This window comes from Streptomyces glaucosporus (assembly GCF_039533345.1).
In the GTDB taxonomy this organism is placed as follows: Bacteria; Actinomycetota; Actinomycetes; order Streptomycetales; family Streptomycetaceae; genus Streptomyces; species Streptomyces glaucosporus.
The window spans coordinates 112698-168824 of the sequence record NZ_BAAATJ010000012.1 but is presented as its reverse complement, the minus strand read 5'-3'; the positions used below and the strand labels follow the sequence as shown (position 1 = coordinate 168824).

General features: G+C 74.6%; 55 protein-coding genes and 2 pseudogenes (1 of these 57 cut by a window edge). 35 read left to right on the top strand and 22 right to left on the bottom strand.

The window, feature by feature from the left end; genetic code table 11:
- The 6 genes and pseudogenes from ABD358_RS15260 to ABD358_RS15235 form a co-directional block, all read left to right on the top strand.
- Positions 1 to 132, top strand: a pseudogene (locus ABD358_RS15260) (peptide ABC transporter ATP-binding protein); the annotation flags it as partial.
- Positions 133 to 375: 243 nt separating this feature from the next.
- Positions 376 to 1338 (top strand): ABC transporter permease, encoded by a 963-nt coding sequence (locus tag ABD358_RS15255; protein ID WP_344631535.1) that lies wholly within the window; start codon positions 376 to 378, stop codon positions 1336 to 1338.
- Positions 1339 to 1381: 43 nt separating this feature from the next.
- The gene (locus tag ABD358_RS15250) at positions 1382 to 3172 is read left to right on the top strand and encodes an ABC transporter substrate-binding protein (protein ID WP_344631534.1); all 1791 of its coding nucleotides are present in this window, start codon (positions 1382 to 1384) and stop codon (positions 3170 to 3172) included.
- 97 nt (positions 3173 to 3269) lie between these two features.
- Positions 3270 to 4247 carry an ABC transporter permease gene (locus ABD358_RS15245; protein WP_344631533.1) on the top strand — a complete coding sequence of 326 codons (978 nt, stop codon included), beginning with the start codon at positions 3270 to 3272 and terminating at the stop codon, positions 4245 to 4247.
- A gap of 14 nt (positions 4248 to 4261) precedes the next feature.
- On the top strand, positions 4262 to 5335 hold the full coding sequence (locus ABD358_RS15240) for an ABC transporter ATP-binding protein (RefSeq protein ID WP_344631532.1): 1074 nt from the start codon (positions 4262 to 4264) through the stop codon (positions 5333 to 5335).
- Positions 5332 to 6468 carry an ABC transporter ATP-binding protein gene (locus ABD358_RS15235; RefSeq protein WP_344631531.1) on the top strand — a complete coding sequence of 379 codons (1137 nt, stop codon included), beginning with the start codon at positions 5332 to 5334 and terminating at the stop codon, positions 6466 to 6468. The genes ABD358_RS15240 and ABD358_RS15235 overlap by 4 nt, the downstream gene beginning before the upstream one ends.
- 56 nt (positions 6469 to 6524) lie before the next feature.
- Here the strand turns inward: ABD358_RS15235 and ABD358_RS15230 are convergent, their stop codons facing one another.
- Positions 6525 to 8738, bottom strand: coding sequence for a S9 family peptidase (locus ABD358_RS15230; protein WP_344631530.1), 2214 nt, complete (start codon positions 8736 to 8738; stop codon positions 6525 to 6527).
- Positions 8739 to 9041: 303 nt separating this feature from the next.
- Between ABD358_RS15230 and ABD358_RS15225 the strand changes: the two genes are divergently transcribed.
- From ABD358_RS15225 to ABD358_RS15210, 4 genes are all read left to right on the top strand, one after another.
- Positions 9042 to 9236, top strand: a complete 195-nt coding sequence (locus ABD358_RS15225; protein WP_344631529.1) for a hypothetical protein — start codon at positions 9042 to 9044, stop codon at positions 9234 to 9236.
- A 28-nt stretch (positions 9237 to 9264) separates the two neighbouring features.
- On the top strand, positions 9265 to 10182 hold the full coding sequence (gene mshB, locus ABD358_RS15220; protein WP_344631528.1) for an N-acetyl-1-D-myo-inositol-2-amino-2-deoxy-alpha-D-glucopyranoside deacetylase: 918 nt from the start codon (positions 9265 to 9267) through the stop codon (positions 10180 to 10182).
- On the top strand, positions 10179 to 10550 hold the full coding sequence (locus ABD358_RS15215; protein WP_344631527.1) for a DUF6113 family protein: 372 nt from the start codon (positions 10179 to 10181) through the stop codon (positions 10548 to 10550). Before mshB ends, ABD358_RS15215 begins: the two co-directional genes overlap by 4 nt.
- A gap of 238 nt (positions 10551 to 10788) precedes the next feature.
- On the top strand, positions 10789 to 12807 hold the full coding sequence (locus ABD358_RS15210) for a peptidoglycan binding domain-containing protein (RefSeq protein ID WP_344631526.1): 2019 nt from the start codon (positions 10789 to 10791) through the stop codon (positions 12805 to 12807).
- Between the two features lie 47 nt (positions 12808 to 12854).
- Here ABD358_RS15210 and ABD358_RS15205 read toward each other — a convergent pair whose 3' ends face one another.
- Positions 12855 to 13721 carry a transglutaminase family protein gene (locus ABD358_RS15205; protein ID WP_344631525.1) on the bottom strand — a complete coding sequence of 289 codons (867 nt, stop codon included), beginning with the start codon at positions 13719 to 13721 and terminating at the stop codon, positions 12855 to 12857.
- A gap of 20 nt (positions 13722 to 13741) precedes the next feature.
- Entirely contained in the window at positions 13742 to 14752 is a 1011-nt protein-coding gene (locus tag ABD358_RS15200; RefSeq protein ID WP_344631546.1) for a GNAT family N-acetyltransferase, read from the bottom strand.
- 143 nt (positions 14753 to 14895) lie between these two features.
- Here ABD358_RS15200 and fdxA point away from each other — a divergent pair, with 143 nt between their 5' ends.
- On the top strand, positions 14896 to 15219 hold the full coding sequence (gene fdxA, locus ABD358_RS15195) for a ferredoxin (RefSeq protein WP_344328866.1): 324 nt from the start codon (positions 14896 to 14898) through the stop codon (positions 15217 to 15219).
- A 92-nt stretch (positions 15220 to 15311) separates the two neighbouring features.
- Positions 15312 to 16409, top strand: a complete 1098-nt coding sequence (dapC, locus tag ABD358_RS15190; RefSeq protein WP_344631524.1) for a succinyldiaminopimelate transaminase — start codon at positions 15312 to 15314, stop codon at positions 16407 to 16409.
- Positions 16410 to 16512: 103 nt separating this feature from the next.
- On the opposite strand, the gene ABD358_RS15185 is transcribed toward dapC, so the two are convergent.
- Positions 16513 to 17022: an ATP-binding protein gene (locus ABD358_RS15185; RefSeq protein WP_344631523.1), complete on the bottom strand. Its 510-nt coding sequence runs from the start codon at positions 17020 to 17022 to the stop codon at positions 16513 to 16515.
- A gap of 359 nt (positions 17023 to 17381) precedes the next feature.
- Positions 17382 to 18305 (bottom strand): VldE C-terminal domain-containing protein, encoded by a 924-nt coding sequence (locus ABD358_RS15180; protein WP_344631522.1) that lies wholly within the window; start codon positions 18303 to 18305, stop codon positions 17382 to 17384.
- 94 nt (positions 18306 to 18399) lie between these two features.
- Between ABD358_RS15180 and dapE the strand changes: the two genes are divergently transcribed.
- Both dapE and ABD358_RS15170 read left to right on the top strand, forming a co-directional pair.
- Entirely contained in the window at positions 18400 to 19506 is a 1107-nt protein-coding gene (gene dapE, locus ABD358_RS15175) for a succinyl-diaminopimelate desuccinylase (protein WP_344631521.1), read from the top strand.
- 135 nt (positions 19507 to 19641) lie between these two features.
- Complete coding sequence (locus ABD358_RS15170; RefSeq protein ID WP_344631520.1) at positions 19642 to 20439, top strand: LOG family protein; 798 nt, start codon at positions 19642 to 19644, stop codon at positions 20437 to 20439.
- A 16-nt stretch (positions 20440 to 20455) separates the two neighbouring features.
- Here ABD358_RS15170 and folP read toward each other — a convergent pair whose 3' ends face one another.
- Positions 20456 to 21316, bottom strand: a complete 861-nt coding sequence (gene folP / locus ABD358_RS15165) for a dihydropteroate synthase (RefSeq protein ID WP_344631519.1) — start codon at positions 21314 to 21316, stop codon at positions 20456 to 20458.
- Between the two features lie 147 nt (positions 21317 to 21463).
- On the opposite strand from folP, the gene ABD358_RS15160 reads away from it, so the two are divergent.
- Entirely contained in the window at positions 21464 to 21838 is a 375-nt protein-coding gene (locus ABD358_RS15160) for a DivIVA domain-containing protein (RefSeq protein WP_344631518.1), read from the top strand.
- Complete coding sequence (locus ABD358_RS15155) at positions 21835 to 22428, top strand: DNA-3-methyladenine glycosylase I (protein WP_344631517.1); 594 nt, start codon at positions 21835 to 21837, stop codon at positions 22426 to 22428. Before ABD358_RS15160 ends, ABD358_RS15155 begins: the two co-directional genes overlap by 4 nt.
- Positions 22429 to 22466: 38 nt before the next feature.
- On the opposite strand, the gene chcB is transcribed toward ABD358_RS15155, so the two are convergent.
- Positions 22467 to 23255, bottom strand: a complete 789-nt coding sequence (gene chcB / locus ABD358_RS15150; protein WP_344631516.1) for a 2-cyclohexenylcarbonyl CoA isomerase — start codon at positions 23253 to 23255, stop codon at positions 22467 to 22469.
- A 278-nt stretch (positions 23256 to 23533) separates the two neighbouring features.
- On the opposite strand from chcB, the gene ABD358_RS15145 reads away from it, so the two are divergent.
- Positions 23534 to 23701 (top strand): DUF3117 domain-containing protein, encoded by a 168-nt coding sequence (locus ABD358_RS15145; protein ID WP_014137929.1) that lies wholly within the window; start codon positions 23534 to 23536, stop codon positions 23699 to 23701.
- A gap of 96 nt (positions 23702 to 23797) precedes the next feature.
- Here the strand turns inward: ABD358_RS15145 and ABD358_RS15140 are convergent, their stop codons facing one another.
- Positions 23798 to 24487 carry an O-methyltransferase gene (locus tag ABD358_RS15140; protein WP_344631515.1) on the bottom strand — a complete coding sequence of 230 codons (690 nt, stop codon included), beginning with the start codon at positions 24485 to 24487 and terminating at the stop codon, positions 23798 to 23800.
- Positions 24488 to 24682: 195 nt separating this feature from the next.
- Here ABD358_RS15140 and sigE point away from each other — a divergent pair, with 195 nt between their 5' ends.
- The 5 genes from sigE to ABD358_RS15115 all read left to right on the top strand — a co-directional run bounded on the left by sigE (position 24683) and on the right by ABD358_RS15115 (position 29368).
- Positions 24683 to 25453, top strand: a complete 771-nt coding sequence (gene sigE / locus ABD358_RS15135; RefSeq protein WP_344631514.1) for an RNA polymerase sigma factor SigE — start codon at positions 24683 to 24685, stop codon at positions 25451 to 25453.
- Positions 25450 to 26352, top strand: a complete 903-nt coding sequence (locus tag ABD358_RS15130) for an anti-sigma factor family protein (protein WP_344631513.1) — start codon at positions 25450 to 25452, stop codon at positions 26350 to 26352. The genes sigE and ABD358_RS15130 overlap by 4 nt, the downstream gene beginning before the upstream one ends.
- A 134-nt stretch (positions 26353 to 26486) precedes the next feature.
- Positions 26487 to 27983, top strand: a complete 1497-nt coding sequence (locus ABD358_RS15125) for a S1C family serine protease (RefSeq protein ID WP_344631512.1) — start codon at positions 26487 to 26489, stop codon at positions 27981 to 27983.
- Between the two features lie 109 nt (positions 27984 to 28092).
- The gene (locus tag ABD358_RS15120; RefSeq protein WP_344631511.1) at positions 28093 to 28560 is read left to right on the top strand and encodes a sec-independent translocase; all 468 of its coding nucleotides are present in this window, start codon (positions 28093 to 28095) and stop codon (positions 28558 to 28560) included.
- 166 nt (positions 28561 to 28726) lie between these two features.
- Positions 28727 to 29368, top strand: a complete 642-nt coding sequence (locus tag ABD358_RS15115; protein ID WP_344631510.1) for a hypothetical protein — start codon at positions 28727 to 28729, stop codon at positions 29366 to 29368.
- 111 nt (positions 29369 to 29479) lie between these two features.
- Here ABD358_RS15115 and ABD358_RS15110 read toward each other — a convergent pair whose 3' ends face one another.
- The 3 genes from ABD358_RS15110 to ABD358_RS15100 all read right to left on the bottom strand — a co-directional run bounded on the left by ABD358_RS15110 (position 29480) and on the right by ABD358_RS15100 (position 32628).
- Positions 29480 to 30646, bottom strand: a complete 1167-nt coding sequence (locus ABD358_RS15110; protein WP_344631509.1) for an Mrp/NBP35 family ATP-binding protein — start codon at positions 30644 to 30646, stop codon at positions 29480 to 29482.
- Positions 30647 to 30746: 100 nt separating this feature from the next.
- On the bottom strand, positions 30747 to 31319 hold the full coding sequence (locus tag ABD358_RS15105) for a DUF1003 domain-containing protein (RefSeq protein WP_425576332.1): 573 nt from the start codon (positions 31317 to 31319) through the stop codon (positions 30747 to 30749).
- On the bottom strand, positions 31309 to 32628 hold the full coding sequence (locus ABD358_RS15100; RefSeq protein ID WP_344631508.1) for a magnesium transporter MgtE N-terminal domain-containing protein: 1320 nt from the start codon (positions 32626 to 32628) through the stop codon (positions 31309 to 31311). The genes ABD358_RS15105 and ABD358_RS15100 overlap by 11 nt, the downstream gene beginning before the upstream one ends.
- 279 nt (positions 32629 to 32907) lie before the next feature.
- On the opposite strand from ABD358_RS15100, the gene ABD358_RS15095 reads away from it, so the two are divergent.
- Complete coding sequence (locus ABD358_RS15095; protein WP_344631544.1) at positions 32908 to 33615, top strand: hypothetical protein; 708 nt, start codon at positions 32908 to 32910, stop codon at positions 33613 to 33615.
- A gap of 12 nt (positions 33616 to 33627) precedes the next feature.
- On the opposite strand, the gene ABD358_RS15090 is transcribed toward ABD358_RS15095, so the two are convergent.
- On the bottom strand, positions 33628 to 34191 hold the full coding sequence (locus tag ABD358_RS15090) for a hypothetical protein (RefSeq protein WP_344631507.1): 564 nt from the start codon (positions 34189 to 34191) through the stop codon (positions 33628 to 33630).
- Positions 34192 to 34376: 185 nt separating this feature from the next.
- Here ABD358_RS15090 and ABD358_RS15085 point away from each other — a divergent pair, with 185 nt between their 5' ends.
- Positions 34377 to 35318 (top strand): DMT family transporter, encoded by a 942-nt coding sequence (locus ABD358_RS15085; RefSeq protein WP_425576331.1) that lies wholly within the window; start codon positions 34377 to 34379, stop codon positions 35316 to 35318.
- 27 nt (positions 35319 to 35345) lie between these two features.
- Here ABD358_RS15085 and corA read toward each other — a convergent pair whose 3' ends face one another.
- Positions 35346 to 36473 carry a magnesium/cobalt transporter CorA gene (gene corA / locus ABD358_RS15080; protein ID WP_344631506.1) on the bottom strand — a complete coding sequence of 376 codons (1128 nt, stop codon included), beginning with the start codon at positions 36471 to 36473 and terminating at the stop codon, positions 35346 to 35348.
- Positions 36474 to 36939: 466 nt separating this feature from the next.
- Between corA and ABD358_RS15075 the strand changes: the two genes are divergently transcribed.
- The 4 genes from ABD358_RS15075 (at position 36940) to ABD358_RS15060 (ending at position 39985) form a co-directional block, all read left to right on the top strand.
- The gene (locus tag ABD358_RS15075) at positions 36940 to 37542 is read left to right on the top strand and encodes a suppressor of fused domain protein (protein ID WP_344631505.1); all 603 of its coding nucleotides are present in this window, start codon (positions 36940 to 36942) and stop codon (positions 37540 to 37542) included.
- Positions 37543 to 37722: 180 nt separating this feature from the next.
- Positions 37723 to 38376 (top strand): DUF6758 family protein, encoded by a 654-nt coding sequence (locus tag ABD358_RS15070; protein WP_344631504.1) that lies wholly within the window; start codon positions 37723 to 37725, stop codon positions 38374 to 38376.
- Between the two features lie 111 nt (positions 38377 to 38487).
- Positions 38488 to 39333: a PHP domain-containing protein gene (locus tag ABD358_RS15065; RefSeq protein WP_344631503.1), complete on the top strand. Its 846-nt coding sequence runs from the start codon at positions 38488 to 38490 to the stop codon at positions 39331 to 39333.
- A gap of 43 nt (positions 39334 to 39376) precedes the next feature.
- Positions 39377 to 39985 carry a MarC family protein gene (locus tag ABD358_RS15060; protein WP_344631502.1) on the top strand — a complete coding sequence of 203 codons (609 nt, stop codon included), beginning with the start codon at positions 39377 to 39379 and terminating at the stop codon, positions 39983 to 39985.
- Here the strand turns inward: ABD358_RS15060 and ABD358_RS15055 are convergent.
- Complete coding sequence (locus tag ABD358_RS15055) at positions 39966 to 40859, bottom strand: alpha/beta fold hydrolase (RefSeq protein ID WP_344631501.1); 894 nt, start codon at positions 40857 to 40859, stop codon at positions 39966 to 39968. The genes ABD358_RS15060 and ABD358_RS15055 overlap by 20 nt on opposite strands.
- Positions 40860 to 40917: 58 nt before the next feature.
- Positions 40918 to 42507 (bottom strand): DEAD/DEAH box helicase, encoded by a 1590-nt coding sequence (locus ABD358_RS15050; RefSeq protein WP_344631500.1) that lies wholly within the window; start codon positions 42505 to 42507, stop codon positions 40918 to 40920.
- Positions 42508 to 43082: 575 nt separating this feature from the next.
- Here ABD358_RS15050 and ABD358_RS15045 point away from each other — a divergent pair.
- Positions 43083 to 43820 carry a ferritin-like fold-containing protein gene (locus tag ABD358_RS15045; RefSeq protein WP_344631499.1) on the top strand — a complete coding sequence of 246 codons (738 nt, stop codon included), beginning with the start codon at positions 43083 to 43085 and terminating at the stop codon, positions 43818 to 43820.
- A gap of 21 nt (positions 43821 to 43841) precedes the next feature.
- Here the strand turns inward: ABD358_RS15045 and ABD358_RS15040 are convergent, their stop codons facing one another.
- The 4 genes from ABD358_RS15040 to ABD358_RS15025 all read right to left on the bottom strand — a co-directional run bounded on the left by ABD358_RS15040 (position 43842) and on the right by ABD358_RS15025 (position 45713).
- Positions 43842 to 44123, bottom strand: coding sequence for a hypothetical protein (locus ABD358_RS15040; protein ID WP_344631498.1), 282 nt, complete (start codon positions 44121 to 44123; stop codon positions 43842 to 43844).
- Positions 44124 to 44284: 161 nt separating this feature from the next.
- Complete coding sequence (locus ABD358_RS15035; RefSeq protein WP_344631497.1) at positions 44285 to 44512, bottom strand: DUF3107 domain-containing protein; 228 nt, start codon at positions 44510 to 44512, stop codon at positions 44285 to 44287.
- Between the two features lie 186 nt (positions 44513 to 44698).
- Positions 44699 to 45325, bottom strand: a complete 627-nt coding sequence (locus ABD358_RS15030; protein ID WP_344631496.1) for a TetR/AcrR family transcriptional regulator — start codon at positions 45323 to 45325, stop codon at positions 44699 to 44701.
- A 157-nt stretch (positions 45326 to 45482) separates the two neighbouring features.
- Positions 45483 to 45713 (bottom strand): hypothetical protein, encoded by a 231-nt coding sequence (locus tag ABD358_RS15025; RefSeq protein WP_344631495.1) that lies wholly within the window; start codon positions 45711 to 45713, stop codon positions 45483 to 45485.
- A 123-nt stretch (positions 45714 to 45836) separates the two neighbouring features.
- Between ABD358_RS15025 and ABD358_RS15020 the strand changes: the two genes are divergently transcribed.
- The 6 genes from ABD358_RS15020 (at position 45837) to moeZ (ending at position 53951) form a co-directional block, all read left to right on the top strand.
- Positions 45837 to 46811 carry an alpha/beta fold hydrolase gene (locus ABD358_RS15020; RefSeq protein ID WP_344631494.1) on the top strand — a complete coding sequence of 325 codons (975 nt, stop codon included), beginning with the start codon at positions 45837 to 45839 and terminating at the stop codon, positions 46809 to 46811.
- Positions 46812 to 46817: 6 nt separating this feature from the next.
- Complete coding sequence (locus ABD358_RS15015; RefSeq protein ID WP_344631493.1) at positions 46818 to 48206, top strand: DUF3152 domain-containing protein; 1389 nt, start codon at positions 46818 to 46820, stop codon at positions 48204 to 48206.
- 228 nt (positions 48207 to 48434) lie between these two features.
- Positions 48435 to 50228: a DUF3492 domain-containing protein gene (locus ABD358_RS15010; protein WP_344631492.1), complete on the top strand. Its 1794-nt coding sequence runs from the start codon at positions 48435 to 48437 to the stop codon at positions 50226 to 50228.
- Positions 50225 to 51352, top strand: a complete 1128-nt coding sequence (locus ABD358_RS15005; RefSeq protein ID WP_344631491.1) for a hypothetical protein — start codon at positions 50225 to 50227, stop codon at positions 51350 to 51352. The genes ABD358_RS15010 and ABD358_RS15005 overlap by 4 nt, the downstream gene beginning before the upstream one ends.
- A 193-nt stretch (positions 51353 to 51545) precedes the next feature.
- A complete protein-coding gene (locus ABD358_RS15000) occupies positions 51546 to 52466 on the top strand; it encodes an NAD-dependent epimerase/dehydratase family protein (RefSeq protein WP_344631490.1) in 921 nt (306 codons plus the stop codon).
- A 306-nt stretch (positions 52467 to 52772) separates the two neighbouring features.
- Positions 52773 to 53951: an adenylyltransferase/sulfurtransferase MoeZ gene (moeZ, locus tag ABD358_RS14995; RefSeq protein WP_344631489.1), complete on the top strand. Its 1179-nt coding sequence runs from the start codon at positions 52773 to 52775 to the stop codon at positions 53949 to 53951.
- A 152-nt stretch (positions 53952 to 54103) separates the two neighbouring features.
- Here the strand turns inward: moeZ and ABD358_RS14990 are convergent.
- From ABD358_RS14990 to ABD358_RS14980, 3 genes and pseudogenes are all read right to left on the bottom strand, one after another.
- A pseudogene (locus tag ABD358_RS14990) lies at positions 54104 to 54904 on the bottom strand (ABC transporter permease); the annotation flags it as partial.
- Positions 54901 to 55635: a molybdate ABC transporter substrate-binding protein gene (gene modA, locus ABD358_RS14985; RefSeq protein WP_425576335.1), complete on the bottom strand. Its 735-nt coding sequence runs from the start codon at positions 55633 to 55635 to the stop codon at positions 54901 to 54903. The gene modA and the pseudogene ABD358_RS14990, both read right to left, overlap by 4 nt.
- A 103-nt stretch (positions 55636 to 55738) precedes the next feature.
- Positions 55739 to 56127, bottom strand: the 3' portion of a protein-coding gene (locus ABD358_RS14980; protein WP_344631487.1) for a TOBE domain-containing protein. Its footprint extends 19 nt past the window's final position; 389 of the gene's 408 nt are visible here — the last part of the coding sequence; its start codon lies off the right edge, out of view; the stop codon is at positions 55739 to 55741.

Here is a 56127-nt window from a genome sequence, read left to right as displayed (position 1 = left end):
TGTGCGCAGGAGGTGCCGCTGCTGGCGGTGCCGGAGCGGTTCGCCGGGCAGGACACCCCGGCCGCGCATCCTTCCGCCTGCCACTTCGCCGAGGAGAGGCCCCGCGTCGTGGTGGAAGGGGCGGCGGGCTGAGGCACCGGGCCGGGGCGGCGGGATCCGGCCGGTCCGCCGGTTCGCGCACACGGTTTCCTCCGCGCCCGTTCCGGGGTTCCGGAAAAACTGTCAAGGCGTCGACAGGACTTTTTCCTGGAATTATCCGAGCGCGATATCGACAATCAGTGGTCTACACCTGTCGGCCCTCTTGACCGGGGGCCGCTCCATTGCGAAAGTCCCCGCATCCGAAATGTTTTCCACACGTTCGGAGGGCGGGGCGCGATGGCCAGTGGACAGCGGGCCGGTCCGGTCGGCCGGTCGCCGGGGCAGTTGATGTGGCGGCGCTTCAGACGTGACCGCACGGGCGTCGTGTCCGCCTGCGTCGTGCTGTTCTTCTTCGCCGTCGGCCTGCTGGCGCCCGTCATCTCCTGGCTGTACGGCAAGGACCCGTACACGAGGTACGGGCAGGAACGCGAGGGCCTCCTCAACGAGTACGGCTATCCCGTCAAACCGAACGGGGGGATCGACGGGGAATTCTGGTTCGGGCTCGAACCCGTCCTCGGCCGCGACGTGCTCACCCAGCTCGTCTACGGCATCCGCACCTCGCTGTTCATCGCCGTCGCGGTCACCCTGGCCGCCGTCCTGACGGCCATGGTGCTGGGAGTGGTCGCCGGCTACCTCGGCGGCGCGGTGGACTACGCCGTCGGGCGCTTCACCGACCTGCTGATGGCCTTCCCCAACCAGCTCTTCTTCGTCGCCTTCATGCCGATCGTGGTCGCCCTCTTCGTCGACCCCGCCGACGAGACGCCCACCTACATCCGGGTGGCGGCGCTGATCCTGGTGCTCTGGTTCCTCGGCTGGATGTCCCTGGCCAGAATCCTGCGCGGCGCCACGCTGGCCCTGCGCGAGCGGGAGTTCGTGGAGGCGGCCAAGGTCAGCGGGGCGTCGTCCTGGCGCATCGTCCGACGGGAGCTGCTGCCCAACCTGATGACCCCCGTCCTGGTGCAGGCCACCTACATGCTCCCGAACTTCGTCACCACGGCCGCCGCGCTCTCCTACCTCGGGGTCGGCATCGTCGAGCCCACCCCCGACTGGGGCCGGATGTTCGCCACCGGCGCCGAGGTCTACCAGGACGACATCACCTACATGTTCTTCCCCGGCGGCGCGATGGTCCTGTTCATCGTGGCCTTCAACCTCCTCGGGGACTCGGTCCGGGACGCCTTCGACCCCAGGGCCGCACGTTGACCACGCTCCATCCGCGAGCCGGACAGGCAGGGGGCACAGAACGATGAGAAGCCGGCGAATACGCAGAACGCGTCCCGTGGCCGCGGCACTCGCGGCGGGGGCGCTGGTCCTGGGCGGCTGCAGCGCGGGCGGCGGCGGCGAACCGGAGGACCGCGGCGGGGACGCGCCCGCCGCGCAGCGGGCGCCGATCGAGTTCGCCGGCGCCGAGGAGTCGGCCGGCCCGGCCGAGGACGTCCCCGGCGCCCGCAGGGGCGGCACCCTGCGCGTCTACCAGCGCGACAGCTACGCGCACCTGGACCCGGCGCAGATCTACGTCCAGGACGAGATGACGCTCTCCCACCTGATCCACCGCAAGCTCACCCACGTCAAGCTGGACAACGACGGCGACTACTCGGTGGTGGGCGACCTGGCCACCGACAGCGGCCGGCCCTCCGACGGCGGGCGCACCTGGACCTACACGCTCAAGGACGGCATCAGGTTCGAGGACGGCTCGCCGATCACCTCCAAGGACGTCCGGCACACCTTCGAACGCCTCTTCGCCCCCTTCATCACCCAGGGACCCACCTTCATCCAGCAGTGGATGGCGGACGCCACCGGCGCCGCCTACCGCGAACTGCTGCCCGAGGGCCCCTACGAGGGCGAGCACCTGCCCGACTCCGTGCTGGAGACCCCGGACGAGAAGACGATCGTCTTCCGCTTCTCCGAGCCGCGCAACGACCTGCCCTACGCCCTGGCCATGGCCGGCTACGCCGTGGTCTCCGCGGAGAAGGACACCCGGCAGAAGTACGACAAGGACCCCCTCGCCAGCGGCCCGTACAAGATCGAGTCCTTCCGGTCCGGCAAGTCGATGAAGCTGGTGCGGAACCCCGAGTGGGACCCGGAGACGGACGCCGCCCGCCACCAGTACGTCGACGGGTTCGACATCACCTTCAACCACCAGTACGAGGACTCCACCAAGCGGCTCCTCAACGACAGCGGCGAGGCGCGGACCGCCGTCAGCTTCGACAACGCCGTGGACGCGGGCAGCCACCAGCGGGTGATGCGCGAGGCGAGGGACCGCACCGTCTCCGGCTACCAGTCCTTCGTCGCCCAGCTGACGATCAACACCGACCGCGTCGAGGACGTCAGGGTGCGGCAGGCCATCGCGTACGCCTTCCCCTCCAAGCCCTACCTGGCCCCCTTCGGCGGGCCGTCCGGCGGCGAGCTGGCCGGCGGCCTGATCAGCCCGCTGCTGCCCGGCCACGAGAAGGACTACGACCCGTTCGGCAAGCTGGAGAAGCCGGGCGGCGACCCGGACAAGGCCCGCGAACTGTTGGAGAAGGCGGGCAGGGTGGGGATGAAGCTCACCTACGCCTACCGGAACAGCGACGAGGAGCAGAAGGCGTCCATCGCGGTCGCGGACGCGCTGGAGAAGGCCGGTTTCGACGTCCAGCGCAAGGAACTGCCCACGGACACCTACTACGACCTCATCGGCGACGTCGACAACGGCTACGACATCTACGTCAACAACTGGGGCCACGACTGGTCCAGCGCCTCCACCGTGATCCCGCCGCTGTTCGACGGCCGGGGCATCCAGGACGGCGGATCCAACTACTCGCACGTCGACGATCCCGGGATCAACTCCCGGATCGACGAGGTCCGCAGGATCGAGGACCCGCAGAAGGCGGCGAAGGAGTGGTTCGAGCTGAGCAAGTACGTCCTGGAGGAGGTCACCCCGGCCGTCCCCGTCTACTACTTCAAGAAGACGCAGATCGCCGGCTCCGGGGTCGGCGGGCTGGTCTACAACGACGACATGAGCAACCTCGACGTGACCAAGCTCTACGTCAAGCGGTAGCCGCGTCCCCCGCGGGGCGCGCCGGTCCGGCGCGCCCCGCCCCCGCGGCGGCGCGCCGCGCCGCCTCCCCGCCTCCCCGCGTGAGGGCCACCCGACCATGCTGCGCTTCCTGGTGCGCCGGACACTCGGCGCCGTCGTCATCCTGCTGATCATCAGCGCCTGCACGTTCTTCCTCTTCTACGCCATCCCGCGCGACCCGGCGCTGCTCCACTGCGGAAAGACCTGCGACCCCGAGTCGCTGGAGATCATCCGCAGGAACCTGGGTCTGGACGAGCCGCTGCCGGAGCAGTACCGGGCGTACATGGCGGGCATCCTCACCGGCCGGGACTTCGCCGTGGGGCCCTGCCCGGCGCCGTGCTTCGGCTACTCCTTCGCGAACGGCGAGCCGGTCTGGGGCACCATCCTCGACCGTCTCCCCACCACCGTCTCGCTCGCCCTGGGCGGCGCCGCGGTCTTCCTCGTCCTCGGCCTGGGGGCCGGGATGCTCGCCGCCTGGAGGCGCGGCGGGTTCCTCGACAAGTTCCTCAGCTCGGTGTCGCTGGTGTGCAGCTCGCTGCAGATCTACTTCGTCGGCCCGCTGGTCATCGCCCTGCTGGTCTACCGGCTGGACCTGCTCCGGCAACCCGAGTACGTGCCGATCACCTCCAGCCCGGTCGACTGGTTCGCCGGGCTGCTCATCCCCTGGGTGGTGCTGTCGCTGATCTTCACCGCCCAGTACACCCGCATGTCGCGCTCCACGCTGATCGAGCAGCTCGGCGAGGACCACGTGCGCGCGGCCAGGGCCAGGGGCCTGAGCGGCCGCACGGTCTTCTTCCGCTACGCCTGGCGGGGCTCGCTCATCCCCGTCGTGACCATCTTCGGCATCGACCTGGGATCGCTGTTCGGCGGCGCGATGGTCACCGAGTTCACCTTCACCCTGCCCGGGCTCGGACGGCTGGCCGTGGACTCGGTGCTCGACACCGACCTGCCCATGCTGATGGGCGTGATGCTGTTCGCCGCCGCCATGATCATCGCCTTCAACATCCTGGTGGACGCGGTCTACGCGTTCATCGACCCCCGCGTACGACTGTCCTAGGAGGAGTTCGGCCGGTGAGCACCTGGACCAAGACCGCGGACCCCGGCGCCCCGCCCGGCGCGGACGCCTTCCTGTCCGTCCGGGACCTGCGCGTCCGCTTCTCCACCGAGGACGGCACCGTCCACGCGGTCGACGGGATCTCCTTCGACCTCGCCCGCGGCCGGACCCTCGGCGTCGTCGGCGAGTCCGGCTCGGGGAAGTCGGTCACGGGCCTGTCCGTCCTCGGGCTGCACGATCCGCGCACCACCGAGGTCACCGGACGCATCCTGCTGGACGGGCAGGAGGTGACCGGCGCCCGGGAGAAGACGCTGGAGAGGCTGCGCGGCGCCAGGATGGCCATGGTCTTCCAGGACTCGCTGACCGCGCTCTCGCCCTACCACACCGTGGGGGAGCAGATCGCCGAGCCGTACCGCAGGCACACGGGCGCCTCCCGGCGCGAGGCCCGGCGCCGCGCGATCGAGATGCTCGGCCGGGTCGGCATCCCCAGCCCCCGGCTGCGGGCCGACGACTACCCGCACCAGTTCTCCGGCGGCATGCGCCAGCGGGCGATGATCGCCATGGCGCTCGTCTGCGACCCCGGCCTGCTGATCGCGGACGAACCCACCACCGCGCTCGACGTGACCGTGCAGGCGCAGATCCTCGACCTCCTGGAGGACCTCCGGCAGGAGTTCGGCTCCGCGATCGTCCTCATCACCCACGACCTCGGGGTGGTCGCCGAGATCGCCGACGACGTGCTGGTGATGTACGCGGGCCGGGTGGTCGAGCGCGGCCCCGCCGCCGAGGTGCTGCGCTCCCCCCGGCACCCCTACACCCGGGGGCTGCTGGGCTCCGTGCCGCGGCTGGACGGCGACGTCGAGGAGGACCTGGTGCCCGTCCCCGGCTCCCCGCCGAGCCTGCTCGACCCGCCGTCCGGCTGCGCCTTCCACCCGCGGTGCGCCTTCACCGGGGAGGTCGGCGGCACGCGCTGCGCCGACGAGCGGCCAAAGCCGCCCGGCGGGCGCGGGGCCGCCTGCCACCTCACGGCGGACCGGGCACGCGCCCTCTTCGCCGGACGGACGCGGCCCCGGCCCGGGCGGGGCGACTCATGACCGCGGGGAACGGAACCGGCCCGCGCCGCGCGGCGTCCCGCGAGGGCGGCGAACCGCTGCTGACCGCCGAGGGGCTGGTCAAGCACTTCCCGGCCGGAGGCGGCTTCCTCCGCAAACGCAGGGGCGGCACCGTCCGGGCCGTCGACGGGATCGACCTCACCGTGCACGAGGGCGAGAGCCTCGGCCTCGTCGGGGAGTCGGGCTGCGGGAAGTCCACCACCGGGCGGCTCCTCACCCGGCTGCTGGAACCCTCGGGCGGCCGGATCACCTACCGGGGCCGCGACATCACCCATGCCTCCCGCAAACGGCTGGCGCCGATCCGGACCGAGATCCAGATGGTCTTCCAGGACCCGTACTCGTCGCTGAACCCCCGCCAGACGGTCGGCACGATCATCGGCGGGCCCATGGAGGTCAACGGGATCGACCCGCCCGGAGGCCGCGAGCGACGGGTGCGGGAACTGCTGGAGACCGTGGGCCTGGGCTCCGAGCACTACAACCGCTTCCCGCACGAGTTCTCCGGCGGCCAGCGGCAGCGCATCGGGATCGCCCGGGCCCTGGCCCTCGGCCCGAGGCTGATCGTGGCCGACGAACCGGTCTCGGCCCTGGACGTCTCCGTCCAGGCGCAGGTCGTCAACCTCCTGCGGCGGGTGCAGCGCGAGACGGGCATCGCGTTCGTCTTCATCGCCCACGACCTGGCGGTCGTCAGGCACTTCTGCCGGCGTGTCGCGGTCATGTACCTCGGCAGGATCGTGGAGACCGGCGACCGCGAGTCCGTCTACGGCAGCCCGCGCCACCCCTACACCCACGCCCTGCTCTCCGCGGTGCCCCGGATCGGGCCGGAGGACGGCGGGCGGACGCGCATCCGCCTGGCCGGCGACGTGCCCTCGCCGGTCGACCCGCCGTCCGGCTGCCGCTTCCGCACGCGCTGCTGGAAGGCCCAGGAGGTGTGCGCCGTGCGGGAACCGCCGCTGGTGCGGCTCGACGGCGACCGCGAGGGACACCTGACGGCGTGCCACTTCCCGGAGGGGGACCCGCCCCCCGGAAGCGCCGGGGGGACAGGGGGCACCGGGGACGCCGGGGACACAGGGAGTACCGGGGACGCCGGGCGAGGGGACCCGGCGGCACGCGGCTGACGGGCCGCGGAAGGCGCGCCGGGCCGGGGCGCGCGCCCCGGCCCGGCGCGCCTCCCTCAGGCCACCCCCAGCGCCCGCTTGAGGAATGCCACCTGGAGCAGCAGCAGGTTCTCCGCCACCTGCTCCTGCGGGGTCATGTGCGTCACCCCGGACAGCGGCAGCACCTCGTGCGGGCGGCCCGCGGCCAGCAGGGCCGAGGACAGCCGCAGGGTGTGGGCGGCCACCACGTTGTCGTCCGCCAGCCCGTGGACGATCATCAGCGGCCGGTGCTGCCCGGCGGGCGCGGACAGCCCCTCGTCGGTGACCAGGGAGTTGGCCGCGTACACCTCGGGGCTCTCGCCGGGCAGCCCGAGGTAGCGCTCGGTGTAGTGGGTGTCGTACAGCCGCCAGTCCGTCACGGGCGCGCCCGCCACGGCCGCGTGGAAGACGTCGGGGCGGCGCAGGACGGCCAGCGCCGCCAGGTAGCCGCCGTAGGACCAGCCGCGGATGCCGACCCGGTCCAGGTCGAGCGGGTGACTGCCGGCGAGCGCGTGGAGCGCCTCCACCTGGTCGTCCAGGGTGACGCCCGCCAGGTCGCCCGCGATCGCCTTCTCCCAGGCGGGGGAGTGGCCGGGGGTGCCGCGCCCGTCGGCGACCACCACCGCGAACCCCTGGTCGGCGAACCACTGCGAGGTCAGGTGGGGATTGTGCGCCGCCACCACGCGCCGGCCGTGCGGGCCGCCGTAGGGGTCCATCAGGACCGGCAGCGGCCCGTCGCCGTCGCGGTAGCCGGTGGGCAGGAGCACGGCGGCGGGGATGCGGCGCGCGCCGGCCCGCAGCAGCCGGGGGCGCGCGGTCAGCACGGGCGTCTCGGCATGGGACTCGATCACCGCCGTCGGCTCCGGTGCGCCCCCGCCGCTCCCGGCCGGGCGCAGCACCTCCACGCGCGCGCCGGGACGGTCGAGGGCGGCGGTGGAGAGCACCACCGTGTCCCCGCCGCGGACGGCGGAGGCGACGTGCGCGGTGTCCTGGGGGGAGAGCCGCTCCCAGCCCCCCTGGTCGCCGCTGCCCCGGAACCAGGCGCGGTAGACGGCGACCTCGCCGACCGGGGCGTCCTCCGGCGCCTCCGGCCCGGCGGACGCGGAGAACAGCACGTCCTCCTCGCCGATGTGCAGCACCGCCTCCACGTGCAGCGCGGCGGAGGTGAGCGGACGGTCCCCGACCAGCAGGATCCGGGCCCCGCCCTCGTCGGCGATCCGCACCAGGCGCCCGTCGGGCGTCCACGCCGGAACGCCGGGGAACAGCTCCAGCCACGCCGGGTCCTCGTCCGCGTGGACCACGGTGGTGCGGCCGGTGGCGGTGTCCACGGCCAGGTGGAGCTGGCTGCGCTGGTCGCGGGACTGGACGAGCAGCAGGGGCGGCCCGGCGGCCGACCAGTGGACGCGCGCCAGGTACGGGTAGCGGGCCCGGTCCCACACCACCTCGGTGCGGCCCGTGCCGTCCCCGCCGTTCCCGCCGTCCCCGTCGGAGCCGCCCTCGACGTCGATCAGGTGGAGCGTCACCTCGGCGTTGGGTGTGCCGGCGGCCGGGTAGGCCACTTCGGCCGGCGCGCTGCCGGGGTTGGCCGGGTCGGCGATCCACCAGCGGCGCACGGGCGTGTCGTCCACCCGCGCGGCCAGCAGCCGGGTGCCGTCGGGGGACCACCAGAAGCCGCGGGAGCGGTCCATCTCCTCGGCCGCGACGAACTCCGCCAGGCCCCAGGTGACCCGGCCGCCGCCCGGGGTGTCCTCGGGCTCGGCGAGGACCCGGTCGCCCCCGCCGCCGGCGTCGGTCACCCGCAGGGCGCCGCGGACCGTGTAGGCCACGCGCCGCCCGTCCGGGGACGGGCGCGGGTCCACCACCGGGGTGGGGGTGGGGAGCTCCCGCGAGACGGCGGCGCGCAGGTCGGCGGTGAACAGCCGTCCCGACAGGGCGAAGGCCGCCGTCTCCACCGCCGCGTCGGTCGCGTAGCCGACGATCCCGGCCGAGCCCTCGCGGCTCCGCTCGCGGCGGGCGCGCTCCTCGGGGGACAGTTCCTCGTCCGCTCCGCCGAGCAGCGCCTCCGGGTCGGCCGCGGCCCGCTCCCCGGGGCCGTCCGGGGCCAGGTCCCTCACCCACAGCAGGTTCGCCCGGGCGGTGCCGCCGCGGGAGCGGAGGAAGACGACCCGGGAACCGTCCGGCGACACGGTGAACGCCCGGGGCGCTCCCAGGGTGAAGCGCTGCGTCCTGGCGTGCTGGCGTGGAAACGACATGACCATGGCCCGAGCGTACGGCGTCCCGCCGCACCGCCCACCGCTCCGCGCCCCCGGGTCCCGCCGCGCCGCGATCCCACGGAGACGGAGGGACGATCAGGGGCGACGAGGGGCGACGAGGAACGTGGCCAAGGTCACACGGGTGTGCGCCCCTCTTCTGCACCCGTGCACCGAGCCATGCCGTCTCACGGAAAGTTATGATCCGTTGCGCATGGTTCGCGATGGGGTATGCATTTCCTGACAGACTCCGTCGTACAAACGTCCTGTTCCGTGTCGACCGCGCGCTCTTGGAGGTGAACCGCCGTGGCACTCTCGATTTCGGCGGTGGTGCTGCTGGCGATCATCGTCTTCCTGCTGATCAAGAAGTCAGGACTGAAGGCCGGGCACGCCCTGGTCTGCATGCTTCTGGGTTTCTACCTGGCGAGTTCGTCCATGGCGCCCACGATCAGCGAGCTGACCTCCAGCGTCGCGGGCATGATCGGCGGCATCAAGTTCTGACGGCCGCGCGCGGCGTAGGCTCGCCCTCATGACCGAGCTTCCCGCGCGCCGCCTGATGCTGGTCCACGCGCATCCCGACGACGAGTCGATCACCAACGGCGTCACCATGGCGCGATACGCCGCCGAGGGTGCGCTGGTCACCCTGATCACCTGCACGCTGGGCGAGGAGGGCGAGGTCATCCCGCCCGCGCTGGCGCACCTCGCGGCCGACCGGGAGGACACCCTGGGCGCCCACCGGATCGGTGAACTGCGGCACGCCATGCGGGAGCTGGGCGTGGCCGACCACCGCTTCCTCGGGGGGCCGGGGCGCTACCGCGACTCGGGCATGTTCGGCACCCCCGCCAACGAGCGCCCCGGCTGCTTCTGGCGGGCCGACGTCGACGAGGCCGCCTCCCACCTCGTGGAGGAGATCCGCCAGGTGCGCCCCCAGGTGCTCGTCACCTACGACCCGAACGGCGGATACGGCCACCCCGACCACATCCAGGCCCACCGGGTGGCGATGCGCGCGGTGGAGCTGGCGGCCGATCCCGCGTACCGCCCCGGCCGGGGCGAGCCGCACCGGGTCGGATGCGTCTACTGGAACTGCGCGGCGCGCTCGACGGTCGAGGAGGGCTTCGCCCGGCTGCGTGCCCACGGCGGCGGCCCCTTCCCCGCGATCGCCTCGGTCGGCGACGTGCCGGGCGTGGTGGACGACGCCGAGGTGGCGGCCGTCGTCGAGGGCAGTGACGCCGAGGCGTCCGCCAAGGCGGCGGCGATGCGCGCCCACGCCACCCAGATCGTGGTGGCCGACTCCCCGTCAGGTCCCCCCGGGTCCTTCGCCCTGTCCAACGGGCTGAGCCAGCCCCTGCTGCGCACCGAGCACTTCCGGCGGGCCGATGGTGCCGTCCCCGCCGAACCGGTGCGCGACCTCTTCGACTTCGCCGGGGCGGCGGGAGGCGCCCGGTGAAGGGGCGGGCGGGACGGATCGCCGTGTACGCCGTGCTGGCCGTGCTCGGCGCGGTGGTGGCCCTCGCGGGCGCGCTCGTCCAGGCCGGCTGGTTCCCCCTGGGCCTGCTGCTGGCGCTCGGCGGGGCGGTGGCGCTGTTCCACGGAGGCGCGCGGCTCACCCGGACGAAGACGGGCGCGGCGGCACCCGCGGGCGGATGGATGCTCGCGGTGCTTCTGCTGTCCTCCTCGCGCCCCGAGGGAGACTTCTTCTTCGGCACGGGATGGGGCACCTACGCCTTCCTGCTGGGCGGCATGCTCGCCGCTGTGATCTGCGCCACGTTCGCGCCCTCCGGGTACCTGTTCCGGACGGACGCGACGACGAGGTGAAGAGGTCGTGAAGCGGTCGGCGACGATCGGCCGGCGGTCGACAACAGGCCAGGACATGGCACACAATCCGCCAGACGGTACGCCGGTATGACCCCGCCGCGGGCCGTGCCGGGATGGCGATTCCGCACTCCCGGGGTTCGCGGCGGCGGCCCCCAGTAAGGTGGTGCGCGCCGGCGAGCCGCCCGTGCGAGCCGATCGGAACCATGGCGGGCGGCGAATCCAACCGGGAGATCCTGCTTTGAGTCGTGAAACTGACAGTCCGTCCTCCGGCCCCCAGGCGCGGGGCGGTACCGCGTACCCGCCGGGGACCGAGCCGTACGGCGCACCGGCCGACGGTGCACCGGACGAGCCCGCCGAACGGGGTGCCGCGAGGCCGGGCGAGCCCAAGACAGAGACCACGCTGACCACCCGCGTCCGGATCAACATCCCGGGTTCCCGGCCCATCCCTCCGGTCGTCGTGCGCAAGCCCGTCGGCGAGGACACCGCCTCCCCGGGCGAGAGGGCGACGAGCGGCGGCGCCGAGACGGACGCCGGGGGCGCCCCGGCCCGGAGCGCGAACGGCGCGGCGGCGTCCGCCGGGGACGCGAACGGCACGGCGGCGTCCACCGGGGACGCGGGTGCGTCCGGAACGGGCGGTTCTGCCTCCGACACCCAGACGACCAGCTCCTGGTTCGCCCCGCGCAAGCCCCCCACGGGCGGCGCCTCCGGTGGCGCGGCGGCTTCCGGAACCAGGCCCCCGGCCTCCTCCGGCGCCCCGGCCGGGCCGGCGCGGCAGCGCACCGACACCCCGCCGGACGGCTCCCCCATCAGCGCTCTGGCGGGCCCCGGCCCGCAGACCGGGGGGACCCCGCCGCCGGGCCCCGGCCACACCCCGCCGCACGGCGTCCCCACCGCGACGCCGCCGCACGGAATGCGCACCGCGACCCCGCCGCACGGCGTGCCCGCCGCGGGCGGCCCCAGCGGACCGACCACCGGACCGGCCACCGGCGACATGCCGCTGCTGCCCCCGGGCTTCCGTCAGCCCGGGGCCGCGCCGTCCCAGTCGTCCCCGTCGGCATCCCCCATGTCTTCCCCGGGGTCCTCCCCGGCGTCCGCTCCGGCGGAGACCGGTCCGCTGCCCACGGCGTCCGGCGCGGCCGCGGTGCCCCCGCGGGCGGGCGGCCCGGCGTCCGGCCCCGCCGGCCGGGTCTCCGGCGACACCCTGGTCGGCGGCATCCCGCGCGTGCCCCCGGCCGACGGGGACGGCCGTCCCGTCCCGTCCCCGGAGAGCCCCGCCGCCCCGGTGCCCCCGCCGGCCCCCGCCAAGCGGGGCCGCTCCAAGCTGGTCCTGGTGGGCGTCGCCGCCTTCGGGGTGCTCGGCATCGCGTACGGCGCCGGCCTGCTGCTCGACCACGCCGACGTGCCCAACGGCACCACCGTGCTCGGCGTGGAGATCGGCGGCACCGACAAGCGGGCGGCGGTGGACAAGCTCGACGCCGTCCTCGGCGACCGCGCGGACAAGCCGCTGGTCATCGCCGTCGAGGGCGAGAAGACCAGGCTCAAGCCCGATGTCGCGGGCCTGGCGCTGGACACCGAGGCCACCGTGCGCAACGCCTCCGGACGGGACTACAACCCCGTCTCCGTCATCGGCTCGCTCCTGGGCGGCGCCCGCCACGCCGAACCGGTCTTCACCGTCGACGAGGAGAAGCTCACCGCCGCCCTGAAGGACCTCTCCTCGAAGGTCTCGGGGGGCTCGGCTCAGGACGGCATGGTCAAGTTCGTCGGCGGCAAGGCCGTCGGCGTCCCGGGCAAGCCGCACAAGGCCGTCGACGTCGGCAAGGGCGCCGACCTGGTGGAGGACGCCTACCGCGACCAGGTCGCCACCGGAGAGGGCGCCTCCGTCGCCCTGCCGGTCTCCGTCCAGCAGCCCGAGGTGGACCAGAAGGAGATCGACCGGGCTATCCGGGAGTTCGGCGAGCCGGCGATGTCCGGCATCGTCACGGTCAAGGCCGGCGACAGGTCGATCCCGTTCAGCCCCACCGGGTCGCTGCCGAGGTTCCTGTCCATGAAGCCGGTCGACGGCAAGCTGGTGGACACCTACGACCTCAAGGTGCTCGAGGAGCTGTACGGCAGCACCTTCGACGGCGTCCTGGTCACCCGCGGCAACGGGACCAAGACCCCGGTCACCCCCCAGGACGTCGCGGGCGCGCTCCGCGAGGCGCTCCGGGAGACCGACCCCGCCAAGCGGGTCGGCGTCATCGAACTCGACCCCCAGTAGGCGCCCGGCACCGCTCCCCGGTGCCGCCGCGGACGGCCCGCGCCCGGCTAGTTGAGCCGGGCGCGGGCCGCCCGCGCCTGACGGCGGATGGCGTCGGCGGCGCTCGGCTCCATCGCGGCGACCGTGTCGGCGTAGTGCTCCATCTCCCGGGCACCGCCGACGAAGTCGCCCCGCTCGACCAGCAGCCGCGCCCGCTCGTACCGCAGCCGCGCCGGATGGTGCGGCAGCAGGAGCGACAGCTCCACCGCCCACAGCTGGACGTCCGTGTGCTCGGGGCGGGCCGCCGCCCACGCGCGGATGTTGTTCAGCACGCGCAGCACGATCTCCAGCGGGCCGGCGGGACGGAGCAGCGCCTCCGGCAGCGCCGCGCCCGTGGAGGCGGCCACCAGCAGCTCCACGTCCTGGTCGTCCAGCAGCCGGCCGCCCGCGAAGGGGTCGGCGACGGCGTGCTCGCCCGCCGGGTCCCCGAAGCCGACGAGGAAGTGGCCCGGCAGCGCGATGCCGTACACCGGCGCACCCGCCCGGCGCGCGACCTCCATCCACACCACCGACAGCAGGATCGGCAGGCCGCGCCGCCGCTTCAGCACCTCGCCCAGCAGCGAGGACTCCAGCCGGCGGTAGTCGTCGGCGGTGCCGTGGAAGCCGTGCTCCCCGCCGAGCAGAGCGGCCAGGGCCCGCGCCCATCCGCGCGGGTCGCGCGAGGGCTCGTACGGCAGGAGGCCCGTGAGCCGGTCCAGCTCGGCCTGCGCCGCGTCGACGGTCCCCTCGCCCGCCGCGGGATCGGCCTCGGCATTGATCAGCAGGCACAGCAGCGCCAGGTCCGGGCGCTCGGCCCGCGCGGCCTCCGCGAAGCGCTCCCGGACGGTGCCGCCACTTCCGTCGTCCGCCGTGTCCCGGTCGTCATGGCTGTCCATGTGCCACTTTGTACCCGGGCTCAGCCGTGCGGCGCACGGCGGTAGTGGTAGCCGTGGTGGTCGGCGAAGCCCAGCCGGTCGTACAGCGCCAGGGCGGCCGTGTTCTCCGGCTCGACCTGGAGGTACGCCGCCGAGGCGCCCTCCGCCAGCGCCGCGCGGGCCAGCTCCGCCATCACCGCCGTCGCCAGCCCCTCGCGCCGCCGCCCCGGGGAGACCTCGACCGCGGCGAACCCCGCCCACCGGCCGTCCACCACGCACCGCCCGATGGCGGCCGGCGCGCCGCCCCGGTCCTTTCCGGGCACGGTCGCGAACCACACCGACGGGCCGCCGGCCAGCACCTTCAGCGCGTCCCCGGCCGACCCCGCCGAGGAGCCGCGGCGGTACGCGCCCAGCCATGCCTCGTCCGGCCGCCGCGACAGCCGCACCCGCGGATCGGGCTCGCGGTCGGCCAGCGGGGCGAGCGCGGCCGTGCGCACCACGGCGAACCGCTCGGCCGTCCAGCCGCGCCGCTCCAGCTCGGCGGCCAGCACCTCGTCGGCGCCGGCGCCGCCCGTGGCGACCTGGACCAGGGCGGGCAGGCCGCGCTCCCCGTACCAGCGGACGGTCTCCGCCAGGGCCGAGTCCAGGTCCGTGCCCGGGCCGTCCAGGGGCAGGACGGAGTTGGCGCGGCCGGTGAAGCCGCCGGACGCGCGGAGGAGCCACCCGCCCAGCCGGGCCGTCTCGACCGCGGGCCAGCCGCGCGCCGCCGTCTCCGCCAGCTCCCGCACGCCCGCCGCCGGGCCCCTTCTGCGGGCGGGCGCGGCGGGCACGACCTTCCCGGCGACCAGCGCCGCCTCCTCCAGCCGTACGCTCCGGCCGTCGCGGCGCGTGATCGAGAGCGTGCCGTCCGCCCACGAAGTGAGGACGCCGACGGTGTCGGTGAAGGCCGGCCCCCCGCCGCCGGATCCGGCCAGACTGCGCACCGAGACGCGTTTGCCCACGTCATCGGGGCTGATGCGAAGCTCCAGCCGTCCGCCCATGGTGAACTCCACGATCGTGCCCACCCCTCCTGTTCGTCTCCTGCCCGAGAACGGAGATACTAGGGGCGGGCATCGACGACGCCGCGCTCCCGCGCGCCATCGCGGACCAGCCAAACCGGACCGGCTGCCGCGCCCTACCGAGGAGGAACGACAGCGTGACCTACGTCATCGCGCAGCCTTGTGTCGACGTGAAGGACAAGGCCTGCATCGAGGAGTGCCCCGTCGACTGCATCTACGAGGGCCGGCGGTCCTTGTACATCCACCCGGACGAATGCGTCGACTGCGGTGCCTGCGAGCCGGTCTGCCCGGTCGAGGCGATCTTCTACGAGGACGACGTCCCCGAGGAGTGGAAGGATTACTACAAGGCCAACGTCGAGTTCTTCGACGAGCTGGGCTCGCCCGGCGGGGCCAGCAAGCTCGGCCTGATCGAGCGCGACCACCCGTTCGTCGCCGCGCTGCCGCCGCAGGAGAACGAGTGATCCTTCGGCGGATCCTGAGCTGACCCCCGGTCCCGCACGGCACGCCGCCGTGCGGGACCGGGGTCTTTTTCCCGGAAAGAGAGCGAAGACAAGTGCCACCCCTGTCCTCCCGTCTGCCGGTCTTCCCGTGGGACCGGCTGGAGCCGTACAAGAAGACCGCGGCCGCGCACCCGGACGGCATCGTGGACCTCTCCGTGGGCACCCCGGTCGACCCGGTGCCCGGTGTGGTCAGGAAGGCGCTCGCCGCCGCCGGCGACAGCCCCGGCTATCCGACGGTGTGGGGCACCCCCGAGCTGCGGGACGCGATCGTCGGCTGGAGCGAGCGCCGGCTGGGCGCGCGGGGGCTGGCGCACACCCACGTCCTGCCGGTCGTCGGCTCCAAGGAGCTGGTGGCCTGGCTGCCGATCCAGCTCGGCATCGGCGCCGGGGACAGGGTGGCCTTCCCGCGGCTGGCCTACCCGACGTACGAGGTGGGGGCGCGGCTGGCGGGCGCCGAGCCGGTCGTCTACGACTCGCCGCGCGAGGTCGACCCCGAGGGACTGCGGCTGCTGTGGCTGAACTCCCCGTCCAACCCCACCGGCCGGGTGCTGCCGAAGGAGGAGCTGAGGGCGACCGTCGCCTGGGCGCGCGAGCACGGAGTGCTGGTCTTCAGCGACGAGTGCTACCTGGAGCTGGGCTGGGAGACCGAGCCGGTCTCCGTCCTCCACCCGGACGTCTGCGGCGGCAGCCACGAGGGCATCGTGGCCGTCCACTCCCTGTCCAAGCGCTCCAACCTGGCCGGCTACCGCGCGGCCTTCCTGGTGGGCGACGAGGGGGTCCTGGAGGAGCTGCTGCGGGTGCGCAAGCACGGCGGGATGATGGTGCCCGCCCCGGTGCAGGCCGCCACGGTGGCGGCGCTCGGCGACGACGCGCACGTGGCCGAGCAGCGGGAGCGGTACGCGGCGCGGCGCTCGGCGCTGCGCACCGCGCTGGAGGCGAGCGGTTTCCGCATCGAGCACAGTGAGGCGTCGCTGTACCTGTGGGCGACGCGGGACGAGCCCTGCTGGGAGACGGTGGAGGAGCTGGCCCGGCGCGGCGTGCTCGTGGCGCCCGGCGACTTCTACGGCCCGGCGGGGGAGCGGTTCGTCCGGGTCGCCTTCACCGCGACGGACGAGCGGGTGGGGGAGGCCGTGCGGCGCCTCACCGCGTGAACCGGCCCGGCACGGGGCCTGCGCGCGCACGGGGCCCGGGGACCGCTTCGGTCCCCGGGCCCCGTGCGCATGACGCGGTACACGGCCGGCGCGTCCGCGGGCGTCAGCCCAGCGGCAGGTCCTTGACCGGCAGCTTGTCGAGGCTGGGCAGGGCGTCCGTGGACAGGGCGTCCGACTTCGTCAGCTTCGTGACGGAGGGCAGCTTGCCCTTGCCCTTGCCCTTGGACTTGCCCTTGCCCTTGGACGCGGCGCCGGTGGCGGACTCGGCGGCCTCGCCGACGAGGGAGCCGGTGGCGTCGGTCGCGTTGCCGGCGGTCTTCTGAGCGGCCGGCAGGGCGGCCTTGCCCATGACGCCGACGGTCTCGCCCGCGGCCGGGACGGCCTTCCTGACGGCCTTGCCGCCGGTCTTGCCCGCCTGGTCGGTGACGTCGCGCGAGGTGTCGTCGATGGTGTCGCCCAGGTTCGCGCCGTCCAGGTTGCTCAGCCCGCCCAGGTCCTTGGTGGGCAGGAGCTCGGCGGCGTTCGCGGAACCGGTCGCGCCGACGGCGGAGGCGGCGCCCGCGGCGAGCAGCAGCGCGGTCCGTGCGATCCGGCGCGAGATGGGGAGGGACATGTTGCTCCTTCGACGGAGAAAGGCTTGCGGAAATTCCTGCGGACTCGTGGGTCCGAAAGGCGTCGTGCGCATCCGGCCGGGGCGGTGCCCTCCGGACGCCGTGCCTATCGCGCCGGAAGCCCCGGAGGTTGCGGTCCCCCGGGTAAAGGATTGGCAATGCGCTGGATTGCCCGAAGGGTGGCAGAAGAGACAATTCGGTCAGGTCGAATGGTGCCGCGAAAACGCCGCGGCCCTGTGTTCCCAAGGGAAAAGGCGGGCTCGCGGAAACGCGCCGCCCGGCGGCTCCCGCACACCTCCGCGGGCCTTCGAAGACCCCCGTTCGGGTGATGGCGGAACCGCCGGGCGGTGACGGGCGGACGCTAGCGGGCGGTGGCGATGACGACCTCGGAGCGGTGCGCGTCCCCGGTCGTGCGCCAGCCCTCCGCCGCCCTGCCGGCCTCCCAGACCCGCTTCCCGTAGGAGACGCGTTCGATCCCCAGCTCGGCGGAGTGGGCCACGGCCCAGTGCGCCACCTCCCAGCCGCGCCGGTCGGCGTCCGCCCCGGCGCCGCGGGCGGACGTGCGGACGGGAACGGAGAGCACCGGGCCGGGCGCGCTGCGGCCGCTCCCGCCCCCGGCCCGGGCGGAGTCCGGCAGGACGTCCTCGCCGAACTCGCGGACCAGCTTCTCCCGCACCCGCGCCGGATCGCCCGCGGCCACGCCCGCGCCCTCGCCGGGGAAGCAGGTGAGGGAGGCGGCCCGCCGCCCGGTGAGCGCGGCGGTGAGCAGCGCGGCCCTGGGCTCGTGCTTGGCGTAGGCGTCGGGGAAACCGCTGCGCTGCACCCGCTGCGCGGCGACGGTCAGCGGCAGGCGGGAGTAACCGGGGATCTCCACCAGGTGGTCGTAGAACTTCCCGGCCGAGTACACCGGGTCCATGATCTGCTCCCGCGTCCCCCACCCCTGGGAGGGGCGCTGCTGGAACAGGCCGACGGAGTCCCGGTCGCCGTAGTCGATGTTGCGCAGCGCCGACTCCTGCATGGCGGTGGCCAGGGCGATGGTGACCGCCCGCTCGGGCAGGCCCCGGGCGGACGCGACGGCCTCGATGGTCGCGGCGTTGGCGGCCTGCTGCGGCTCGATCACGTACGGTTCGCCGCCGTCGGCGGCGGTCACGGCGCACCTCGCCGGTCCGGGCCCGCCGGGATCGTGGCGCACCATCAGGTACCCGGCGAGCCCGAGCAGCACGACGCACGCGGCGGCGAGGCGCAGCAGCCGGCCGCGGCGCTGAGAGGAAGCTCGCTCGGACACGCGACAAAGGTACCGGTGTCCACCGCGGGTGTGACCCGCCCGTGGGGAAGGACCGGGCCCCGGGCCGCGACGGGCGGCGGGTAGGGTCGGTGCCATGGAGCGTGCCCCCCAGGACCCCGGCGCCGACCCCGGCGCCGCCCTCGACCTGACGCAGGACGCGGCCCGGCTGACCGCGCGGCTCGTCGACTTCCCCTCGGTCAGCGGCGGCGAGAAGCCGCTGGCGGACGCGATCGAGACCGCGCTGCGCGCCCTGCCGCACCTGCGCGTGGACCGGTACGGCAACAACGTCGTCGCCCGCACCGGACTGGGCCGCGCCGAACGGGTCGTCCTGGCCGGGCACATCGACACCGTGCCGATCGCCGGCAACGTGCCCTCCCGGCTGGAGGACGGCGTGCTGTGGGGCTGCGGCACCTCCGACATGAAGTCCGGGGTCGCCGTCCAGCTCCGGATCGCCGCCACCGTCCCCGCCCCGAACCGGGACCTGACCTTCGTCTTCTACGACAACGAGGAGGTCGCCGCGCACCTCAACGGCCTCGGGCGCCTCGCGCAGGCCCACCCCGACTGGCTGGCCGGGGACTTCGCGGTGCTGCTGGAGCCCTCCGACGGGCAGGTCGAGGGCGGCTGCCAGGGCACGCTGCGGGTGAAGCTGCGCACCGCCGGGCAGCGCGCGCACTCCGCCCGGAGCTGGATGGGGCGGAACGCCGTCCACGCCGCCGCGCCGATCCTCGCCCGCCTGGCCGCCTACGAGCCCAGACGGCCGGTGATCGACGGGCTGGAGTTCCGCGAGGGCCTGAACGCCGTGGGGATCGAGGGCGGCGTCGCGGGCAACGTCATCCCGGACGAGTGCACCGTCACGGTCAACTACCGCTACGCGCCCGACCTCACCGAGGAGCAGGCGCTCGACCACGTCCGCGAGGTGTTCGCGGACTGCGGCGTGGCCGAACTGGTGGTGGACGACAGCTCCGGGCCCGCCCTGCCCGGCCTGTCGCATCCGGCCGCGGCGGCCTTCGTGGCGGCGGTCGGCGGCGAGGTGCGGCCGAAGTTCGGCTGGACCGACGTCTCCCGGTTCAGCGCCCTGGGCGTGCCCGCCGTCAACTACGGTCCCGGCAACCCCAACCTGGCGCACCGGCGCGACGAGCACGTCGAGACCGCGGCGATCCTCCGCTGCGAGGAGCGGCTGCGGGCCTGGCTGACCGCCTGATCGCCGGGTATGCGTGGCACGGACCCCCGACGGTCCGGCCACCGGGACGCAGGCGCGGGTTCCGCTCCGCGTCACCCGCGCCTGCGTACCCTGGCGGCCTGCACGTCGCCGACAGCCGACACAGGGAGGACACGCATGGGCAGTGCCGAGGAGTTCGAGCAGGGCGAGCCGCGGGAGCGCCGCCTGGGGCCGGTGGTGCGCCGCCGCGACCAGATCCAGGCCAGCACCACCGACCAGCGGCTGCTGGACACCGCCGGCCCCTCGGACTGGGTGCACCAGGACCCCTGGCGGGTCATGCGCATCCAGGCCGAGTTCGTGGAGGGCTTCGGCACCCTCTCCGAGATCGGGCCCGCCATCAGCGTCTTCGGCTCGGCGCGCACCCCCGAGGGATCGCCCGAGTACGAGGCGGGGGTGCGGATCGGCCGGGCCCTGGCCGAGGCCGGGTTCACGGTGATCACCGGCGGCGGGCCCGGCGCCATGGAGGCGGCCAACCGGGGCGCGAGCGAGGCGGGCGGCGTCTCGGTCGGCCTGGGCATCGAGCTCCCCTTCGAGCAGGGGCTCAACCGGTACGTCGACATCGGCGTCAACTTCCGCTACTTCTTCGTGCGCAAGACGATGTTCGTCAAGTACGCGAGCGGCTTCGTCGTCCTGCCGGGCGGGATGGGCACGCTGGACGAGCTGTTCGAGGCGATCACCCTGGTCCAGACGCGGAAGGTCACCCGCTTCCCGATCGTGCTGTTCGGCACGGAGTACTGGCGGGGGCTGGTGGACTGGCTGCGCGACACCGTCGTCGAGGGCGGCAAGGTGGGCCGGCACGACCTGGAGCTGTTCCACCTCACCGACGACGTGGACGAGGCGGTCAAGCTGGTCTCCCAGGAGATCGCCACGCCGGACCGGTCGGTGGAGCGGGAACTGCCGGAGGAGCCCTCCTGACCCCGGCCGGCCGCGGTCAGGCCAGACCGCGGCGGGCGACGGCCGGCGGGCGGCGTCCCGCGATGGAGGCCACCATGTCGAGCACCTGCCGGGTCTCGGCCACCTCGTGGACGCGGAAGACCCGCGCACCCAGCCACGCGGACACCGCCGTCGTGGCCAGGGTGCCGGTCAGCCGCTCCTTGACCGGCTTGTCCAGGGTCTCCCCGACGAAGTCCTTGTTGGACAGCGACACCAGCACCGGCCACCCCGTGGCCACCATCTCCTCCAGCCGCCGGGTGACCTCCAGGGAGTGCCGGGTGTTCTTGCCGAAGTCGTGCCCGGGGTCGATCAGGACCGCGTCCCGCCGCACCCCCAGCCCGACCGCGCGCTCCGCCAGGCCGACGGTGGCCCGCAGCACGTCGGCCATGACGTCGTCGTACGCCACCCGGTGCGGCCTGGTCCTCGGCCTGGTGCCGCCGGTGTGGGTGCAGACCAGCCCCGCGCCGTACCGCGCCGCGACCTCGGCCAGCTTCGGGTCGACGCCGCCCCAGGCGTCGTTGAGCAGGTCGGCGCCGGCCTCGCAGACGGCCTCGCCCACCTCGTGCCGCCAGGTGTCCACGCTGATCACCACGTCCGGGTGGCGCCGCCGCACCTCGGCGACGAAACCGGCGGTGCGCCGCACCTCCTCCTCGACCGTCACCTCCTCGCCGGGGCCGGCCTTCACCCCGCCGACGTCGATGATGGCGGCGCCCTCCGCCACCGCCTGCTCGACCCGGTCGAGCGCCGGGCCGTCGCGGAAGGTGGCGCCCCGGTCGTAGAAGGAGTCCGGGGTCCGGTTCACGATGGCCATGACCACCGTCTCGTGCTCGCCGAACTCGCGCCGTCCCAGCCGCAGCATCGCAGTCCTCTCCTCGCGGCCCCGTGTGGCCCCTGTGCGGATGTCCCGGTGCCGACCCTAGCCGCCGCCGTCCCGTGGCACGATCACAGGAGACGGTCACGCGAGGAGCCGTGCCCGTCGTCGGTGTGACGGACCCGGGGAGATGGCGTGTTCTGGTTTCTGCTGATCGCGTTGGTCGTGGTGGTCACCGCGGTCGCGCTGGCCGTGGTGGGCGGCGACGGTCCCGGCCGTACCGCGACGGGCGGGCTCGCCGACGTCCCGCCGGACCGGCTCGTGGCGTGGCTGCCGTCCGACCGTCCCGTCAACCGCGGGGACCTGGAGGCGCTGCGCCTGCCGGTGGCCGCGCGCGGCTACCGGATGGCGGACGTCGACGACGTCCTGGACCGCCTCGGCGCCGAACTGGCCGAGCGCGACGCCCGGATCGCCGAACTGGAGGCGTCCCTGGCGGGGGAGCAGGCGGCGGCGATGGGCCATCCCGAGATGTTCGAGAAGCCCGGCGACGCCCCCGGGGAGCCGCGGTGACGGGCGCGGCCCTGCCCGGCCCGGACGGGCGGCTCCGCTGCCCGTGGGGCCTGGCCACGGAGGACTACACGGCGTACCACGACGCCGAGTGGGGCCGTCCGGTGCACGGCGACGACGCGCTGTTCGAGCGGCTGTGCCTGGAGGCGTTCCAGTCGGGGCTGTCCTGGCTGACGATCCTGCGCCGCCGCGAGGGGTTCCGGGCGGCGTTCGCGGGTTTCCGGATCGCCGAGGTGGCGCGGTTCACCGAGGCCGACCGGGAGAGGCTGCTCGCCGACCCCGGCATCGTCCGCAACCGCGCCAAGATCGACGCGGTCCTCGCCAACGCCCGGATCGCCGCGGGGTGGGAGCCGGGGGAGCTGGACGCCCTGGTGTGGTCCCACGCCCCCGACCCGGCCGGCCGTCCCGCCCCGCGCACGCTCGCCGACGTCCCCGCGGCCACCCCGGAGTCCGCGGCGCTGTCGAAGGCCCTCAAGAAGCGGGGCTTCCGCTTCATCGGTCCCACCACGGCCTACGCCCTGATGCAGGCGTGCGGCCTGGTCGACGACCATCTGGCGGACTGCTGCGCCCGCGGTCCGCGCCCCGTGCCCTGACGGGGGCGGGACGCGGACCGGGAGGGGCCGGGGAGGCGTCAGCGGCCGCGGTAGACGGGCTTCTCCTTGTTCACGAACGCCTCCACCGCCGCCCGGTGGTCCTCCGTGGCGCCGGCGCGGGCCTGGAGCTCGGCCTCCTTCTCCAGCGTCTCGGCCAGCGAGTGCGACGAGCCGTGGGCGAGGGACTCCTTGATCGCGGCGTAGGCGGCGGTGGGGCCCTGGGCGAGCCGGCGGGCCACGGCCCCGGCCTCCTCCGCCAGCCGGTCCGCCGGCACGACCCGGTTGGCGATGCCCAGCTCCAGCGCCTCCTGCGCCGTCACGCTGCGCGGGAAGAGGAGGAGGTCGGCGGCGCGGCCCGGGCCGACCAGCCGCTGCAGCGTCCAGGACACCCCGGAGTCGGCGGTGAGCGCCACACCGGCGAAGGAGGTGTTGAAGGCGGCGGTGTCGGCGACCACGCGGTAGTCGGCGGCGAAGGCGAACCCGGCCCCGGCCCCGGCCGCCACGCCGTTGACGCCCGCCACCACCGGCTTGGGCATGGAGGCGATCGCCAGGGTGATGGGGTTGTAGTGCTCCCGCACGGTGTCCAGCGCGCCGCCGCCGTCCCGCCGCAGCGTCTCGACGTGCTCCTTGAGGTCCTGCCCGACGCAGAACGCCCGCCCCCTGCCGGTCAGCAGCACCGCGCGCACGGCGGGATCGCCGGCCGCCTCCCGCAGGGTGTCCCGCAGTTCCTCCTTGAGCGCGGTGTCGAGGGCGTTCATGGCGTCGGGGCGGTTGAGGGTGACGGTCGCGAGGCCTTCGGACACTTCGTAGAGCACGTTGTCTGCCATGGGGCCAGCATGGCAAGGACCGGCGGAGGCCGATATATGGCCGCGCGTGTGAGGTGCGTCAAACGAATCCGCGCCGGCACGGGAAAAAGAAGCGCGTAGTATCGCAGCTTGATCGCCGAATTGGGTGGTTTTGCGTAAGCGCGTTGTGCAAGGGATACGGAACGATGTTGGTCATGCGGTCATGTGATGCGGGATAATGGCCGGGAAGCAATGTGTTCGACGCCGATGACACCTGGGTCGTCGGCTGAGATCAGCTGGTTTCAGGAAGGGGAACGAGCATGGCGGCCATGAAGCCGCGGACGGGCGATGGCCCGCTCGAGGTGACCAAGGAGGGGCGGGGCATCATCATGCGCGTTCCGCTCGAAGGCGGTGGACGACTCGTCGTCGAGCTGACCCCTGACGAAGCGGATGCACTCGGCGAAGCTCTGAAGAAGGCCTGCGGCTGAGAAGCCCCCGGCGCCGCTCTCGCCGCCACCACCCTTGACCGAAGCCCCCGGAGCGCCCGGCGCCCGGGGGCTTCGGTGTGCCCGGGACGCGGGCCCTCAGTGGCTCCGTTTGACCGCGCACAGCAGCCCGTCGCCCACGGGCAGCAGCGACGGCAGCAGCGCGGTGCTGTCCCGGACGGCGCGCAGCAGCTCGCGCAGCCTGAGGACCTCGGCGGGCTGGGCGGAGGAGTCGACGGTGCGGCCGTCGGCGAAGACGCCCTCGAAGCAGACCAGACCGCCCGGGCGCAGCAGGCGGAGCGACTCGGCCAGGTACTCCAGGCACTCCGTCCGGTCGCCGTCGCAGAACACCAGGTCGTACCCGCCGTCCGCGAGCCGCGGCAGCACGTCCAGGGCCCGGCCCGGGATGAAGCGGGCGCGGTTGGCCGCGAAACCCGCGGCGCGGAACGCCTGGCGGGCTATCTGCTGGCACTCCGGCTCGGTGTCCACGGTCGTCAGCACCCCGTCCGGCCGCATGCCGTGCAGCAGGTGGATCCCCGACACCCCGGTCCCGGTGCCGATCTCGGCCACGGCCTTGGCGTCCACGGCGGCGGCCAGCAGCCGCAGCGCGGCGCCCGTGCCGTCCGACACCGGGCGCAGCCCCGCCTCCCGGGCACGGTCGCGAGCCCAGCGCAGTGCCGCAGAGTGCTCGACGTGCTCGACGTGCTCGGCGCCGTACGCGTCGGCGAACGCCCAGCTCGTCTGCCGGTTGCCGGTAATCGCCCTCTCCTGTCCCCGTGTTCCACGCAACGGTGACTGTATCCGCTGCCGCCGGGAACCCGCAGATGGGACTGCACGTTGGTCATGAACGAGGCTCTGACGAGGCTCTGACGAGGCCCTGACGAGGCCGTGCGGCGGGCTCGGGGGAGCGGCGGGGGGACGTACATGGCACTGGGCCGAAAGACGGTCAAAGAAGCTTATCCGGAGCTAACGGGCGAGGTGGCTATGGTAGGGGCTCCGCTGGACACCACCAGAGCCGACAGGGGAGGTGCGGCTGCCGCCGGAGACCGGGGAGTGCTGAGGCGCTTCCGCAGGCCGCCCGGCGAGCCGAAATCCGTGAACGACACCGCTGACCGCCGCCACGCCGCCGACTCCGCGACCACCGCGACCTTCGCCACCGACGCGGGCGCCCCGGCGTGGACGCCTCCCACCTGGGAGGAGATCGTCAGCACCCACAGCGCGCGGGTCTACCGGCTCGCGTACCGTCTGACCGGAAACCAGCACGACGCCGAGGACCTCACCCAGGAGGTCTTCGTCCGCGTCTTCCGCTCCCTGTCCACGTACACCCCGGGCACCTTCGAGGGGTGGCTGCACCGCATCACCACGAACCTCTTCCTGGACATGGTCCGGCGCAAGCAGCGGATCCGCTTCGACGCCCTCGGCGAGGACGCGGCCGAGCGGCTGGCGAGCCGCGAGCCCTCGCCGCAGCAGCACTTCAACGACACCCACTTCGACGCCGACATCCAGCACGCCCTGGACACCCTCGCCCCGGAGTTCCGGGCGGCCGTGGTGCTGTGCGACATCGAGGGGCTGTCGTACGAGGAGATCGCCGCGACGCTCGGGGTGAAGCTCGGCACGGTCCGCAGCCGCATCCACCGCGGCCGTTCCCACCTGCGCAAGGCGCTCAGGCACCGGTCCCCCGAGGCGCGCGCCGAGCAGCGCGCCCTGGCCGGGGCGCTCCCCGGTGCCGGGAGCGGGGAGGGCGGCGCCGAGTGAGCGGCACATACGACGCCTACGACGCCTACGACACGGACCCGACCCCGGTCGAACAGCACCTGGGGGACCGCCTGGCGGCCCTGGTGGACGGCGAGCTGGAGCACGAGACGCGCGAGCGCGTCCTCGCCCACCTCGCGACCTGCCGCTCCTGCAAGGCCGAGGCGGACGCCCAGCGCAGGCTGAAGAGCGTCTTCGCCGACTCCGCGCCCCCACCGCCCCCGGAGGGGCTGCTCGCGCGGCTCCAGGGGCTGCCCGCGGGCCTGGACGACGAACCGGGGCCGGACGGGCCGGCCGGCCCGTCCGGATCGCCGTGGGACTTCGGGTACCTGTCCCCCGGCGGCGTGCTCTCCTCCGGGAGGGGATTCCGCATCCACGAGACGGACCGGTCGGCCTCGCGCGGCCGCCGTTTCGCGTTCGCGGCCGCCGGCGCCGTCTCGCTGGCGGCCTTCGCCATCGGCGGCGCGCTCACCTCCGGCGCGCCCGGCGGCTCCGCGCCGACCGCGGCCGGCGACGGCGGTACGGCCGCCGGCGCTCCGCGGACGGCCGCCACGGCCGGCGCGGTGCGCGGCGGGGAGCGCTCCGGCGCGGCGGAGCGGGAGGAGGTCGGAACGTTCGGCGGGCCCGCGGCGACGCCGACGCCCTCGCCGTCCGCGCCGCAGCCGGAGGCCGACCGCGCCGTCCGGCAGTACGGGCTGATGACGGTGCCGGTGCTCGACGCCACCCCCACCCTCCACCCGCCCCTGATACGCCCCACGTACTTCGCGGCCCAGCCGCTGGAGACCGGGTCCGAGGCGCGGCCGTTCCCCGGCGCGTCGCCCTCGGCCGCGGTCTCCGGCCCGGCCGTGGTTCCCGGTACGGACCCGGTCTCCGCCACGCCCTCCGCCACGCCGGGCCGCTGACCGCCGCACCCCGCCGCGGGCCCGGCCGGGCGCACGGCGGGTCCGGCTCCGGCCGGCGGCCCGGGCCTGGTTGAATCGGGGGAATGTGGTGCGAGTCCGCGCGTGAGGTGGGCGCGGGCGAATGTGGGGAGAGCATGGACGAGGGGAAGGCCGCCAGGCCGCAGCCGACGTGGTGGAGCCGTCCACGCGGGACCTCCGCCCCGCGCCCGGCGGGGGGCGTCCGGGGCACCGGGACGGTTCCCGGGCCGCTGCACGGGGAGGATCCGTACAGCACGCCGCCCTACGGCGGTCCGGGCCCCTGGGCCCCCGCCCCGCCCGTCCGGCGTCCCCCCGCGGCGCCCGCGCGGGGCACTCTGCTGCCCGCACAGGCCCAGGCCCCCGCCCCGGAGGCCGGGCCCTTCGCGCGGTACGACCCGTGGGCCCCGCCGTCGGCGTCCCCGGCGGTGCCGCCGCCCCCGCCCGCCCCCGGCCCGCACACCCCGCAGGGGCTTTGGACGCGGACGCTCCCGCTCCCCGCCGGCCCGCCGCGGCGGATCCGCCGGCGGACGGCCGCGGCGGTCGTCGTGCTGGCACTGGCCGCGGGCTGCGCGGGCGGCTGGATCGGGGCGTACGCGGAGCGCACCGGGGGACTCGGCACCGTCGAACTGGCCCAGGCGCCCGCCGGGGACACGGACCGGGACCCGGACAGTGTGGCGGGGATCGCCGAGCGGGCCCTGCCCGGTGTGGTGACCGTCCACGTCCGGGGCTCCGGGGAGCAGGGGACCGGCACCGGCTTCGTCCTCGACGAGCGCGGCCACCTGCTGACCAACCACCACGTGGTGGAGCCCGCCGTGAGCGACGGGGACATCACCGTCACCTTCCACGACGGCCTGACCACCGCCGCCGAGGTCGTCGGCACCGACAGCGGCTACGACCTCGCCGTGCTGAGGGTGGAGGGCGTCTCCGGGCTGCGGCCGCTGCCGCTGGGCAACTCCGACTCCGTGCGGGTGGGGGATCCGGTCGTGGCGATCGGCGCGCCGTACGACCTGGCGGGCACGGTCACCACGGGGATCATCAGCGCCAAGGACCGCCCCGTCACGGCGGGCGGCGAGCGGGACGGCAGCGACGTCAGCTACGTGGACGCGCTGCAGACCGACGCCCCGATCAACCCCGGCAACTCCGGAGGTCCGCTGATGGACGCCGGGGGCCGGGTGATCGGCGTCAACAGCGCGATCAGGTCCGCCGGCGACGGGCTGCCGGAGTCCGGCCGCGGCGGCAGCATCGGCCTGGGCTTCGCGATCCCCGTCAACCAGGCCAGGAGGGTGGCCGAGGAGCTGATCAACACCGGCCGGGCCACCCATCCGGTGATCGGCGTCACGCTCGACATGGGGTACCCCGGCGAGGGCGCCCGCGTCGGCCTCGGGGCGGGCGGGGAGGGGACGCCGGTCGTCCCCGGGGGACCGGCCGACCGGGCCGGCATCCGGGAGGGGGACGTCATCACCGAGGTGGACGGCACCCCGGTGCGCGGCGGCGAGGAGCTCATCGTCAGGATCCGCAGCCACCGGCCCGGCGACCGGCTGGAGCTGACCGTCGAACGCGGCGGCCGGGAGCGGACCGTGGAGGTCGTGCTCGGGTCGGCCACCGGACCGTGAGGGGCGGGGTGACGGCCGTTGTTCGCCTCGCCGACTCCCGCCCCGGGGCGTCGGCGGGTACCGTGACTGTGGCCGCACGGGTCATGGACGTATCTGAGGGAGCTGCACGGTGTTCTTCGACATAGGACCCCTTGAGCTGGTGGCGCTCATCATCCTCGCGGTCCTTGTCTTCGGACCCGACAAGCTGCCGAAGGTGATCCAGGACGTCGCGCGGTTCGTCCGCAAGGTCCGCGAGTTCTCGGACAGCGCCCGGGAGGACATCCGCAGGGAGCTGGGGCCGGAGTTCAAGGACTTCGAGTTCGAGGACCTCAACCCCAAGAACTTCGCCCGCAAGCACCTGCTGGACAACGACGACCTGGGCCTGAAGGAGATCCGCAGCAGCTTCGACCTGCGCCAGGAGCTCTCCGAGGTCACGGACGCCGTCAACGGCCGGGAGGTCGCCGCGGCTCCGGACGCCTCCGCCGCGCCGGCCGTGTCCGCCGCGCCCGCCCCGGAGGGCGCCTCCTCCGACCGGCTCCGCAAGACCGGCCCGGCGTCCCGCCAGGACCCCCCGCCGTTCGACGCCGACGCCACCTGAGGCACTCCTCGCCGGTGAACCGGGAGGGCCACCTCCCGCAGAACACACCCGGTCCTGTCCGATTCGGCGCACAAGGGTGGCTATCCTCCCTGTGTCCGAGGTCGGGCCGCCCGAGGGGGGCGGGCCTGCCGTCACGACACGGGGCACACGAGGAGGCGTCGCGCAGATGGAGACGACGGGCCGGGCAGAGCCACAGGACGCGTCCGCGTCCGGGGCGGGCCAGGGGATCGACGGCTATCTGATGGCCGGTTTCCCCTGGTACGGCCTCGATGAGGCCTTCACCGGCCCGCGCTGGCTGATGCGGGTGGGAACGGCTTCCGACGGCACGGTCGAGCACGGCTCGACCGGGCACGGCGAGGAGCCCTCCTTCCGCTCCGAGGCCGGCCCGGACCACCAGCGCTTCGCCGTCGTCGTGACGGTCGCCGACCGCCCGGTGCGCAGCAGCCCGGACGGCACCGGCGTCCTGGAGGCCACCTCGGTCTCGTCCGCCGCCTGGCTGGCCGGATCGGGGTTGCTGTCATGCACCTGGCCTGTCCGGATGGAGCGCGGACTCAGACAGCAGTGGCTCGACCAGCAGACGGCGATCGCCTGGGACCTGGCGGACGACCTGGACGGCTCCGCCTGGTCCGTCCTGACGCTGCCGGTCGACGGCGTCCCGACCGAGTTCCGCTACCGGGAGTCCGAGTACGGGTGGGTCCTGGCCGGACCGGGCAACGAGGGCGTCCACCTCGGCGCGTACGGGCGGGGCATGAGCGCCTACGGACTGGGCTTCTCGGTGATCAAGGACATCACCGTCTACCGCCACTGACGGCGGACGCGCCGCACCGCGGAGGCGCCGCACGCCGGAGGCGGCGCACCCTCCGGCGCACCGCCTCCGGCAGCAGACCCCGGCGGAGGACGCCGGGGCCCGGAGCCCGTCTCAGAACTTGTTGCGGGGGGTGATCCCCAGCGACATCCCGGCCAGCCCGCGCTGACGCCCGCCCAGCTTGCCCGCGACCGCGCGGATCGCCGCTCCCGCCGGGGAGTCCGGGTCGGTCAGCACCACCGGCCGGCCCTCGTCGCCGCCCTCGCGCAGCCGCACGTCGATCGGGATGGAGCCGAGGACGGGGACGTTGGTGCCGGTCGTCCGGCTCAGCCCGTCGGCCACCCGCTGGCCGCCGCCCGTGCCGAAGACGTCCACCATCTCGCCGCAGTGCGGGCAGGGCATCCCGGACATGTTCTCCACGACGCCCACGATCTTCTGGTGGGTCTGCACGGCGATGGAGCCGGCGCGCTCGGCGACCTCGGCCGCCGCCTGCTGCGGGGTGGTCACCACCAGGATCTCGGCGTTCGGGACGAGCTGCGCCACCGAGATGGCGATGTCGCCCGTGCCGGGCGGCAGGTCCAGCAGCAGCACGTCCAGGTCGCCCCAGTAGACGTCGGCGAGGAACTGCTGGAGCGCGCGGTGCAGCATCGGGCCGCGCCACACCACCGGGGCGTTGCCCGGGGTGAACATGCCGATCGAGATGACCTTCACGCCGTTCGCGGACGGCGGCATGATCATGTTCTCGACCTGGGTCGGCCGGCCCTCCGCGCCCAGCATGCGCGGCACCGAGTGGCCGTAGATGTCGGCGTCCACGACACCGACCTTCAGGCCGTCGGCCGCCATCGCCGCCGCCAGGTTGACCGTCACCGAGGACTTGCCGACGCCGCCCTTGCCGGAGGCGATCGCGTACACCCGGGTCAGCGAGCCCGGCTTGGCGAACGGGACCTCGCGCTCGGCCTGGCCGCCGCGGAGGGTGGCCGCCAGCTCGCGGCGCTGCTCGTCGCTCATCACGTCCAGGGACACCGCCACGTCCGTGACACCCGCCACGCGGCGGACCGCCTCGGTCACCGAGGAGGTGATGGTCTCGCGCATCGGGCAGCCGGAGACGGTCAGGTAGACCGTGACGGCGACCGATCCGTCCGAGCCGATCTCCACCGACTTCACCATGCCGAGATCGGTGATCGGGCGGTGGATCTCCGGGTCGTTCACGGTCGCGAGCGCGGCGCGGACCGCTTCCTCGGTGGGGGCTCCGCTGGGTGCCGCGGACGTGTCAGTAGCCATGCCCCGATGGTACGGCGCGCCGCCGACCGCGCCGAAGGCGGCGGATGAGACGCCGGTCACCGCACCCTTGTGGGCGTGGTCCGTCCGTGGGCGTGTCCCGTCAGCGCTCGCGCTCGGGGGAGGGTTCCACGGCGCCGCGCTGCTCCAGTTCCTTCAGCAGTTCCTGGAGTTCCGAGCGGATCCAGTCCCGGGTCGCGACCTCGCCCAGCCCCATCCGCAGCGCGGCGACCTCCCGGGTGAGGTACTCGGTGTCGGCGATGGAGCGCTCGTTGCGCTTGCGGTCCTGCTCCAGGTTGACCCGGTCCCGGTCGTCCTGCCGGTTCTGGGCCAGCAGGATCAGCGGAGCCGCGTACGAGGCCTGGAGCGACAGCATCAGCGTCAGGAAGATGAACGGGTACTCGTCGAAGCGCAGCTGCTGCGGGGCCGTGGTGTTCCACACGACCCACATGACGATGGTCACCGTCATCCAGACGATGAACCGCCCCGTGCCCAGGAAGCGGGCGATCCGCTCCGACAGCCGCCCGAAGGCCTCCGGGTCGTACTCCGGCAGGATGCTGCGGCGCGGCACCATCGGCTGGTCCAGCCGCGCCCGGCGCTCCCGCCCGGTGGGCGGGGGCAGGCTCCGCTCGCGCTCCCGGCGCTCCCTGCGCTCGTCCCGCTCCCTATCGACCACCGGCGGCCTCCCGGTTGTTCCGCCGGGTCCCCCGGGCGGCCGCCCCGGCCGCCCCGACCGCCTCCAGGGCCGCGGCCTCGCGCCAGTCGTCGGGCAGCAGGTGGTCCAGGACGTCGTCCACGGTGACGGCGCCCAGCAGCGAGCCGCTCTCGTCCACCACCGGGGCCGCCACGATGTTGTACGCGGCCAGATAGCTGGTCAGGGTGGGCAGCGGGGTGTCGGGCGGCAGCGGGCGCAGGTCGGTGTCCACGACCGCGCCGACCAGCGTGCCGGGCGGTTCGCGCAGCAGCCGCTGGAAGTGCGCCAGCCCCAGGTACTTCCCCGTCGGGGTCTCCTCCGGCGGGCGGCACACGTACACCTGCGCGGCCAGCGGGGACGGCAGGTCCTCCACGCGCATCCTGGCCAGGGCGTCGGCCACCGTGGCGTCGGGCCGCAGCACGATCGGCTCGGTCGTCATGATCCCGCCCGCGGTGTGCTCCTCGTAGGTCAGCAACCGCCGCACCGGGGCGGCGTCCTGCGGCTCCATCAGCCGCAGCAGCCGCTCCATGTCCTTCTCCGGCAGTTCGGAGAGGAGGTCGGCGGCGTCGTCGGGCGCCATCGCCTCCAGGACGTCCGCGGCGCGCTCGTCCTGGAGCTTGCGGAGGATCTCCACCTGGTCGTCGTCGGGCAGTTCCTCCAGCACGTCCGCCAGCCGGTCGTCGTCCAGCGCGGCGGCCACCTCGCCGCGGCGCTTGGCCGACAGGTGGTGGAGGACGTTGGCCAGGTCGGCGGGGCGCAGCTGGTCGAAGACGGCCAGCAGGTTGGCCGCCCCCTGCTCCTCCTCGTCCAGCGAGAACCCGGTCACCGCCGACCACTCCACGGTGAGCGTCTCCCCGCGGCGCCGCAGCGGCCCGCCCTTGCCGCGCCGTACGAAGACCTTGTCGATCAGCCAGTCGCGGCGCGAGGGGATCCGGGTGAGGCCCACGTCGAGCACGGTGACCCGCTCGCCCGTCTCCACCAGCGTCACCTGCCGGTCCAGCAGTTCGCCCAGGACCAGGGTCTCGGCGGGCCGCTGCTCGAAGCGCCGCATGTTGACCACGCCGGTGGTGATCACCTGGCCCGACTCCACACCGGTCACCCGGGTCATGGGGAGGAAGACGCGCCGCCGGCTGACCACCTCCACGACCAGCCCGAGCACGCGCGGCGGCAGACTGCCGACGCGCAGCATCGCCACCACGTCCCGGACGCGGCCGACCTGATCCCCGACGGGATCGAAGACCGCGATGCCGGAGAGGTGCGAGACGAAGACCCGCGGGGCGCCCAGCGCCATGGCTGCCCTCCGCTCCTCACTCGTGCTGTCGTTCCGTGTGCCGTGTCTGCGTGTACCCGCGCGGGGCCGAGTGCAGCATGAGGGGCATGATCCGGATGCGGCTCCCAGGCTAACGCGTCCACGCCGGCCCCCGTACGCGGTGTCGGCCGGACGGCTGCCTTCCGTCCGGGGCCGGCGCCCCCGGTAAGGTGCGGTCCTGCCCCGACTTCAGGAGGAAGAGCGGACGTGACTGCGTGGGTCCACGGTGTTCGTGCCCGGAGTGCGGCGGTGGTGGGGGCGATGCTGGCGCTGCTGGCGGTGCTCACGGGATGCGGCTCCGAGGACCCGGACGAGGGCACCAACGGGGTCGGCAGGCTCCCCGCCGCCGAGATCGAGAAGAAGGCGCGCAAGGCCGCCGAGTCCGCCGAGTCGGTGCGGCTGTCGGGCAGCGTGACCAGCCAGGGCCGCACGTACCGGCTGGACATGCGGCTCAAGGGCAACGGCGGCCTCGGCGAGGTCTCCGCCAAGGGCGGCCCCCACTTCGAGCTGCTGCGGGTGGACGAGGACCTCTACCTCAAGGCCGACGAGGACTTCTGGATCCACCAGGAGAAGGGCGGCGAGGAGCCGAGCGAGACCGACCTGGAGGCGGCCCGCAAACTGGAGGGCAAGTACGTCAAGGTGCCGCCCGGCGATCCCGCCTACCGGCAGCTCAGCGGCTTCACGGACAAGGACGTGCTGCTGGACGGCCTGCTCGCCCTCCAGGGGAAGCGGGAGACCGGGGACCGCGGCGAGGTCCAGGGCGTGCGGACGGTGGAGGTGCGGGCCGCGCAGGGCAGCGGGGGGATCCTCAGCGTCGCGCTGATCGGCCGGCCCTACCCGCTGCGGCTGGAACGCGGCGGCGACGCGGGCGTGGTCGAACTGCTGGAGTGGGACAGGGAGTTCACCCTGCGGGCCCCGCAGAAGGAGCAGATCGTCGACTACGGCAGGAAGCTCGCGGTGACGGAGTAGGCGGGACGGGCGTCAGCCGCCGCTGCGGCCCGTGCGCAGGGCGCGCCGCAGCAGTTTCGGCAGCCCGGCCGGCGCCGGCCCGCGCGTGGTCGCCGACGTCGGCAGCGGGGCGGCGGCCCGCGGCCCGTCCGGCATCGCGCCGGGCCCCTCGACGGGCGGCCCGGCGGGCTCCAGGCGCACCACGCGGCACTCGCGCGCCCAGCGCTCCGCGATCGTGGCGGCGTCCGGCGCGTTGAGCCGCTTGCCGGCCAGCTCGGCCGCCGCGGCCCGCCACTCCTCGCCGCCCGGGGGGAGCTCCACCACCCGGGCGGGCCAGACGACCAGCCGCCCGCCCTTGTCCTTGCTGCGCGCGGTGACCGTGGCGGTGCCGCCGTGGACGAGCCCGAGGACGGACAGCGGCTGCTCCCCGGGGCCGTCGCCCACCAGGCAGACGGCCCCGTCGTGCCAGACGTGCCACAGCGGGCGGTCCGGCCCCTGCGGGCCGCGCACCCACACCAGCGCGGACTTCTTCGCCGACTCCTCGATCAGCGCCCGGTCGAACGCGGAGGCGGACGCGGGGGTGGAAGGTGTGGCCATACCGCGACCCTACCGCCGCCCCGACCGGCCTGCCCGGGGGCCGTCCCACCGGCCGGGGCCGGTCCGGGCGACGGGGCCCGGCGCCCGGCCGGTCAGTACCGCGGCACGGCCACGCGCCTTACCCTGGACGGGTCGCGCCGTACCCGGCGGACCCCGACGGCCCCGGACCCCAGGAGAGAAGCCCCGTGCGCACCGCCGAGACACCCGCCTCCCTCCCGAGTCCGGTGTCCGGCGCCACCCCCCTGGGGCGCCCGGGCGCCGGGCTGGACCTCTTCCTGCTGGCGGTGGCCGTCTCGGGCATCTCGCTGTCCGCGCCCCTGATCGCGGCCACCGCCGCGCCGGCCCTGGCCATCGCCTTCTGGCGCAACGCGATGGCGGTCGGCGCGCTCACCCCCCTGGCCCTCACCCGCCACCGGGCCGAGCTGCGCTCGATGGGCCGCAGGAACGCCCTGCTGGCCGTGGCCGCCGGAGCGCTGCTCGCCCTGCACTTCGGGCTGTGGCTGCCCAGTCTCCACATGACCTCGGTCGCCTCCTCGACCGCGCTGGTCACCACCACCCCGATCTGGACCACCCTGCTGCTGCGGCTGCGCGGCCACCGCCCGCCCGCGCTGGTCTGGGCGGGCACGGCCGTGGCCTTCGCCGGCGTGGTGCTCCTCACCGGCGTGGACCTGACGCTCTCCCCGAGGGCCCTGGCCGGCGACGCCCTCGCCCTGGCGGGCGGCATGGCCGCGGCCGGGTACGTCCTGCTCGGCGCCGAGGTGCGCCGCACGGTCTCCACGACCGCGTACACCTTCGTCTGCTACACCACGACGGCCGCGGTGCTGCTGGCCGCCTGCCTGGTCACCGGGGCCGACCTGGGCGGTGGCTACGACGGGGAGACCTGGCTCAAACTGGCCCTGCTCACCGTCGCGGCGCAGCTGCTGGGCCACTCGCTGATCAACCGGGTGGTGCGCGGCCTGGGCCCGTCGACGACCTCCACGGCGATCCTGCTGGAGACCCCGGGCGCGGCCCTGATCGCGGCGCTGTGGCTGGGCCAGACCCCGCCCGCCGCCGTCTACGGGGCCCTGGCGGTGATCATGCTCGGCCTGGCCCTGGTGGTCCGGGCGAACACCAGGGCCGCGCGCTGACCGCCGCCCCGGGGCGCGGGCCGGCCCTCAGAGCCAGCCGTTCCGCTTGAAACCGCGGTGGATGGCGTAGCAGATGCCCAGGATCACGGCCATGACGGTCGGGTAGCCGTACTTCCACTCCAGCTCGGGCATGTAGTCGAAGTTCATGCCGTAGATCCCGGCGATCATCGTCGGGACGGCGAAGATCGCCGCCCACGAGGTGATCTTCCGCATGTCCTCGTTCTGCGCGACCGTCGCCTGGGCGAGGTTCGCCTGGAGGATGGAGTTGAGCAGGTCGTCGAAGGACAGCACCTGCTCGTTCACCCGGGTCAGGTGGTCGGCGACGTCGCGGAAGTACTTCTGGATGTCGGGGTCGATCAGCCGCATCGGCCGCTCGCTCAGCAGCTGCATCGGCCGCAGCAGCGGCGAGACGGCCCGCTTGAACTCCAGCACCTCGCGCTTGAGCTGGTAGATCCGTCCCGCCTCGCGTCCGCGGCGCCCTCTGCCCGTGTTCTCCGAGAAGACCTGGATCTCCACCTCGTCGATGTCGTCCTGCACCGCGTCCGCGACCGCCAGGTAGCCGTCCACCACCTGGTCGGCGATGGCGTGGAGCACGGCCGAGGGGCCCTTGGCCAGCAGCTCGGGGTCGTCCTCCAGGCGGTGGCGCAGCGTGCGCAGCGACCCCTGGCCGCCGTGCCGGACGGTGATGATGTAGTCCCGGCCGGTGAAGCACATCACCTCGCCGGTCTCCACCACCTCGCTGCTGTCGGTGAGTTCGTCGTGCTCGACGTAGTGGATCGTCTTGAAGACGGTGAACAGGCTGTCGTCGTACCGCTCCAGCTTCGGGCGCTGGTGCGCGTGCACGGCGTCCTCGACGGCGAGCGGGTGGAGGCCGAACTCGCGGGCGATGCCGGAGAACTCCTGCTCGGTCGGCTCGTGCAGGCCGATCCACACGAACGCCCCGCTCCCGTCGCCGTCCCGCGAGCGCAGCGAGCGCAGGGCGTCGGCGGGGGACATGCGCCGGGTGTCGCGGCGGCCGTCCCGGTAGACGGCGCAGTCCACGACGGCGCTGCCGGCGGCGGAGCCGCCGCGGACGCCGTCGTGGGCATAGGAGGAACGGCCGCCCCGGCGGAGGGCGGGACGGACCGCGGCGCGCAGGTCACGGATCATCGACATGCTGGGCTCCTTCGCGTGCCGAGCCGCCGGCGCACGGGCGCAGCGCTGCCCGGAATGTGGACCTACGGGCAGAAGGAGGGCCGGAGGTCTGCAAAGCGGGCACCACGCGGACCGCGCACGCGGGCGGCAATCGCTGAGGACGACGGTCGAACAGGACTCACACGCTCTTCCGCGAAGCCGGTCCGCACGGGAAGCGGGTCCTTCCGGAGGTTTCGCCGCAGGGAAGCGGGGGGAGGAAGGCCCTCAGGCACGGGGACGGGGCTGCCGTACGGAAGAGCAGCCGGTACTGCACGGTCGACTCGGATCCATCGCAGCCCCACCTCCTCCGGCCGGTCCCCGCTGGGGGAAATCCACTACACGCCTTGACCAGCAGTCAACGGTATCACTCGCGGAACCGGTTCCGCCCCGCTCCAAGGCCCTCCGTGTACCCCCTTTGCCTGATCCATACGCGAACTATGCTCGCCGTATGGCACACGTTCTCCAGCTCGTCGAGGCGAGACTGCGCACCGCCCTGGGAGAGCCCGACGCACGGGCCTCGGTGACGTTCCTGGGCGCCGACCGGATCGAGGTGCTGCGGTTCCCGGACTCCGAGGGCGACGGGAACGCCCTGGTGCGGTACGCCACCCTGGGGATGTCCGCCGCGCCGATGGCCGACCCCACCGCCGCCGTCGTCGACCCCGAACGGGGGCCCCGCGCCGAGCTGGTGCTGACGGTGCGCGCCGGAGTGGCCGACACCGACAAGGCGCTGCGTCCGCTCGCCGTGCTCGCCGCGTCCCCCCAGGTCGAGGGTGTGATCGTGGCGCCGGGCGCCTCGCTGGACGTGGGCGAGCCGCTGTGGCCGCAGGCCCCCTTCACCTCCGTGCTGGTCGGCGAACCCGGCGGTCTGGTGGAGGACTTGGAGCTGGACCCGCCGATGGACCCCGTCCGCTTCCTCCCCCTGCTGCCGATGACGCCCAACGAGGCGGCCTGGAAGAGGGTGCACGGCGCCGCGGCGCTGCAGGAGCGGTGGCTGGCGCACGGCACGGACCTGCGCGACCCCCGGCGGGCGTCCGTCCCGCTGACGGACTGAACCGGCGGCCGGTCCGGCGGGCCGGTCCGGAGAGGGGGACGCCGCCCTCCGGCCGGGATCCGGGGCAAACCGCGCCGCCCCCGCGGGAGCTGACGGGGACTCGGACGGCCGCGGGGCCGTTCGATCCGTACGGGTGATCGTCCTTGACGGGAGGGTGTCCGGGTAGGACCGTGGTGCCCCATGAGGGGCGAACCCACCTGCCCGAAGTGCGGCGGCCGTGTCAGGGCGCCCGGTCTCTTCGCCGACTCCTGGCAGTGCGCCGCGCACGGCGCGGTGCATCCGCTGCAGCCGGTCCTCCCGCCGAGCGTCGAGGCGCTCGGCGTCGTCCTCCACCGCTCCGAGGTCCCGGTGTGGATGCCCTGGCCCCTCCCGGTCGGCTGGCTGTTCACGGGCATCGCCTACGCGGGCGACGACCGCAGCGGCGGCCGGGCCACCGCCGTGGCCTGCTCCGGACCCGGCCCGCTGGGCGGCCCCGGCGAACTCCTGCTCGTCGCCGAGGAACTGGGCGTCGGACTCGGGGCGCGCTACGCCGGGGTGCCGGGCCCCGACCCCGGGCCGCTGATGGACGTGGACCGGCCCCCGCACACGAAGATCCTCGCCGCCGGCCGGCCCACCCCGCTGTGGCACGTGGGCGGCGTCCCCGCCGACCGCGCGGTGTTCGCCGGCGAGGCGTGCGGACTGTGGCTGTGGGCGATCGTCTGGCCCGAGCCGTCCGGACTGCTGATGTACGACGAACTGGTGCTCACCGATCTGAGGGACGCGGGCGCCGAGGTGGAACTGGTGCCCTGCGGGGCGCTCTCCCCCCGGCTGCTGGAGGGGCCCGACCCTCTCTGATCCGGGTCCCGCCCCGGCCCCTTCCGGGACGCTCGCCCGCCCCGGAACCGCAGGTCGGCGGTGCTCTATTCTGAAGTGTCCGTTTCAGCCGTCCACCGTGGGAGTTCTGCCGTGCGCATCGACCTGCACACCCACTCCACCGCGTCGGACGGTACGGACACCCCCGCCGGGCTGGTGCGGGCCGCCGCGGCCGCGGGACTGGACGTGGTGGCGCTGACCGACCACGACACGGTCGCGGGCCACGCCGAGGCCGCCGGGGCCCTTCCCGAGGGCCTCACCCTCGTCCCCGGGGCCGAACTCTCCTGCCGGCTGGACGGGGTGAGCCTCCACATGCTGGCCTACCTGTTCGACCCGGCCGAGCCGGAACTGGCACGCGAGCGCGAACTGGTCCGCGACGACCGGGTCCCGCGCGCCAAGGGCATGGTCGCGAGGCTCCGGGAGCTGGGCGTGCCCATCACCTGGGAGCGGGTCGCCGAGATCGCCGGGGACGGCTCCGTCGGCCGTCCGCACATCGCGTCCGCGATGGTCGAACTGGGCGTGGTCGACACCGTCTCGGACGCCTTCACCTCCGAGTGGATCGCCGACGACGGCCGGGCGTACGTCGAGAAGCACGAACTGGACCCCTTCACGGCCATCCGCCTGATCAAGGGCGCGGGCGGGGTCGCGGTCTTCGCGCACCCCCTGGCCGTCAAGCGCGGGCAGTGCGTGCCGGAGAGCGCCATCGCCGACCTGGCCGCCGCCGGGCTCGACGGCATCGAGGTGGACCACATGGACCACGACGCCGCGACCCGCGACCGGCTGCGCGGGCTCGCCCGCGACCTCGGTCTGCTGGCCACCGGATCCAGCGACTACCACGGCACCCGCAAGACCTGCCGGCTCGGGGAGCACACCACCGATCCCGACGTCTACGCCGAGATCGCCGCCCGGGGGTCAGGCGCGGCACCCATCTCCGCCTGACCCACCATCCGACATCCCGCAAGGCACCAGGCAAGGCACCACCGTGTTCGACTTCGCTGTCTTCGGATCCGTATTTGTCACGCTTTTTGTGATCATGGACCCGCCCGGCATCATCCCGATCTTCCTCGCCCTCTCCTCCGGACGCCCGGTCAAGGTCCAGCGCAAGATGGCGCTCCAGGCCACCGCCGTCGCCTTCGGCGTGATCGCCCTCTTCGGCCTCCTCGGCCGGCAGATCCTCGACTACCTGCACGTGTCGATCCCCGCGCTGATGGTCGCGGGCGGCCTCCTGCTGCTGCTGGTCGCGCTGGACCTGCTCACCGGCAGGGGCGACGAACCCAAGCAGACCAAGGACGTCAACGCCGCGCTCGTCCCCCTCGGCATGCCCCTGCTGGCCGGGCCCGGCGCGATCGTCTCCGTCATCCTGGCGGTGCAGCGCGCGGACGGGGTGGCCGGTCAGCTCTCGGTGTGGTCGGCGATCATCGTCCTGCACCTCGTGCTGTGGCTGGTGATGCGGTATTCGCTGCTGATCATCCGGATCATCAAGGACGGCGGCGTGGTCCTGGTCACCCGCCTGTCCGGGATGCTGCTGTCGGCGATCGCGGTCCAGCAGATCGCCAACGGCGTCATGCGGTTCATCCAGGGAAACGGCTGACCGGCCGGTCCGGACCGGCTCCGGCCGCCCGGCAGTCGTGCCAGAAGGCGGCCAGGGCGTCCGCCGTCTCCTTCGGACGCTCGGCGTTCGGGGAGTGCTCGGCCCCCTCGATCACCGTGCGCCGGGCGTTCAGCCGGCGCGCCATGTCGTCCATCCGGGGCACCGGCCAGGCGTAGTCCACCGTGCCGGACAGCACGTGCTTGGGCAGGGGGACGGCCGCCAGCTCGGCGACCCGGTCCGGCTCGTCCAGCAGCTGGCGGCCGGTGGCCACCAGCTGCTCGGGGACGTTCGCCAGCCAGCGGCGGTGGAGGAAGTCGCGTACGGCGGGCGGGGTGGCGGCGTCGGCCGCCTCCGGCGGGTCCAGGGCGCGCATCGCCTGCCAGACCTCCTCCATGTCCATCGCCGCCAGCGCGTCCAGCAGCATCCTGGTACGGGCCTGCTGGGCGGGGGAGATGGCGGCGGGTCCGGAGCTCATGAGGGTCAGGGACACGAAGGGCGCCGGGTCCCGCAGCACGGCGGCCCGGACGATCAGCCCGCCCAGGGAGTGCCCCAGCAGGTGGACGTCCCCGCCGAGCGCCTCGGCCTGGGCGAGCACGTCCAGCGCCAGCTCCTCCTGGGCGTAGGCGGCCTCCTCGCGGGGGCCGCCGGTCTCGTGCTGCCCCCGCCCGTCCACGGCCACCACCCGGAAGCCCTGCCGCGCCAGAGGGGCGAGCAGGGCGATGAAGTCCTCCTTGCTGCCGGTGAACCCCGGCACCAGCAAGGCCGTTCCGGCGCGCGGTTCGCCCGCGTCGTGCACGGCGAAGTCGCCGCGCGCGGTCGCCAGTCGGTACGCCCGCGCGCCGCGGGGCAGGGTGAGGGTCGGCGGCTTGCTCATGCGGTGAGGCTAGCGACCCCGCACCGGCCCCGCGTCGGCGGTGTCCCCGGGCGGTGCGTCAGCTCTCCCGGGTGGTCTCCGGAGCCGTGGCGGGACGGGCCGAACCACCACGGGTACGGCGGCGCCGGCGCGGCCTGCGGGGCTCGGCGGAGGCGTCCGCCGGGCCGTCCGCGGGCGCGCTCGCGCCCTCCTCCGCGGCCCGGGCCCCGGTCAGGGCGTCCGGCTGGACGGGTGCGCCGCCGCGGGTGCGGCGCCGCCGCGGCCTGCGGGGCCCCTCCGGCGCGGCCTCGGAGCCCTCCGCCCGAGCGGCCGGCTCCGTCGCTTCCGCGGCACCGGAACCGGAGCCGTCCAGGGGCGCGCCGCCGCGGGTGCGGCGGCGCTGGCGCGGAGTGCGCGCGGGCCGCTCCTCGGCGGCCCCGCGGCCCCGGTCCTGACTCTGGCCCCGGCCGCGGCCCCCGGTCTCGCCCAGGTCCTCGACCTCCTCGGCCGCGAGGCCGGCGCGGGTGCGCTCCGCCCGCGGCAGGATCCCCTTGGTGCCCTCGGGGATGCCCAGCGCCTCGTACAGGTGCGGGGAGGTGGAGTACGTCTCCACCGGGTCGTTGAAGTCCAGGTCCAGCGCCTTGTTGATCAGCTGCCAGCGCGGGATGTCGTCCCAGTCGACGAGGGTGACGGCCGTACCCGTGTTGCCCGCCCGGCCGGTGCGGCCGATGCGGTGCAGGTAGGTCTTCTCGTCCTCCGGCGTCTGGTAGTTGATCACGTGCGTGACGCCCTCGACGTCGATGCCGCGAGCGGCGACGTCGGTGCAGACGAGCACGTCGATCTTGCCGTTGCGGAAGGCGCGCAGCGCCTGCTCCCGGGCCCCCTGGCCCAGGTCGCCGTGGACCGCGCCCGCGGCGAAACCGCGACGGGTGAGCTGCTCGGCGACGTCGGCGGCCGTCCGCTTGGTGCGGCAGAAGATCATCACCAGTCCGCGGCCGGTGGCCTGGAGGATCCGGGAGACCATCTCCACCTTGTCCAGCGAGTGCGCCCGGAAGACGTGCTGGGTGGTGTTGGCGACCGTCGCGCCCTCGTCGTCCGGCGAGGTGGCGCGGATGTGCGTGGGGTGCGACATGTAGCGGCGGGCGAGGGCGATGACCTGGCCCGGCATGGTCGCCGAGAACAGCATGGTCTGGCGCTTGGCGGGCAGCTGCTGGATGATCTTCTCGACGTCCGGCAGGAAGCCCAGGTCGAGCATCTCGTCGGCCTCGTCCAGCACGAGCGTGCGGACGTGCGCCAGGCTGAGCTTCCGCTGGCCCGCCAGGTCCAGCAGGCGGCCCGGGGTGCCGACGACCACGTCGACGCCCTTCTTCAGCGCCTCGACCTGCGGCTCGTAGGCACGGCCGCCGTAGATCGCCAGCACGCGGACGTTGCGGACCTTGCCCGCGGTGAGGAGGTCGTTGGTGACCTGCTGGCACAGTTCGCGGGTGGGGACGACCACGAGCGCCTGCGGGGCGTCGGTGAGCTGCTCGGGCTTCGCCCGGCCGGCCTCGACGTCGGCGGGGACGACGACGGACTCCAGGAGCGGCAGGCCGAACCCGAGCGTCTTGCCCGTGCCGGTCTTGGCCTGGCCGATGACGTCGGCACCCGAGAGGGCGACCGGCAGGGTCATCTCCTGGATGGGGAACGGAGACGTGATGCCGACGGCTTCCAGGGCTTCGGCGGTCTCGGGAAGGATCCCGAGGTCTCGGAATGTGGTGGTCAGGATGCTTGCCTCTTCCGTGAGACGCGGGACGGGAGGGAGCGAGGGCGCACCCCAGCGGAGCAGGGCGGGTCGTACCGCGCCGGACGTCGCCAGCCCGGGGGCTGTCGGTCGGCCTCGCGGCGCAGGACCACGGGCTCTCGCTCAAGCGCTCGTACCGCGCGAGCGGGGCCCCTCACCGCAGTCCGGACGGGGACACGTGGCCTGGTGCCACGCTTCCGTGCACGGTCCGCGTGGAGGGCGGTCGTGTCGGAGCCGATCGGGCCACCGACCGGGCATCCGCTGCGTGGGCCCGGGGAACGTCCCCGAGGGCCCGGGAACACAGTATGCGTCGAACCCGCTCCTGGTGAGCGGGCCCAATATCACTGTACCCCCAAACCGCGCATGTGTGCCCGGGTCTTCACCGTCCGGTGGCGCGCCACGGGCCCGGCACGGACCGCCCTGAAGGGTTCCCGGGCAGGTCGGGCGGGCTATTGTGCGCAGCTATGGAGACGTCTGACACATCCCCTGCCGAATCCGGGGAGCCCCGGGACATCGCCGCCCAGGACTGGGCCCGGGCCTCCGCCGACCCGCAGTACCGGGCGGCCGTCGTGGACCTGCTGGGCGTACTGGCCTACGGCGAGCTGGCCGCGTTCGAACGGCTCGCGGAGGACGCCAAGCTGGCGCCGACCCTGGAGGACAAGGCGGCGCTGGCCGCCATGGCGTCGGCGGAGTTCCAGCACTTCGAGCGGCTGAGGAGCCGGCTGTCGGAGATCGACGAGGACCCGACGGCGGCGATGGAGCCGTTCGCCGCGGCACTGGACGACTTCCACCGGCTGACCGCGCCGTCGGACTGGCTGGAAGGACTGATCAAGGCGTACGTCGGCGACTCGATCGCCTCGGACTTCTACCGCGAGGTCGCGGTCCGGCTGGACTCCGACACCCGCGCCCTGGTGCTGGCGGTGCTGGACGACACCGGGCACTCGGGCTTCGCCGTGGAGAAGGTGCGCGCGGCCATCGAGGCCGATCCCCGGGTCGGCGGCAGGCTCGCCCTGTGGGCCCGCCGTCTGATGGGCGAGGCGCTCTCGCAGGCCCAGCGGGTGGTCGCGGAGCGCGACGCGCTGTCGACGATGCTGGTCGGCGGGGTCGCGGCGGGCTTCGACCTGGCGGAGGTGGGCCGGATGTTCTCCCGGATCACCGAGGCCCACACCAAGCGCATGGCGGCGCTGGGACTGGCGGCCTGACCGGGCCGGGCGCGGTCCGGCTCACACCGCGCCCACGCTCGGCCGGCCGGAGGCGGCCGAGCCGCCGCGCGGACGGACCAGCAGGGAGAGCAGGGCCGCCGCGACCAGGACGGCGACCACCAGCGCGGGGAGCGAATGCCCCGGCCCCAGCACCACGTGTGTGATCACCCCGCCGGCGACGGCGGCGGCCGGGCCCGTGGCCAGCACCAGGGAGCGGTCGCGGAACCGGTCGGGGAAGCGATGGGCGGCGACGAGGGCGACGGCGAGGCCGAGGAGCGCGGAACCGAGCACTTCCCAGATCAAGAGGTCCTCCCGCGGGCCGGTGCGGCGTGTGGATGGGGCTACCCGGTCCTACCCCGTGAGGGTGGAGGACGAAACGGCGGCCGGGCGGAATTCCCGCCCGGCCGCCGCATCTTCCGGTTCTCCGCGGGACCTTCACCGGTCCCGCGCGCCGCTGTTCCGGCTCAGATCGCGCCGAAGCCCACCTTGCGGCCGCTCGGCTCGCCGATGTCCACGTAGGCCAGCCGGTCGGCCGGGACGACCACCCGGCGGCCGTGCTCGTCCACCAGGCTGAGCAGCCGCGACTTGCCGGTCAGCGCCTCGGCGACGGTGCGCTCGATCTCCTCGGCCGTCTGCCCGCTCTCCAGAACGAGCTCACGGGGCGCGTGCTGCACGCCGATCTTGACCTCCACGGCTATGTCCCTCCGAACGGTGTGTGTTTCCCCGGGCGGAGCCGGGGCGGAGTGCGCGGCCGGCCGCGCCGTACCCAGCCACATTAGCCCGCACCGGGGCACGGAGCCGCCCGGGACCGCACGCCGACAGCGAACACGGGGGCCGTCCCGCCGTCTCCGCCGCCCCTCCCGTGTCCCGCCGCGGGCCTACGCCTGCTTCGGGAAGCCCGCGATGCCGCGCCAGGACAGCGACGAGATGAGCTTCGCCGCGGCGTCGCGCGGGATCTTCTGCCCGTCGCTCAGCCAGTACCGGGCGGTGATCTGCGCCATGCCGCACAGCCCCATGGCGAGCAGCATCGCCTCGTCCGGGGGGAGGCTGGTGTCCTCGGAGATGACCTCGCTGACCGCCCGCGCGCAGTCCACGCTGACCTTCTCCACGCGGTCGCGCACGGCGGGCTCGTTCGTCAGGTCGGACTCGAAGACGAGACGGAAGGCCCCGCCCTCGTTCTCCACGTACCGGAAGTACGCGTCCATGGTGGCGGCGACCCGCTGCTTGTTGTCGCTGGTCGAGGCGAGAGCCGCGCGCACCGACTGGACCAGCGCCTCGCAGTGCTGGTCGAGCAGGGCCAGGTAGAGGTCGAGCTTGCCGGGGAAGTGCTGGTACAGCACCGGCTTGCTGACGCCCGCGCGCTCGGCGATGTCGTCCATGGCCGCGGCGTGGTAGCCCTGGGCGACGAACACCTCCTGCGCCGCACCGAGCAACTGGTTGCGTCGGGCCCGGCGCGGCAGGCGTGTGCCACGCGGGCGTGCCTCGGTCTGCTCGATGGCTGTCACGCTCGCCTCCTGGGTTCCTGGGGACGCCTTCCGGACGGGGCCGCGGAAGGCGTCGCTCCGCGCGGTGTGCGCTGCGTCCGCCATCGTACTTTTGGGTAAACCTCCTGTGTGCCGGGCGGCCGCAGAAATCCGCGCCCCGAACGCGCGTTGTGCTGGTTTAGCGGTAATCGTCCTCGTCGAGCTCGACCACCCGCGCCTGCTCGGCGGCGTCCGCGGGGTCGGCTTCCGGCAGGTCGCGCCCGATCAGCGGCACGTCCCGGTGCCGGAACACCTCCGTGTGCTGCTCGGCGGCGTCCGCCTCCGGGGCCTCGACGCCGAACCGCTCGGCCGCCGGCTGGTCCGTCTCCTCGTCCTCGAAGGTGTCCGGGTCGGTGGGGTCAACAGGCATGACGGTCCTCTTTCCACGGTGGGGGCGTTCCACACGAGCCTAGGAGAGGTGATTTCCGGAGGCGAGACGGGTGCGGCCCCCGGTACGTGAGGGCGGCAGTGATCGTCTCGTAACATTGCCCCCATGTCATCGACCGAGCAGTCGGATTCGCATGCCGCGGCCCCGTTGGAAGTACCGCCCACCGGGCGGTCGCGGCGGGCCGGGGAGGGCGAGACCCTGCGGTCCGTGTCGCTGCCCGGTCTGACGCTGTCGGTGCGCGGGCGTCCGGCGGCACGCGCCGGCCTGCCCCCGGCCCTGTACGTCCACGGGCTGGGCGGTTCCTCGCAGAACTGGTCCCTGCTGATGAGGGAACTGGCCGACACGGTCGACGGGGAGGCCGTCGACCTGCCGGGCTTCGGCCACTCGCCGCCGCCCGACGACGGCAACTACTCGATCTCGGGGCACGCGCGCGCCGTCATCCGCTACCTGGACGCGACCGCGCGCGGGCCGGTGCACCTGTTCGGCAACTCCATGGGCGGAGCGATCGCCACCAGGGTCGCGGCCGTCCGCCCCGACCTGGTGCGCACCCTCACCCTCGTCTCGCCCGCCCTGCCGGAACTGCGCCCGCAGCGCACCGCGGTGCCCACCGCCCTGCTGGCGGTCCCCGGAGCCGTGACGCTCTACGGGCGGCTCACCCGGCACTGGACCGCCGAGCGCCGCGCCCGCGAGGTCCTCGCGCTGTGCTACGGGAACCCGGCGTCCGTGTCGGCGGAGGACTTCGAGGCGGCCGTGGCGGAGTACGAGCGCCGGCTGGCGCTGCCGTACTCCTGGGACGCGCTCGCCCGGTCGGCGAGGGGCATCGTGAACGCCTACACCCTCGGCGGCCAGCACGCGCTGTGGCGCCAGGCCGAGCGGGTCCTGGCGCCGACGCTGCTGGTGTACGGCGGACGGGACAAACTGGTCTCCTTCCGCATGGCGCGCAGGGCGAGCGCCGCCTTCCGCGACTCCCGCCTGCTGGCGCTGCCGGAGGCGGGACACGTCGCGATGATGGAACACCCCGGGGTGGTGGCGGGCGCCTTCCGGGATCTGCTGCGAGACACCGACACGGGCAGGGGTTGACGAGGCGTGGGACGTCACAGCCGCCGAGGCAGGACGAAGACCGGCAAGCCGGCGGCCCCGGCCGGAGGAGGCCGGCCCGCCGCCCGGGAAGAGGTCCCGCGCCCCCACCCGGCGCCGGCCCCGCCGCACGGGACCCCGCGCCACGGCGCACCGGCGCACGCCCCGGCGGCCGGCCGCTCCGCGCCGGCGTACGAGGAGTTCCGGGCGCCGTACGAGCCCCGTGAGGGGCCCCGGGTCCGCAGCGGCCACCCCGAGCAGCGCGAGCCGGGCGGCGGCTGGGGCGTGCCCCAGCAGCGCGAGAGCGGTCCGGGCGTCCCGCGGCGGCCCTCGGCGGCCCCGCCGCGGGACGCCGCACCCGGGGCCGCGAGGATGCCGCGGCAGGAGTACGTCGACGCCTTCGACGACGGCGTCTTCGGCGTGACCGGTCCGCGGACCGGAACCGGCGCGACCCTCCCCGGAGCCGGGGGACCGGGCCGCGGAGGGGCCGGGCCCGCCGGGGCCCCGGCGGCGGCCCCGGCCGGCGGGGACGGCCGGGACGGGACCGGGGACGGCGGGAGGAACACGGGCAGGGGCGGCCGGGGCCGCACCCTCACCGGGGTCGCCGCGGCGGCCGTGACCACCGTGCTCGCCGTCGTGGTGGCCGGGCAGGTCGCCGACCCGCGGGGCGGCGTCCGGGAGCAGGTCGGGGCGAGCGGGGAGAGCGAGCGCATGAGCGCCCAGGACTCCTCCCGCTCCGACGTCCGCCCCACTCCCTCGCGGGCGCAGTCCCCGTCGGCCAAGAAGTCCCCCGAGGGCTACGCCGACCGGATGGAGCGGCTCTACGACCTGGCCCCGAACGCCGGGGGCCCGGGCGAACTCGTCCCCGTCCCCGGGCGGGACGAGGCGCCCGGGGACGGACCGGTCCTCCGCTACCGGGTGGACGTCGAGAAGGGACTGCCGCTCGACGGCGGGCTGTTCGCCGAGGCCGTCCACCGCACGCTCAACGACGAACGGAGCTGGAGCCACGGCGGCGCCCGCGCCTTCGAACGGGTCTCCGGGGACGACGAGGCCGACTTCGTGATCACGCTCGCCAGTCCGGCCACCACCGCCGAGTGGTGCGCCAAGTCGGGCCTGGACACCACGGTCGACAACGTGTCGTGCGACTCCGCCGCGACCGAGCGCGTCATGATCAACGCCTACCGGTGGGCGCGCGGTTCGGAGACCTTCGGCCCGGAGAGGATCCGGGAGTACCGGGAGATGCTCATCAACCACGAGGTGGGCCACCGGCTGGGCATGGGCCACGTCGGCTGCCCGGAGGACGGGGCCCTGGCCCCGGTGATGATGCAGCAGACCAAGTACCTGACCACCGGCGGGGCCACGTGCCGGCCCAACGCCTGGCCCTTCCCGGACGCCTAGGCCCGGACACGGTCGCGGCGTCGCGGACCGGGGCGCACGGGGGCGCCGGGCGCGCGGGGCCGCCCACTAGCCGACCGAACGTTCAACCGCGCCAAAAGTCACGGTAGTTCACCCCTTCCGGTGGTATGGCGGACAACCGTCCGTCGCGCCGGCCTTCCCCGCGCATAACGTCTTCCCGCAATGCCACGGGGACGGCCGGTGGCCCGAGGATGGAGCGGGGGTGAACACGTGCGCATCGCACTCCTCACGGAGGGTGGTTACCCGTATCCCGACGGTGACTCGGTCGTGTGGTGCGACCGGCTGGTGCGCGGACTGGCGGACCACGAGTTCGAGGTCTACGCGCTCGGCCGCGGGGAGCGGCAGCGGGAGGGCGCCTGGCCCCCGCTGCCGGGGAACGTCCGGCGGGTGCGCACCGCGCCGCTGTGGGGCCCCGTGCCCGCGGCGGACGGACGCCGCGGCAGACACCGGTACGGGCGGCGCGAACGGCGGCGGTTCGGCGAGCACTTCGCGGAACTGGCCGCCGCCGTCTGCGCGGAACCGGGGAGCGAGGGGGCGGCCTCCCAGGCGGACCGTTTCGCCGAAGGGCTCCACGGACTCGCCGACCTCGCCCGGGAGCGCGGCGGCCTCCCCGCCGCGCTCCGCTCCGAACAGGCGGTGCGCCTGCTGGAGAGCGCCTGCCGAGCCCCCGGCGCGCTCCGCGCCGTGCGCGCCGCCGTGCCGGCCGACCTGCTCACCGTCACGGAGCAGTTCGAACGCCTGCTGCGCCCGCTCTCGGCCGACTGGTACGGCGGTCCGGGGAAGCCCGCCGGCCCCGCGCACCGACGCGGTTCCGGGCTGGCGGCGGCGGACGTCTGCCACGCGGTGGGCGCGGGCCCCGCCGCACTGCCGGGACTGCTGGCCGGACGCCTCTTCGGAACACCGCTGCTGGTCACCGAGTACGGGGCGCGGTTGCGCGAGCACTGCCTCACCAGCGCCGCGCACGCCGTCGCCCCGGACGCCGTGGGCGCACCCGTGCGCGCCCTGCTCGCCGCGTTCCACGCACGCCTGGCGCACGAGGTGTACCGCCGGGCGGAGCTGATCACGTCCGGCAACGCCCACACCCGGAGCTGGCAGCTCAGGGGCGGGGCGGACCGGGACCGGCTGCGCACCGTCCACCCGGGGACGGACGCCTCGCCGTTCACCGGGATCGAGGAGGACGGCGGACAGCGGCGGCCGGACCCGCTGCTGGTGTGGACCGGCCGGATCGAACCCGCCAGGGACCTGGTCTGCCTGCTCCACGCCTTCGCCGAGGTCCGCCGGACCGTGCCCGGGGCGCGGCTGCTGATCGCCGAACGCCCGGGCGGACCCGGCGCGGCGTCCGGACGGACCCCGGAGGCGGAGGCGTACCTGGCGCACTGCCGGGCGCTGGCCGCGCAGCTCTTCCCCGACGAGGCGGCCGGCCCCCACAGCGTCGGCGACAACCCCGTCTGCTTCGCGCGGATCGGCGATCCCGAGGCGCCCCGGCTCCCCGACGCCTATGCCGCCGCCGACGTCGCCGTGCTCTCCAGCGTCGTGGAGGGCTTCCCGGTCCCGCTCGTCGAGGCGATGCTCTCCGGGCGGGCCACGGTCTCCACGGACGTCGGCGCGGTGTACGAGGCCGTGGGCGGCACGGGGCTCGTGGTGCCGCCGCGCAACCCGCGGGCCCTGGCCGCCGCCTGCGCGGCCCTGCTGGGGGACCCCGCCCGGCGCGCCCGGCTGGGCGCCGCCGCCCGGGCGCGGGCACTGGAGCTGTTCACCGCGGAGCGGAACGTCGCGGCGTTCCGCGGCATCTACCTGGAACTGCTCTCGCACCGTCCGGAGCCCGCCGGCCGGCCCACCGGGGCCAGGCCCTTCGCCCGGCCGCCCGAGGCGCACCTGCCGGGCCACTGGGCCGGGCCCGGCACCGGCCGCCCCGTCCGCAGGCCGAGCTGGGCCCGTACGTCCTCCGGCCCCGCGGCGGTCCCGGCGGGCGCGTCCGCCGGGCCGCGGGAGGGACGCCGGTGAGCCCCCTGCCGGGACGGCACGGGCCCGCCGACCCCGTCCGCGTCCTGCTGCACCGGCACCGGGAGCTGTGCGAACGGGCCGTGGACCCGCTGGAGATCGCCGCGGTCCTGGAGACGCACGGCATCACCGACCGCACCGCGGCGCGCTACCGGCACCGTGACGTGTTCTCGCTCGCGGAGGAGCTGTACGCCAGAACGCCCCGCGCCGGGGAAAGCAGGGCGGAGGAGACCCGGGCCGCCCCGGAACGGGCGCCCCGCCGGGCGGCGGCACGGGTACGGGCGGCGCTGCTGCCCCTGGTGCCCGGCGGATGGTGCGCGGCGACGCTGGGCGTCCCGGTCCTGGCCGGGGACGCCCGGCCGGCCCTCCGGTACGCGCTCATGGGCGTGGGAGCCCTGCTGGCGGCGGTGTCCGCGTGGCTGTGCCTGCGCCTGTGCCCGGGCCGGGGGGGAGACGTCCGTCCGTCCCGGTCCGCCGTCCTGGGGAGCTGCTGGCTGACGGGCTACGCCCTCGTCGGCGACCGGCTGCTCGCCCGGGCCCTGGACGGCGCGGCGGAGGCGGCCGCCCCGCTCGCCGAGCGGTGCGTGCCGCTCGGCCTGGCCGCGGCCGTCGCACCCGCCGTGTGGTGCGCCCGCCGGTTCGCCGCGCAGGCGGAACGGCGGCTGCGCGCGAGCCGCGACCTGAAGGGGTTCGCGGCCCGGACGCGACCGCTGCTCGCCGCGACCGTCGCGGTGTTCGCCGCGACCCTGGCCGCCCTCCTCACCGCCGCCCACGTCGCCGTGGACGGCGGCACCGCCCGCGACGCGCTCGGCGCACCCGTCGCCGCCGCGACCGCGCTCGGCACGCTGCTGTTCGTCGCGGTGCTGCTGACCTCCCACGGTTTCCGGGCCGCCGCCGCGGGCGGCATCGCGGCGGCCTGCCTCGTCGAGGTCGCCGCCCTCGCCGCCGCGTGGGCGGCCCGGCGGCCCGGCCTGGCGCACCTGGGCCGTCCCGTGGAGGCGCTGACGGACACCTGGGGGCCGGCCGCCGTGCCCGCGGCGGCCTGCGCCGCCGCGGCCCTCGCCCTGTCGGCCTTCGCCGCCCGCGCCCTCACCGGCGCATCCGCCCACCACCGGGGCGGACCGTGAACCCGCTCCCGGAGGCCCTCGCCACGGGCCCCACCGGCGTCACGAGCCCCGGCAGCCCCGCGAACCGCGTCGGCGCACGGGGCCGGGCGCACCGCCCACCACGGGCACACCACCGACGCACCACCGAAGGAGCAGACCCCATGACCGTTCCGCGCGCCACAGGCGTCACCGCACCAGTGCGGGAGGACGTCCGATGAGAGTGCTGCTGATCGGGGCCAACGGATACCTCGGCCGCCACGTCGCCGACCGCCTGCTCGCCGACCCCGCCGTCCAGCTCACCGCGCTCGGCCGGGGCGACGACGCCGACGTCCGCTTCGACCTGTCCACCGGCAGCCCGGGGGCGCTCACCCGTTTCCTGGACGCGGTGCACCCCGGCGTCGTCGTCAACTGCGCGGGCGCCACCCGCGGCGGCGCCCGGGAACTGATCCGGCACAACACCGTGGCCACCGCGACCATCTGCGAGTCCCTGCGCCGCAGCGGCTGCGGGGCCAGGCTGGTCCACCTCGGCTGCGCCGCCGAGTACGGGCCCTCCCCGGCGGGCTCCTCCACCGGCGAGGACGCCGTGCCGCGCCCCGGCAGCCCGTACGGCGTCAGCAAGCTCGCCGCCAGCGAACTCGTCCTGGGGTCCGGGCTGGACGCCATCGTGCTGCGGGTCTTCTCGCCGGCCGGCCCCGGCACCCCCACGGGCTCGCCGCTGGGCCGCCTCGCGGAGGCGATGCGCCGGGTGATGCAGCAGGGGGACGGCGAGCTGAGGCTCGCCGGGCTGGGCGTCCAGCGCGACTTCGTGGACGTGCGGGACGTGGCGCGCGCCGTGCACGCCGCCGCGCTCTCGGCCGCCCAGGGCGTGGTCAACATCGGCTCCGGACGCGCGGTGCGGCTGCGGGAGGTGGTCTCCGTGCTGGCCCGGGTCGCCGGCTACACCGGACCGGTGCACGAACCGGACGAGGCGCACGCCCCGGGCGGCGCGCAGCCGCCCCCGCCGTACCCCGACGGCTGCGGTCCCTGGCAGCAGGCGGACGTCCGCAGCGCGCGCGACCGGCTCGGGTGGCGGCCCCGGATCGGTCTGGAGGAGTCGCTGGCGGACATCTGGATGGAGGCGGCGTGCCGTATCTGACCGGCCCGGGCGGACGTCTCCCGGACGCCGGGGCCCCCGGCGGATCGGGACCGGGGACCCCGGCGTGCCGTGCGCCCGCCCGGGGGAGGGGGCCCGCATCGCCCGGCGGCAGGGGGCGGGCGCGGTGCGGTTCACGGACCGTGACCGCCGGGGGCGCCGCGGGGGACCGCGGACCTCCGGGAGACGGTGCCCGGCTGCTGGGACGAACTCGTCTCGCGGCTCGGACCGGGTGTCTCGGAATGAGATCGGGCATGGCAGTGTTACGAGAGGAACAACCGTCCACCGACCAACCCTGTTGAGGTCCCCGTGTCGCTGCCACCCCTGGTCGAGCCGGCCTCCGAACTCACCGTCGACGAGGTCCGCAGATACTCTCGCCACCTGATCATCCCGGATGTCGGGATGGACGGGCAGAAGCGGCTGAAGAACGCCAAGGTCCTCTGCGTGGGAGCGGGCGGACTCGGTTCCCCCACGCTGATGTACCTGGCCGCGGCGGGTGTGGGCACCCTCGGCATCATCGAGTTCGACGAGGTCGACGAGTCCAACCTCCAGCGTCAGATCATCCACAGCCAGTCGGACATCGGCCGCCCCAAGGCCGAGTCCGCGCGGGACACGGTGCTCGGGATCAACCCGTACGTGACGGTGAACCTCCACCAGGAGCGGCTGGAGTCCTCCAATGTGATGGAGATCTTCTCCCAGTACGACCTGATCGTGGACGGCACCGACAACTTCGCCACCCGCTACCTGGTCAACGACGCCTGCGTGCTGCTGAACAAGCCGTACGTGTGGGGTTCGATCTACCGCTTCGACGGCCAGGCTTCGGTCTTCTGGAGCGAGCACGGTCCGTGCTACCGCTGCCTGTACCCCGAGCCCCCGCCGCCCGGCATGGTCCCGAGCTGCGCCGAGGGCGGCGTGCTGGGCGTGCTCTGCGCGTCCGTCGGGTCGATCCAGACCACCGAGGCGATCAAGCTCCTGGCGGGCGTCGGCGAGCCGCTGGTCGGCCGCCTGATGATCTACGACGCCCTGGAGATGACCTACCGCCAGGTCAAGGTCCGCAAGGACCCGGAGTGCGCGGTCTGCGGCAAGAACCCGACGGTCACCGAGCTGATCGACTACGAGGCGTTCTGCGGCGTCGTCTCCGACGAGGCCCAGCAGGCCGCGATGGGGTCGACCATCACCCCGCAGCAGCTCAAGCAGTGGATCGACGAGGGCGAGAACATCGACATCATCGACGTTCGCGAGCCCAACGAGTACGAGATCGTCTCCATCCCGGGCGCCCGCCTGATCCCGAAGAACGAGTTCCTGATGGGCGACGCCCTCCAGGGGCTGCCGCAGGACAAGCGGATCGTCCTGCACTGCAAGACGGGTGTCCGCAGTGCGGAAGTCCTCGCGGTCCTGAAGAACGCGGGCTTCGCCGACGCCGTCCACGTCGGCGGCGGCGTCATCGGCTGGGTCAACCAGATCGAGCCGGAGAAGCCGGTCTACTGAGACCGGTCCGGCAGGTCCCGCAGGACCGGCCGGCGACCGCCGAGGCGAACAACGCGCCACGACCCCGGAGGCAGGCCCTCCGGGGTCGTGGCGCGTCCTGGAACGGGTACGTCCGCCGGGGGTGTCCGAGGCCGGGGACGTCAGCGGGCGTGGCCCGGCCACCGGCCGCGCAGAGCGGCCAGGACGGCCGCCGCCACGGCGAGCAGCAGCAGGGAGACCGAGGTCGCGGCGGCCGGATCCCGCTGGAGGAGCAGGTACACCTGGAGGGGGAGGGTCTGGGTCACCCCCGGCAGGTTGCCCGCGAAGGTGATCGTGGCCCCGAACTCCCCCAGCGCCCTCGCCCAGCACAGCGCGGCTCCCGAGACCAGGGACGGCATCACCATGGGCAGGGTGACGTGCCGCAGCGTCTGGGGGAGGGTGGCGCCCATGGTGGCGGCGGCCTCCTCGTAGCGCGGGTGGAGGCCGTTCAGAGCGCCCTCCAGGCTGATCACCAGGAACGGCATCGCCACGAACGCGGCGGCGGCCACCGCGCCGGCCGTGGAGAACGGCAGTGTCACCCCGAGCGCCTCCAGCGGCCCGCCCAGCAGCCCGTTCCGCCCGAAGCCGCGCAGCAGGGCGACGCCCGCGACCGTCGGCGGCAGCACCATCGGCAGCAGCACCAGGGAACGCACCAGCGCCTTGCCGGGGAAGTCGGCCCGGGCGAGCAGCCACGCCAGCGGCACGCCCAGCACGAGCGAGAGCAGCAGGGCCCAGCCGGAGACCAGCAGGGACAGGCCGAAGGCGTGGACCACGGCGGGGGAGGAGAGCTGCCCGGCGAGGCCGGACCAGGGCGTGTGGGCCAGCACTCCCGCCAGGGGCACCGCCAGGAAGAACAGCGCGAGCGCGGCGGGCAGGGCGAGCGCGGCGGGCGGGCGCGTCCGGCGTCCGGCACGCTGTCTTCCCGGGGGACTCACGGCAGCAGGAAGCCGGCGTCGCGCAGGACCCGGCGGGCCGGTTCGGTGCCCAGCCACGCGATGAAGCCGGCGGCCTCCTCGGGGTGCGGGGCGTTCGTCAGCGGGGCGGCGGGATAGCGCACGGCGGCGCCTCCGCCGGGGAGGGGGACGGCGTGGACGGCGTCCCCGGCGGAGGCGGCGTCCGTGGCGTACACCAGTCCGGCGTCGGCCTCGCCCAGCTCCACCTTGCTCAGCACCGCGCGGACGCTCGGCTCCCGGGAGACCGGCCGCACGGCGACGCCCCGCCGCTCCAGCAGCTCCTGCCCGTAGCGGCCGGCGGGGACCTCGGGATCGGCGAGGACGGTCATGACGTCCTCGCGGGCGAGGTCGTCGAGCGAGTCGACGCCCAGGGGGTTGCCGGGCGCGGTGGCGATGGCGAGCCGGTTGCGGGCGATCACGGTGGCCGGGCCGGTTCGGCCGCGCAGGGTCTCCATCGTGGCGGTGTCGGCGGTGACGACCAGGTCGGCGGGCATGCCCTGGCGGATCTGCGCGGCCAGCTCCTGGGAGCCGGCGAAGGAGAAGCGGAGCCGGACGCCGGGGTGCTCCTCCTCGTAGAGGGCGCCCGCCTCGGTGAGGGCGTCGGTGAGGGAGGAGGCGGCCAGCACCGTCACCGTCGTCCGTCCGCCCGAGTCCCCCGGTCCGGCGAGCGCGCCGCCTCCGCAGGCGGCGGCCAGGGGGGCCAGGACGGCCAGGAGGAGGGCGGCGAGCCGGAGGCGGGAAAGCGGACGGAGACGCGGACGGGGAGGGCGGCGCCGGGGGAGCGGAGCGGTGTGCGGCGAGGTCACGGGGGCCGCCTCATGCCCGGTCGACGTGCACATTGGTGGCCTTCACCCGGGCCACGGCCTCCACGCCGACGGCCAGCCCCAGATCCTCCACGGCCTCCCGGGTGAGCAGGGAGACCAGCCGGTGGGGTCCGGACTGGATCTCCACCTGGGCGGCGACGTCGCCGAGGGTGACGGCGGTGACGATCCCCGGGAAGGCGTTGCGGACACTGGTGCGGGGCTCCTCCTCCCCGCCGCCCGCGCCGTCCGTGCCGTCGGCGGCGAGCGCGACGGCGAAGGCGGCGAGGTCCGTTCCCTCCACGAGCCGCTTGCCGTGGCCGTCACGGCGGGTCGGCAGCCGTCCGGAGTCGGCCCAGCGGCGCACCGTGTCGGCGCTGACCCCGAGCAGCCGCGCCGCCCGGC

Excerpts from the sequence above, each read along its gene's own strand:
- ABD358_RS15255 (WP_344631535.1), top strand. The coding sequence starts at position 376 with ATGGCCAGTGGACAGCGGGCCGGTCCGGTCGGCCGGTCGCCGGGGCAG.
- ABD358_RS15250 (WP_344631534.1), top strand. The coding sequence starts at position 1,382 with ATGAGAAGCCGGCGAATACGCAGAACGCGTCCCGTGGCCGCGGCACTC.
- ABD358_RS15245 (WP_344631533.1), top strand. The coding sequence starts at position 3,270 with ATGCTGCGCTTCCTGGTGCGCCGGACACTCGGCGCCGTCGTCATCCTG.
- ABD358_RS15235 (WP_344631531.1), top strand. The coding sequence starts at position 5,332 with ATGACCGCGGGGAACGGAACCGGCCCGCGCCGCGCGGCGTCCCGCGAG.
- ABD358_RS15230 (WP_344631530.1), bottom strand. The coding sequence starts at position 8,738 with ATGTCGTTTCCACGCCAGCACGCCAGGACGCAGCGCTTCACCCTGGGA.
- mshB (WP_344631528.1), top strand. The coding sequence starts at position 9,265 with ATGACCGAGCTTCCCGCGCGCCGCCTGATGCTGGTCCACGCGCATCCC.
- ABD358_RS15205 (WP_344631525.1), bottom strand. The coding sequence starts at position 13,721 with ATGGACAGCCATGACGACCGGGACACGGCGGACGACGGAAGTGGCGGC.
- ABD358_RS15185 (WP_344631523.1), bottom strand. The coding sequence starts at position 17,022 with ATGTCCCTCCCCATCTCGCGCCGGATCGCACGGACCGCGCTGCTGCTC.
- dapE (WP_344631521.1), top strand. The coding sequence starts at position 18,400 with ATGGAGCGTGCCCCCCAGGACCCCGGCGCCGACCCCGGCGCCGCCCTC.
- ABD358_RS15170 (WP_344631520.1), top strand. The coding sequence starts at position 19,642 with ATGGGCAGTGCCGAGGAGTTCGAGCAGGGCGAGCCGCGGGAGCGCCGC.
- folP (WP_344631519.1), bottom strand. The coding sequence starts at position 21,316 with ATGCTGCGGCTGGGACGGCGCGAGTTCGGCGAGCACGAGACGGTGGTC.
- chcB (WP_344631516.1), bottom strand. The coding sequence starts at position 23,255 with ATGGCAGACAACGTGCTCTACGAAGTGTCCGAAGGCCTCGCGACCGTC.
- ABD358_RS15145 (WP_014137929.1), top strand. The coding sequence starts at position 23,534 with ATGGCGGCCATGAAGCCGCGGACGGGCGATGGCCCGCTCGAGGTGACC.
- sigE (WP_344631514.1), top strand. The coding sequence starts at position 24,683 with ATGGTAGGGGCTCCGCTGGACACCACCAGAGCCGACAGGGGAGGTGCG.
- ABD358_RS15125 (WP_344631512.1), top strand. The coding sequence starts at position 26,487 with ATGGACGAGGGGAAGGCCGCCAGGCCGCAGCCGACGTGGTGGAGCCGT.
- ABD358_RS15115 (WP_344631510.1), top strand. The coding sequence starts at position 28,727 with ATGGAGACGACGGGCCGGGCAGAGCCACAGGACGCGTCCGCGTCCGGG.
- ABD358_RS15110 (WP_344631509.1), bottom strand. The coding sequence starts at position 30,646 with ATGGCTACTGACACGTCCGCGGCACCCAGCGGAGCCCCCACCGAGGAA.
- ABD358_RS15100 (WP_344631508.1), bottom strand. The coding sequence starts at position 32,628 with ATGGCGCTGGGCGCCCCGCGGGTCTTCGTCTCGCACCTCTCCGGCATC.
- ABD358_RS15095 (WP_344631544.1), top strand. The coding sequence starts at position 32,908 with ATGCTGGCGCTGCTGGCGGTGCTCACGGGATGCGGCTCCGAGGACCCG.
- ABD358_RS15090 (WP_344631507.1), bottom strand. The coding sequence starts at position 34,191 with ATGGCCACACCTTCCACCCCCGCGTCCGCCTCCGCGTTCGACCGGGCG.
- corA (WP_344631506.1), bottom strand. The coding sequence starts at position 36,473 with ATGTCGATGATCCGTGACCTGCGCGCCGCGGTCCGTCCCGCCCTCCGC.
- ABD358_RS15075 (WP_344631505.1), top strand. The coding sequence starts at position 36,940 with ATGGCACACGTTCTCCAGCTCGTCGAGGCGAGACTGCGCACCGCCCTG.
- ABD358_RS15070 (WP_344631504.1), top strand. The coding sequence starts at position 37,723 with ATGAGGGGCGAACCCACCTGCCCGAAGTGCGGCGGCCGTGTCAGGGCG.
- ABD358_RS15055 (WP_344631501.1), bottom strand. The coding sequence starts at position 40,859 with ATGAGCAAGCCGCCGACCCTCACCCTGCCCCGCGGCGCGCGGGCGTAC.
- ABD358_RS15050 (WP_344631500.1), bottom strand. The coding sequence starts at position 42,507 with ATGACCCTGCCGGTCGCCCTCTCGGGTGCCGACGTCATCGGCCAGGCC.
- ABD358_RS15045 (WP_344631499.1), top strand. The coding sequence starts at position 43,083 with ATGGAGACGTCTGACACATCCCCTGCCGAATCCGGGGAGCCCCGGGAC.
- ABD358_RS15025 (WP_344631495.1), bottom strand. The coding sequence starts at position 45,713 with ATGCCTGTTGACCCCACCGACCCGGACACCTTCGAGGACGAGGAGACG.
- ABD358_RS15020 (WP_344631494.1), top strand. The coding sequence starts at position 45,837 with ATGTCATCGACCGAGCAGTCGGATTCGCATGCCGCGGCCCCGTTGGAA.
- ABD358_RS15000 (WP_344631490.1), top strand. The coding sequence starts at position 51,546 with ATGAGAGTGCTGCTGATCGGGGCCAACGGATACCTCGGCCGCCACGTC.